This is a genomic window from Sphingopyxis sp., from assembly GCF_016793825.1.
In the GTDB taxonomy this organism is placed as follows: domain Bacteria; phylum Pseudomonadota; class Alphaproteobacteria; order Sphingomonadales; family Sphingomonadaceae; genus Sphingopyxis.
In genome coordinates this window covers 1-55,026 of the sequence record NZ_JAEULM010000046.1, presented here as the reverse complement: position 1 = coordinate 55,026, position 55,026 = coordinate 1, and the positions used below count along the sequence as shown (strand labels likewise).

58 protein-coding genes, 1 tRNA gene and 1 riboswitch (1 of these 60 only partly in view) are annotated in these 55,026 nt (G+C 64.6%); of the genes, 12 read left to right on the top strand and 47 right to left on the bottom strand.

The window, feature by feature from the left end:
* A protein-coding gene (locus JNM03_RS16005) for a phasin family protein (protein ID WP_294038089.1) crosses the window boundary here: on the top strand, positions 1 to 449 show its 3' portion. 304 nt of this gene lie to the left of the window's left edge; only the last 449 of its 753 coding nucleotides appear in the window; the start codon falls outside the window, past its left edge; its stop codon occupies positions 447 to 449.
* A 240-nt stretch (positions 450 to 689) separates the two neighbouring features.
* On the top strand, positions 690 to 1,055 hold the full coding sequence (gene clpS, locus JNM03_RS16000) for an ATP-dependent Clp protease adapter ClpS (RefSeq protein ID WP_294038187.1): 366 nt from the start codon (positions 690 to 692) through the stop codon (positions 1,053 to 1,055).
* Between the two features lie 52 nt (positions 1,056 to 1,107).
* Here the strand turns inward: clpS and JNM03_RS15995 are convergent, their stop codons facing one another.
* Positions 1,108 to 1,599 carry a helix-turn-helix domain-containing protein gene (locus JNM03_RS15995; RefSeq protein WP_294038087.1) on the bottom strand — a complete coding sequence of 164 codons (492 nt, stop codon included), beginning with the start codon at positions 1,597 to 1,599 and terminating at the stop codon, positions 1,108 to 1,110.
* A gap of 78 nt (positions 1,600 to 1,677) precedes the next feature.
* Here JNM03_RS15995 and JNM03_RS15990 point away from each other — a divergent pair, with 78 nt between their 5' ends.
* Positions 1,678 to 2,409: an SDR family oxidoreductase gene (locus JNM03_RS15990; RefSeq protein WP_294038086.1), complete on the top strand. Its 732-nt coding sequence runs from the start codon at positions 1,678 to 1,680 to the stop codon at positions 2,407 to 2,409.
* Positions 2,403 to 3,005, top strand: coding sequence for a 2-hydroxychromene-2-carboxylate isomerase (locus JNM03_RS15985; RefSeq protein WP_294038085.1), 603 nt, complete (start codon positions 2,403 to 2,405; stop codon positions 3,003 to 3,005). Before JNM03_RS15990 ends, JNM03_RS15985 begins: the two co-directional genes overlap by 7 nt.
* A 706-nt stretch (positions 3,006 to 3,711) precedes the next feature.
* Here JNM03_RS15985 and rplA read toward each other — a convergent pair.
* From rplA to JNM03_RS15950, 7 genes are all read right to left on the bottom strand, one after another.
* Entirely contained in the window at positions 3,712 to 4,410 is a 699-nt protein-coding gene (rplA, locus tag JNM03_RS15980) for a 50S ribosomal protein L1 (RefSeq protein ID WP_294038084.1), read from the bottom strand.
* Positions 4,411 to 4,414: 4 nt separating this feature from the next.
* A complete protein-coding gene (gene rplK, locus JNM03_RS15975) occupies positions 4,415 to 4,846 on the bottom strand; it encodes a 50S ribosomal protein L11 (RefSeq protein ID WP_294038083.1) in 432 nt (143 codons plus the stop codon).
* 153 nt (positions 4,847 to 4,999) lie between these two features.
* Positions 5,000 to 5,938, bottom strand: a complete 939-nt coding sequence (locus JNM03_RS15970) for an acyl-CoA thioesterase II (protein ID WP_294038081.1) — start codon at positions 5,936 to 5,938, stop codon at positions 5,000 to 5,002.
* Positions 5,939 to 5,978: 40 nt separating this feature from the next.
* Positions 5,979 to 6,515 carry a transcription termination/antitermination protein NusG gene (gene nusG, locus JNM03_RS15965; RefSeq protein ID WP_294038079.1) on the bottom strand — a complete coding sequence of 179 codons (537 nt, stop codon included), beginning with the start codon at positions 6,513 to 6,515 and terminating at the stop codon, positions 5,979 to 5,981.
* A gap of 33 nt (positions 6,516 to 6,548) precedes the next feature.
* The gene (gene secE / locus JNM03_RS15960; RefSeq protein WP_294038078.1) at positions 6,549 to 6,746 is read right to left on the bottom strand and encodes a preprotein translocase subunit SecE; all 198 of its coding nucleotides are present in this window, start codon (positions 6,744 to 6,746) and stop codon (positions 6,549 to 6,551) included.
* A 207-nt stretch (positions 6,747 to 6,953) separates the two neighbouring features.
* The gene (locus JNM03_RS15955) at positions 6,954 to 7,274 is read right to left on the bottom strand and encodes a multidrug efflux SMR transporter (RefSeq protein ID WP_294038077.1); all 321 of its coding nucleotides are present in this window, start codon (positions 7,272 to 7,274) and stop codon (positions 6,954 to 6,956) included.
* 91 nt (positions 7,275 to 7,365) lie between these two features.
* Positions 7,366 to 7,441 (bottom strand) — tRNA-Trp (locus JNM03_RS15950).
* Between the two features lie 153 nt (positions 7,442 to 7,594).
* Between JNM03_RS15950 and JNM03_RS15945 the strand changes: the two genes are divergently transcribed.
* The gene (locus tag JNM03_RS15945; protein ID WP_294038076.1) at positions 7,595 to 8,527 is read left to right on the top strand and encodes a DMT family transporter; all 933 of its coding nucleotides are present in this window, start codon (positions 7,595 to 7,597) and stop codon (positions 8,525 to 8,527) included.
* On the top strand, positions 8,524 to 9,174 hold the full coding sequence (locus JNM03_RS15940) for a glutathione S-transferase family protein (protein ID WP_294038075.1): 651 nt from the start codon (positions 8,524 to 8,526) through the stop codon (positions 9,172 to 9,174). Before JNM03_RS15945 ends, JNM03_RS15940 begins: the two co-directional genes overlap by 4 nt.
* Here the strand turns inward: JNM03_RS15940 and JNM03_RS15935 are convergent.
* Together JNM03_RS15935 and JNM03_RS15930 are read right to left on the bottom strand one after the other, a co-directional pair.
* Positions 9,147 to 9,626 (bottom strand): hypothetical protein, encoded by a 480-nt coding sequence (locus JNM03_RS15935; protein ID WP_294038074.1) that lies wholly within the window; start codon positions 9,624 to 9,626, stop codon positions 9,147 to 9,149. The two genes, JNM03_RS15940 and JNM03_RS15935, sit on opposite strands and share 28 nt — an antisense overlap.
* The gene (locus JNM03_RS15930) at positions 9,623 to 11,182 is read right to left on the bottom strand and encodes a fatty acid--CoA ligase (protein ID WP_294038073.1); all 1,560 of its coding nucleotides are present in this window, start codon (positions 11,180 to 11,182) and stop codon (positions 9,623 to 9,625) included. Before JNM03_RS15930 ends, JNM03_RS15935 begins: the two co-directional genes overlap by 4 nt.
* 175 nt (positions 11,183 to 11,357) lie before the next feature.
* Here JNM03_RS15930 and JNM03_RS15925 point away from each other — a divergent pair, with 175 nt between their 5' ends.
* Positions 11,358 to 12,470, top strand: a complete 1,113-nt coding sequence (locus JNM03_RS15925; RefSeq protein ID WP_294038072.1) for a hypothetical protein — start codon at positions 11,358 to 11,360, stop codon at positions 12,468 to 12,470.
* Between the two features lie 13 nt (positions 12,471 to 12,483).
* Here JNM03_RS15925 and JNM03_RS15920 read toward each other — a convergent pair whose 3' ends face one another.
* The 31 genes from JNM03_RS15920 to JNM03_RS15770 all read right to left on the bottom strand — a co-directional run bounded on the left by JNM03_RS15920 (position 12,484) and on the right by JNM03_RS15770 (position 45,184).
* Positions 12,484 to 13,116, bottom strand: a complete 633-nt coding sequence (locus JNM03_RS15920; RefSeq protein WP_294038071.1) for a DUF938 domain-containing protein — start codon at positions 13,114 to 13,116, stop codon at positions 12,484 to 12,486.
* Positions 13,113 to 13,637 (bottom strand): CcdC protein domain-containing protein, encoded by a 525-nt coding sequence (locus JNM03_RS15915; RefSeq protein ID WP_294038070.1) that lies wholly within the window; start codon positions 13,635 to 13,637, stop codon positions 13,113 to 13,115. Before JNM03_RS15915 ends, JNM03_RS15920 begins: the two co-directional genes overlap by 4 nt.
* A 7-nt stretch (positions 13,638 to 13,644) precedes the next feature.
* The gene (locus tag JNM03_RS15910) at positions 13,645 to 14,094 is read right to left on the bottom strand and encodes an ABA4-like family protein (protein ID WP_294038069.1); all 450 of its coding nucleotides are present in this window, start codon (positions 14,092 to 14,094) and stop codon (positions 13,645 to 13,647) included.
* A 15-nt stretch (positions 14,095 to 14,109) separates the two neighbouring features.
* A complete protein-coding gene (locus tag JNM03_RS15905; protein ID WP_294038068.1) occupies positions 14,110 to 14,439 on the bottom strand; it encodes a hypothetical protein in 330 nt (109 codons plus the stop codon).
* 29 nt (positions 14,440 to 14,468) lie between these two features.
* Positions 14,469 to 16,037 carry an aminomethyl-transferring glycine dehydrogenase subunit GcvPB gene (gcvPB, locus tag JNM03_RS15900; protein ID WP_294038067.1) on the bottom strand — a complete coding sequence of 523 codons (1,569 nt, stop codon included), beginning with the start codon at positions 16,035 to 16,037 and terminating at the stop codon, positions 14,469 to 14,471.
* Complete coding sequence (gene gcvPA / locus JNM03_RS15895) at positions 16,034 to 17,392, bottom strand: aminomethyl-transferring glycine dehydrogenase subunit GcvPA (protein WP_294038066.1); 1,359 nt, start codon at positions 17,390 to 17,392, stop codon at positions 16,034 to 16,036. Before gcvPA ends, gcvPB begins: the two co-directional genes overlap by 4 nt.
* A 3-nt stretch (positions 17,393 to 17,395) precedes the next feature.
* Positions 17,396 to 18,211, bottom strand: a complete 816-nt coding sequence (locus JNM03_RS15890) for a hypothetical protein (protein WP_294038065.1) — start codon at positions 18,209 to 18,211, stop codon at positions 17,396 to 17,398.
* A 108-nt stretch (positions 18,212 to 18,319) separates the two neighbouring features.
* Complete coding sequence (gene gcvH, locus JNM03_RS15885) at positions 18,320 to 18,691, bottom strand: glycine cleavage system protein GcvH (protein ID WP_294038064.1); 372 nt, start codon at positions 18,689 to 18,691, stop codon at positions 18,320 to 18,322.
* A 3-nt stretch (positions 18,692 to 18,694) separates the two neighbouring features.
* Positions 18,695 to 19,828 carry a glycine cleavage system aminomethyltransferase GcvT gene (gene gcvT / locus JNM03_RS15880; protein ID WP_294038063.1) on the bottom strand — a complete coding sequence of 378 codons (1,134 nt, stop codon included), beginning with the start codon at positions 19,826 to 19,828 and terminating at the stop codon, positions 18,695 to 18,697.
* A 173-nt stretch (positions 19,829 to 20,001) separates the two neighbouring features.
* A riboswitch (glycine riboswitch) is annotated at positions 20,002 to 20,101 on the bottom strand.
* A 59-nt stretch (positions 20,102 to 20,160) separates the two neighbouring features.
* Positions 20,161 to 20,805, bottom strand: a complete 645-nt coding sequence (locus tag JNM03_RS15875) for an NAD-dependent epimerase/dehydratase family protein (protein WP_294038062.1) — start codon at positions 20,803 to 20,805, stop codon at positions 20,161 to 20,163.
* The gene (locus tag JNM03_RS15870; RefSeq protein ID WP_294038061.1) at positions 20,798 to 21,970 is read right to left on the bottom strand and encodes a deoxyguanosinetriphosphate triphosphohydrolase; all 1,173 of its coding nucleotides are present in this window, start codon (positions 21,968 to 21,970) and stop codon (positions 20,798 to 20,800) included. Before JNM03_RS15870 ends, JNM03_RS15875 begins: the two co-directional genes overlap by 8 nt.
* Complete coding sequence (locus JNM03_RS15865) at positions 21,967 to 23,838, bottom strand: SPOR domain-containing protein (RefSeq protein WP_294038060.1); 1,872 nt, start codon at positions 23,836 to 23,838, stop codon at positions 21,967 to 21,969. The genes JNM03_RS15870 and JNM03_RS15865 overlap by 4 nt, the downstream gene beginning before the upstream one ends.
* Before the next feature lie 97 nt (positions 23,839 to 23,935).
* Entirely contained in the window at positions 23,936 to 25,402 is a 1,467-nt protein-coding gene (gene ftsZ, locus JNM03_RS15860; RefSeq protein WP_294038059.1) for a cell division protein FtsZ, read from the bottom strand.
* Positions 25,403 to 25,555: 153 nt separating this feature from the next.
* Complete coding sequence (gene ftsA / locus JNM03_RS15855) at positions 25,556 to 26,812, bottom strand: cell division protein FtsA (RefSeq protein ID WP_294038058.1); 1,257 nt, start codon at positions 26,810 to 26,812, stop codon at positions 25,556 to 25,558.
* 3 nt (positions 26,813 to 26,815) lie between these two features.
* Positions 26,816 to 27,757: a cell division protein FtsQ/DivIB gene (locus JNM03_RS15850; protein WP_294038057.1), complete on the bottom strand. Its 942-nt coding sequence runs from the start codon at positions 27,755 to 27,757 to the stop codon at positions 26,816 to 26,818.
* Positions 27,754 to 28,677 carry a D-alanine--D-alanine ligase gene (locus JNM03_RS15845; RefSeq protein ID WP_294038056.1) on the bottom strand — a complete coding sequence of 308 codons (924 nt, stop codon included), beginning with the start codon at positions 28,675 to 28,677 and terminating at the stop codon, positions 27,754 to 27,756. The genes JNM03_RS15850 and JNM03_RS15845 overlap by 4 nt, the downstream gene beginning before the upstream one ends.
* The gene (gene murB, locus JNM03_RS15840; protein WP_294038055.1) at positions 28,674 to 29,573 is read right to left on the bottom strand and encodes a UDP-N-acetylmuramate dehydrogenase; all 900 of its coding nucleotides are present in this window, start codon (positions 29,571 to 29,573) and stop codon (positions 28,674 to 28,676) included. Before murB ends, JNM03_RS15845 begins: the two co-directional genes overlap by 4 nt.
* Positions 29,570 to 31,000, bottom strand: coding sequence for a UDP-N-acetylmuramate--L-alanine ligase (gene murC / locus JNM03_RS15835; RefSeq protein ID WP_294038054.1), 1,431 nt, complete (start codon positions 30,998 to 31,000; stop codon positions 29,570 to 29,572). Before murC ends, murB begins: the two co-directional genes overlap by 4 nt.
* On the bottom strand, positions 31,000 to 32,184 hold the full coding sequence (murG, locus tag JNM03_RS15830) for an undecaprenyldiphospho-muramoylpentapeptide beta-N-acetylglucosaminyltransferase (protein ID WP_294038053.1): 1,185 nt from the start codon (positions 32,182 to 32,184) through the stop codon (positions 31,000 to 31,002). Before murG ends, murC begins: the two co-directional genes overlap by 1 nt.
* On the bottom strand, positions 32,181 to 33,431 hold the full coding sequence (locus tag JNM03_RS15825; protein WP_294038052.1) for an FtsW/RodA/SpoVE family cell cycle protein: 1,251 nt from the start codon (positions 33,429 to 33,431) through the stop codon (positions 32,181 to 32,183). Before JNM03_RS15825 ends, murG begins: the two co-directional genes overlap by 4 nt.
* A complete protein-coding gene (gene murD, locus JNM03_RS15820; protein ID WP_294038051.1) occupies positions 33,424 to 34,731 on the bottom strand; it encodes a UDP-N-acetylmuramoyl-L-alanine--D-glutamate ligase in 1,308 nt (435 codons plus the stop codon). Before murD ends, JNM03_RS15825 begins: the two co-directional genes overlap by 8 nt.
* A complete protein-coding gene (gene mraY / locus JNM03_RS15815; protein ID WP_294038050.1) occupies positions 34,728 to 35,798 on the bottom strand; it encodes a phospho-N-acetylmuramoyl-pentapeptide-transferase in 1,071 nt (356 codons plus the stop codon). The genes murD and mraY overlap by 4 nt, the downstream gene beginning before the upstream one ends.
* Positions 35,798 to 37,174 carry a UDP-N-acetylmuramoyl-tripeptide--D-alanyl-D-alanine ligase gene (gene murF / locus JNM03_RS15810; RefSeq protein WP_294038049.1) on the bottom strand — a complete coding sequence of 459 codons (1,377 nt, stop codon included), beginning with the start codon at positions 37,172 to 37,174 and terminating at the stop codon, positions 35,798 to 35,800. Before murF ends, mraY begins: the two co-directional genes overlap by 1 nt.
* Positions 37,171 to 38,610, bottom strand: coding sequence for a UDP-N-acetylmuramoyl-L-alanyl-D-glutamate--2,6-diaminopimelate ligase (locus tag JNM03_RS15805; protein WP_294038047.1), 1,440 nt, complete (start codon positions 38,608 to 38,610; stop codon positions 37,171 to 37,173). Before JNM03_RS15805 ends, murF begins: the two co-directional genes overlap by 4 nt.
* On the bottom strand, positions 38,610 to 40,301 hold the full coding sequence (locus JNM03_RS15800; RefSeq protein ID WP_294038046.1) for a penicillin-binding protein 2: 1,692 nt from the start codon (positions 40,299 to 40,301) through the stop codon (positions 38,610 to 38,612). Before JNM03_RS15800 ends, JNM03_RS15805 begins: the two co-directional genes overlap by 1 nt.
* Positions 40,298 to 40,891, bottom strand: a complete 594-nt coding sequence (locus JNM03_RS15795; protein ID WP_294038044.1) for a hypothetical protein — start codon at positions 40,889 to 40,891, stop codon at positions 40,298 to 40,300. Before JNM03_RS15795 ends, JNM03_RS15800 begins: the two co-directional genes overlap by 4 nt.
* Positions 40,885 to 41,877, bottom strand: a complete 993-nt coding sequence (gene rsmH / locus JNM03_RS15790) for a 16S rRNA (cytosine(1402)-N(4))-methyltransferase RsmH (protein ID WP_294038042.1) — start codon at positions 41,875 to 41,877, stop codon at positions 40,885 to 40,887. Before rsmH ends, JNM03_RS15795 begins: the two co-directional genes overlap by 7 nt.
* A complete protein-coding gene (locus JNM03_RS15785) occupies positions 41,874 to 42,374 on the bottom strand; it encodes a division/cell wall cluster transcriptional repressor MraZ (RefSeq protein ID WP_294038040.1) in 501 nt (166 codons plus the stop codon). Before JNM03_RS15785 ends, rsmH begins: the two co-directional genes overlap by 4 nt.
* A 310-nt stretch (positions 42,375 to 42,684) precedes the next feature.
* Positions 42,685 to 43,776: a hypothetical protein gene (locus JNM03_RS15780; RefSeq protein ID WP_294038038.1), complete on the bottom strand. Its 1,092-nt coding sequence runs from the start codon at positions 43,774 to 43,776 to the stop codon at positions 42,685 to 42,687.
* Between the two features lie 47 nt (positions 43,777 to 43,823).
* Positions 43,824 to 44,216 carry a hypothetical protein gene (locus JNM03_RS15775; RefSeq protein WP_294038037.1) on the bottom strand — a complete coding sequence of 131 codons (393 nt, stop codon included), beginning with the start codon at positions 44,214 to 44,216 and terminating at the stop codon, positions 43,824 to 43,826.
* Complete coding sequence (locus JNM03_RS15770) at positions 44,213 to 45,184, bottom strand: cysteine synthase A (protein WP_294038035.1); 972 nt, start codon at positions 45,182 to 45,184, stop codon at positions 44,213 to 44,215. The genes JNM03_RS15775 and JNM03_RS15770 overlap by 4 nt, the downstream gene beginning before the upstream one ends.
* A gap of 196 nt (positions 45,185 to 45,380) precedes the next feature.
* On the opposite strand from JNM03_RS15770, the gene JNM03_RS15765 reads away from it, so the two are divergent.
* A complete protein-coding gene (locus tag JNM03_RS15765) occupies positions 45,381 to 47,450 on the top strand; it encodes a TonB-dependent receptor (RefSeq protein ID WP_294038033.1) in 2,070 nt (689 codons plus the stop codon).
* Positions 47,451 to 47,501: 51 nt separating this feature from the next.
* Here the strand turns inward: JNM03_RS15765 and JNM03_RS15760 are convergent, their stop codons facing one another.
* The 4 genes from JNM03_RS15760 to JNM03_RS15745 are packed head-to-tail and all read right to left on the bottom strand — an operon-like array spanning position 47,502 to position 50,653.
* Positions 47,502 to 48,041 (bottom strand): hypothetical protein, encoded by a 540-nt coding sequence (locus JNM03_RS15760; RefSeq protein WP_294038031.1) that lies wholly within the window; start codon positions 48,039 to 48,041, stop codon positions 47,502 to 47,504.
* 35 nt (positions 48,042 to 48,076) lie between these two features.
* Positions 48,077 to 48,817 (bottom strand): 3-oxoacyl-[acyl-carrier-protein] reductase, encoded by a 741-nt coding sequence (fabG, locus tag JNM03_RS15755; RefSeq protein ID WP_294038029.1) that lies wholly within the window; start codon positions 48,815 to 48,817, stop codon positions 48,077 to 48,079.
* Positions 48,818 to 48,842: 25 nt separating this feature from the next.
* On the bottom strand, positions 48,843 to 49,781 hold the full coding sequence (fabD, locus tag JNM03_RS15750; protein ID WP_294038027.1) for an ACP S-malonyltransferase: 939 nt from the start codon (positions 49,779 to 49,781) through the stop codon (positions 48,843 to 48,845).
* A 44-nt stretch (positions 49,782 to 49,825) separates the two neighbouring features.
* On the bottom strand, positions 49,826 to 50,653 hold the full coding sequence (locus JNM03_RS15745; protein ID WP_294038025.1) for an LD-carboxypeptidase: 828 nt from the start codon (positions 50,651 to 50,653) through the stop codon (positions 49,826 to 49,828).
* 174 nt (positions 50,654 to 50,827) lie between these two features.
* Between JNM03_RS15745 and JNM03_RS15740 the strand changes: the two genes are divergently transcribed.
* Positions 50,828 to 52,204: a Mur ligase family protein gene (locus tag JNM03_RS15740; protein WP_294038023.1), complete on the top strand. Its 1,377-nt coding sequence runs from the start codon at positions 50,828 to 50,830 to the stop codon at positions 52,202 to 52,204.
* On the opposite strand, the gene JNM03_RS15735 is transcribed toward JNM03_RS15740, so the two are convergent.
* Positions 52,205 to 52,510: a hypothetical protein gene (locus tag JNM03_RS15735; RefSeq protein ID WP_294038021.1), complete on the bottom strand. Its 306-nt coding sequence runs from the start codon at positions 52,508 to 52,510 to the stop codon at positions 52,205 to 52,207.
* Positions 52,511 to 52,721: 211 nt separating this feature from the next.
* Between JNM03_RS15735 and rpsF the strand changes: the two genes are divergently transcribed.
* The 3 genes from rpsF to rplI are packed head-to-tail and all read left to right on the top strand — an operon-like array spanning position 52,722 to position 53,969.
* A complete protein-coding gene (gene rpsF, locus JNM03_RS15730) occupies positions 52,722 to 53,087 on the top strand; it encodes a 30S ribosomal protein S6 (protein ID WP_294038019.1) in 366 nt (121 codons plus the stop codon).
* A gap of 11 nt (positions 53,088 to 53,098) precedes the next feature.
* Positions 53,099 to 53,323, top strand: coding sequence for a 30S ribosomal protein S18 (gene rpsR, locus JNM03_RS15725; RefSeq protein WP_037517582.1), 225 nt, complete (start codon positions 53,099 to 53,101; stop codon positions 53,321 to 53,323).
* Between the two features lie 13 nt (positions 53,324 to 53,336).
* Positions 53,337 to 53,969 (top strand): 50S ribosomal protein L9, encoded by a 633-nt coding sequence (gene rplI, locus JNM03_RS15720; RefSeq protein WP_294038012.1) that lies wholly within the window; start codon positions 53,337 to 53,339, stop codon positions 53,967 to 53,969.
* Positions 53,970 to 54,391: 422 nt separating this feature from the next.
* Here the strand turns inward: rplI and JNM03_RS15715 are convergent, their stop codons facing one another.
* Positions 54,392 to 54,847, bottom strand: coding sequence for a hypothetical protein (locus JNM03_RS15715; RefSeq protein WP_294038010.1), 456 nt, complete (start codon positions 54,845 to 54,847; stop codon positions 54,392 to 54,394).
* Between the last annotated feature and the right edge of the window lie 179 nt (positions 54,848 to 55,026).

Genomic DNA, 55,026 nt, shown 5'->3' with positions numbered 1-55,026 from the left:
CCATGAACGACACTGTCAAGAAGTTCGCTGACGAAGCCAAGACCCGCGCCGAAGCGCTGACCGCCGATTTCCAGGAGCGTTCGAAGGACGCCTTCGCCAAGTCGAGCAAGCTTGCTGAAGAAGCCGTCGAATTCAACAAGGCGAACGTCGAAGCGCTCGTCGAAGCCGGCAAGATCGCTGCCAAGGGCCTCGAAACCCTCGGTCAGGAAGGCGTCGCCTTCGCTCGCAAGAGCTTCGAAGACACCTCGGCCGCGCTGAAGGGCTACACCGCCGTCAAGACCCCGGCCGATTTCTTCAAGCTCTATGCCGAAAACAGCAAGAAGGCGTTTGACGCCGCCGTTGCGCAGACCTCGAAAACCAGCGAACTCGTCGTCAAGCTGACGAACGACAGCTTCGCGCCGATCTCGAACCGCGTTTCGGTCATCACCTCGAAGCTGAAGGCTGCCTAAGGCCCTCACCTTCCCGTTGGCGCGGACCTCCCCTCCTCTCCCAATCCGCGCCGACACCCACAAGACCGCTCGCTTCCACCGGAAGCGGGCGGTTCTTGCTTTTCGGGACCTCTCCCAAAAGCCTGCCCAACCCCCATATTTTCGGCGGCGCGCGCTTCCGGTCGTGGGCGGGCAACGAAAAGGGGGTTAATGCCTTCTCGCCCTCTTGCGATTCCGTTCCGGCTTGCGATATTCCCTATGATGATGCTTCCCGCTTCGATCCCCCATGTCGTCCGCATAACGGCGGGCAAGGATGACGATGCGTCCGGTACGCCGGGCGTCGGCATTGCGACGCGCACGCGCGCAAAGCCCAAGAAGCCGTCGATGTACAAGGTGCTGCTGCTCAACGACGACTATACCCCGATGGAATTCGTCGTGATGGTATTGCAGCGCTTCTTCAACATGGACATCGAACAGGCGACCCAGGTGATGCTCCACGTTCACCAGCAGGGCGTAGGAGTGTGCGGCGTGTTCAGCTATGAAGTTGCCGAAACCAAGGTGAATCAGGTGATGGATGCCGCGCGGCAGAACCAGCACCCGCTGCAGTGCACGCTCGAGAAGGCCTAACCTCCCTTCAATCCGTCATCCCGGCAAGGGCGGGGATGACGATGGGAATGTCCTACCCGCCCCGTGCCGCCTGCTCGGCCCTGAGCGCGGCAGACGGCTCTCCCTTCAAATCGCCATAGCGGAGCGGCTGGCCACATCCCGGACAAACGGTTGACGTCCCGACGTCGGTGCCGCACGCCCGGTGGATATAGCGCATGGCCGGTCCCGTGCCGGTTTCGCCCTCGGCATAAGCCCAGCGCTCGGCCCAATTGCGCATCGCATAAAGGACGTCGAACAGGTCCTTGCCCTTCGCGGTCAGCCGATATTCATGGCGCGGCGGACGCGCCTGATAGGCATGGCGCTCGACCACCCCTTCCTTTTCCATGAGTTTCAACCGCGCCGACACGAGCTGCGGCCCAAGGCCCGTGTTCGCCACGATCGCCTCGAACCGCCGCCGTCCGAAGAACAGGTCGCGCAGGATCAACAGTACCGCGCGGTCGCCAAGCAATTCGGCCGACCGCCCGACCGGGCAAAATGTATCCGACAGGTCCGCGCGTCTGGGCATCGCTCCACTCAGTGCCAAATTATCTCTTGTCACTATGATTATCATAGTTACTATCGGGCGCAAGAGGTAGAGTCGCCCATGCCCAATCCCGCAGCCGTCATCATCGGAGCCGGAGACGCCACGGGCGGCGCAATCGCGCGCGCGTTCGCCGCCGAAGGACTTACCGCCTGCGTCAATCGCCGCGAACGCAACACCGATGCACTCGAAGCGCTGGCGCAATCGATCCGTGACGACGGGCATCAGGCGCGCGCCTTCCCGGCCGACGCCCGCGACGAAGAGGCGATGATCGCGCTGTTCGACCGGATCGAGGTCGAAGTCGGCCCGGTCGAAGTCGCGGTGTTCAACATCGGCGCCAATGTAAACTTTCCAATCAGCGAGACGACGGTGCGCGTCTATACCAAGGTCTGGGAGATGGCCTGCCTTGGCGGCTTCCTGATGGGGCGCGAGGCGGCAAAGCGGATGATCCCGCGCGGACGCGGCACGATCCTCTTCACCGGCGCAACCGCCAGCCTGCGCGGCGGATCGGGTTTTGCCGCCTTTTCGGGCGCCAAGGGCGCGCTCCGGATGCTGGCACAGTCGATGGCGCGCGAGTTGGGGCCACAGGGCATCCACGTCGCGCATACGGTCATCGATGGCGCGATCGACACCGACTTCATCAAGGGTCGCCATCCCGATTTCGACAACGCGAAGGTGCAGGACCTGATCCTCAACCCCGCGGCGATCGCCGCCAATTATGTCATGCTCCACAAACAACCCAAAAGCGCGTGGACGCACGAACTCGACCTTCGTCCTTGGGGAGAGAAATGGTGAGCAAGACCCTCGAACTGATTTTCGATTTCGGTAGCCCCAATGCCTATCTGACGTTGAAGGTGTTGCCTGAATTGCTCGATCGCACCGGCGCCGATCTCGTCGTCACGCCATGCCTGCTCGGCGGCATTTTCAAAGCGACGGGGAACAAGGCGCCCATGGTGCAATATGCCGAAGCGCCAGCCAAACTCGCCTACGAACATCTTGAGATGCGGCGTTTTATCGAGAAGCACGGCCTCTCCAGATTCCGCCTCAACCCGCATTTCCCGGTCAACACGCTGACCATCATGCGCGGCGCGATCGTCGCCGGGGACGAAGGCACACTCGATGACTATGTCGAAGTCGTGAACCGGGCGATGTGGGAAGACGGGCTGAAGATGGACGATCCCGACGTGATCGTGACCTACCTCTCGGCCAACGGCTTCGACGGCCCAGCCCTCCTTGCGCGGACGCAGGAGGCCGATATCAAGGCAAAGCTGGTCGCCAACACCGAAGCCGCCGTCGCGCGCGGCGTGTTCGGCATCCCGACCTTCTTCGTCGGGGACGAGATGTTCTTCGGCAAGGACCGGCTCGATCAGGTGGAAGAGGCGCTGGCCTGACCACCTCTCACGGTCGTTACGACTACGCGGCGCCGGCTGACGACCGGTAGCGGACGTATCTATCGGGGGGTCCTCTCTCGCTATGTTACACCTTTTGATGCCTGGTGCTATTTCGCCGGATGGCTTGGAAGCGTCAGGCATACCGCCTCAAATTCGCGCTATTGAGGCACTAGCGACCGATAAGGGTTGGAAGGAAACTTGTCGCGGGCAATCAGGTGAAGAGCAGGTGGTTCGCTTGCTGGCACCCGGAGATATCAGCGAGCAGGCTATTGAGGAATTTTCTGATCGCGTTCTCACTCTCGCGTCGCGAATTTCGGTGATAGATGTTTATCAGTCCCATTCCGAGGTTTGCAATCTAGAGCCAGGCACAGTGGCAAGCAACAGCCCTGCAAGTAGCTTGGCATTCGGTCCTCCTGAAGAACTAGAACCTCTGAAGGTTATTGCCATCGACTGCGGATTTACATCCACATTCATTAGGCAGTGCGTCCGGCGGATAGCCAACTCGTCCAGAAGAAGGACGGCTGGGCTGTGCTGGACGCAGGTGAAGATGCAATATCCCGCTACGGGCCATTAATCTGCTTCGGAAAGCTTTCGTGGCTCGGAAATGAGACGCAAAACGTCCGCCCTCCACCCGAAAAGCCGCCATTACCCATAAGAAAAGGGCCGGAGTTTCCCCCGGCCCTTCCCTAACTCATCGTGCCTGAAATCAGGCGCCGGCGACGTCCGCCGTGTCGACCTTGACACCCGGACCCATCGACGACGACAGCGCGATCTTGCGGACATATTTGCCCTTCGCGCCGGCCGGCTTGGCCTTGACGATCGCATCGACGAACGCATCAAAGTTCTGGCGGAGCTTCTCCTCGCCGAACGACAGCTTGCCGATACCGGCGTGGATGATGCCGACCTTTTCGACGCGGAATTCGATCTGGCCGCCCTTGGCTGCCTTGACCGCTTCGGCGACGTTCGGGGTGACGGTGCCCAGCTTCGGGTTCGGCATCAGGCCCTTCGGACCCAGCGTCTTGCCGAGGCGGCCGACGATGCCCATCATGTCCGGCGTCGCGATGACGCGGCCATAGTCGAGGTTGCCCGCGAGCATGTCTTCCATCAGGTCTTCCGCACCGACCTTGTCGGCGCCGGCGGCCAGCGCCTTGTCGACGTTGTCGCCGCGCGCGAACACCGCAACCTTGACGTCCTTGCCGGTGCCGGCGGGCAGCGTGACGACGCCGCGGACCATCTGGTCGGCATGACGCGGGTCGACGCCCAGGTTCATCGCGATTTCCAGCGTTTCGTCGAACTTGGCCGAGGCCAGTTCGCGCACCGTCTTGATCGCTTCGTCAACGCCGTGCAGCTTCAGCGCGTCGACCTTGCCCTCAAGGGCCTTCTGCTTCTTGGTCAGCTTTGCCATGGGGTCAGCCCTCCGTCACTTCGAGGCCCATCGAACGGGCGCTGCCCTCGATGATCTTCGTTGCCTGTTCCAGGTCGTTCGCATTGAGATCCTTCATCTTGATCTCGGCGATTTCGGTCAGCTTCGAACGGGCGATCTTGCCGCCGCTGATCTTGCCGGGCTCCTTCGAACCCGATTTCAGGTTCGCGGCCTTCTTGATCAGATAAGTCGCCGGGGGCGTCTTGGTGATGAAGGAAAAGCTCTTGTCGGCGAAGACGGTGATGATCGTCGGGGTCGGCTGACCCTTTTCGAGGCCGTCGGTCGCGGCGTTGAACGCCTTGCAGAATTCCATGATGTTGACGCCGCGCTGACCAAGCGCCGGCCCAAGCGGCGGCGACGGGTTGGCGGTGCCGGCGGGCACCTGCAGCTTGATGTAGCCGCTGATCTTCTTAGCCATGATGGCCTCCTGTCTTTCTGTTGCCCCGGACCGATCCGGGACTCAAAATAAGCGGTCGAACGGAAGGGCATCACCCCTTCCTCCCGCGCGGAATCACGTCCGTGTCTGACGCGAAGCGGCGCCACTAGCCGCAAACGTCGCAGAAAACAAGCCTTATGCGTCGCCCTCGGGCCGGGTGATGCGCAGCAACCCTTCCTGCATCGCCGAGGCGATCAGCGTGCCGTCCTGCCGATAGACCAGGCCGCGATTGATCCCGCGGCTGGCGCCGGTCCAGTCGCTGTCCATCACATAGACGAACCATTGATCGGCGCGCACGTCGTCGTGAAACCACATCGCATGGTCGAGGCTGGTCGAGAACAATCCCGGTGTCGACCAGGTAAAGCCATGCGGCAGCAGCGAAGAGGACAGGAGCCCCATGTCCGACGCATAGGCGAGGAAAGCGCGGTGAAGCAGCGGATCGTCGCCGATCGGTGCGGCCAGCCGATACCATTGATAATGCGTCGTTCCCTTTTCGACCGACGAGGGACGAAAGCTGCGGATCTCGAAGGGGCGAAGCCGCGCCATTCGGTCGAGCTGCGCGTCGCTGACATTGGGGTCCGCGGCCAGATTCTCGACGAACTCGGCGCACTCCTCAGGCGGCAGCACATCGGGCATCGGCGCCTGATGCGCGGCGCCGGGCTCGGGCGCGTGGAACGAGGCGGTAAGGTTGAAGATCACCTTGCCATCCTGCCGGACGACAACGCGGCGGTTCGCGAAGCTGCGGCCATCGAAATCGCGGTGAACACGGAAATGGAGCGGCTTTGCCTCGTCGCCGCCGCGCAGGAAATAGGCGTGGAGCGAATGCGCGGTCTTGGCCGGATCGACGGTGCGTGCTGCCGCGACGAGCGCCTGCGCGATCACCTGCCCGCCAAAGATGCGTTGCCGCGTAGGCTTGTTGAAGGCGGGAAAGGTGAATTCGTCTTCCAGACCCGGCACGCGCTCCAGGTCGAACAGGCGCGTCACCGCCGCGACGACCTTCTCGGGCGAAAAGGCCGACTGGATTTCGCGTGCGCGATCGACGCGGGCCTGAATCTCGTCGGGAGTCAGGCTCATGACATCATCCGATCCGTTGACTGGTGGCGGCCGATGACCGTCACTTCATGCGTTCGACCTGCTCGAAATCGAGCTCGACGGGCGTCGCGCGACCGAAGATCGACACCGACACCTTGACGCGCGCCTTGTCGAAGTCGAGTTCCTCGACCACGCCATTGAAGCTCGCGAACGGGCCTTCCAGCACCTTGACCTGATCGCCGATTTCGTAATCGACGCGAATTTCCTGCTTGGGGCGCGCCGCGGCCTCTTCCTTGCTGTTGAGGATGCGTGCGGCTTCGGCTTCGCTGATCGCCTGCGGCTTGCCCGACGAACCGAGGAAACCCGTCACCTTCGGCGTATTCTTGACAAGGTGATAGACGTCGTCGCTCATCGTGAGCTTGGCGAGGACATAGCCGGGGAAGAATTTCCGTTCGGCCTGCACCTTCTTGCCGCGCTTCACTTCGGTGACGGTCTCGACCGGCACTTCGACCGCCTCGACGAAATCGCTGAGGCCCATGCGTTCGGCTTCGGCCAGCACCGAATCGCGAACCTTGTTTTCGAAGCCCGAATAGGCGTGAATGATGTACCAGCGCGCCATGATGCGTGTCCCTTTTACCCTGCGGTGCCGCGCTTAGCGCGCGAGCGACGTCAGCCAGCTGACGATGAATTTGAAAACCGTGTCGACGCCGAAAAAGAAGAGCGCCAGGAGCGTGGTCATGATCAGCACCAGGATGGTGGTCTGCACCGTCTCGCGGCTCGAAGGCCACACGATCTTGGTAGCCTCGGTCTTCACCTGGTTGACGAATTCGCCAATTTTGGGCTTGGCCATATCGCGCGTCCTGTCCTTCAAACGTCCAATGATCCGGGCCAGATGGGTTGCCGCCCTCCGCGCGTCAAGCACGCTTCGGGCAATAGTCCGCCCACCCTCCCCGAGCATGTCGGCGAAAGGCGGAAGGAAAACGGCGCATCTGTCCGAATGATGCGGCCTTTAAACGGGCCTCCGCACCTTGGCAAGCGATTGCAGCAGGCGCCGCGGTCAGGCCGGCGAGGAGAGCTTCATCAGCACAAGGCCCGCGACGATCAGCAACGCGGCAAGAATGCGCACGCCGCCCGCCGGTTCGCCGAGCACGGCAATTCCTACCAGAAAGGCCCCGACCGCCCCGATCCCGGTCCAGATCGTATAGGCGGTACCCAGCGGCAGCGCCTTCATCGACAACGAAAGCAGCGCAAAGCTGATGGTCATCGCGACCAGCGTGACGACCGTCGGGCCGGGGCGCGTAAAGCCCTCCGACTGTTTCATGGCCAAAGCCCAGACGACTTCGAACAATCCCGCGATGATCAGGTAAACCCAGGGCATGACAGCCTCCTCGATGGCTGCCGGGCCGTCCCGGTCCTGTAACCTGCGGCGCCGCAGGCAGGGACGTGGCCCTTTTAGGGTCTGGCCGGCCTGGCAGGGGCAGCAGGACTTGAACCCGCGACCCTCGGTTTTGGAGACCGATGCTCTACCAACTGAGCTATACCCCTAGGCCGGAGTGCGCCCTTAGCCGCATCGGGGGGCGGGGCGCAAGGGGATTGGTGCGATCCTCGCACCGGCCCGCCATGCGACAGGACGTGCGCCGGCAAAGTGGAGCGGACGTCGCTTGCAAAGGGGCGGCAGGCTGATATGCGCAGCCGCTCATGGTTGCCGCCGAGTCCTCCGCCCCACCGCAACATTATCTGGGCGGCATCGCGCTGCGGCTGGTCGCCATGGCCAGCCTTTCCGGCATGTATGCCGTCGTCAAACTGGTCGATGCGGCGGGCGTCCACATCGTCGAAAGCCTGTTCTGGCGCCAGGCGGTGATCCTGCCGCTGCTCTTTGGCTGGGCGATGACGCACGACGGCCTCGCGACCTTCCGCACCCGGCGGTTCGCCATCCATACCCGCCGCGCGATGATGGGCCTGACCGGCATGGTCTTCAACTTCGGCGGCATGATCTTCCTGCCGATGGCAGAGGCCACGACGATCAACCTGTCGGTGCCGATCTTCGCGGTCATCTTTGCCGCGCTGTTCCTGCACGAACCGACCGGCCGGGCACGATGGAGCGCGGTGATCGCGGGCTTCATCGGCGTCCTCATCGTGCTCAACCCGACCTCGATGCTGGCCGGTGGACTCAACGGCAGCCATGCGATGGGCGCCCTGATCGCGCTGGGCGGCGCCATCATGACGGCGCTGGTGACGATCCAGATCCGCGACCTCGGCCGCACCGAAAGCGCGATCGCGATCGTATTCTGGTTCAGCATGATCTCGCTGGTTCCGCTGGGCATCGCCCTGCCCTTTTTCATCACACCGCACAGCCTCGGCGTGTGGGCGCTGCTGATCGGGCTCGGCCTGGCAGGCGCCGTGGCGCAGATGTCGCTGACCGGCGCGTTACGACTTGCGCCGGTGGCGGTGGTGACCCCGATGGACTATTCCAGCCTGCTGTGGTCGATTGCCTGCGGCTGGTGGCTCTTTGGAACCCTGCCCGCCGATACGACATGGATCGGTGCCCCGTTGATCATCGCCAGCGGCCTGTTCATCGCCTGGCGCGAACATCGTCGGCAGATCGAACGCGCAAAGGATATCGCCGCATGACCCGCCCCATACTCTATCATTGCCCCGACGCGCGGTCGCTGCGTTGCCTGTGGGCAGTCGAGGAAGCCGGGGTCGATGTCGACCTTCGCCTCCTCAAATTCCCGCCGCGCGCGTTCGAACCCGATTATCGCGCCGTGAACCCGCTGATGACGATCCCCGGCTGGGTCGAGGGCGGGCGGCTGATGACCGAATCGACTGCGATCTGCGAACGCATCGCCGAAGGCACCTCGCTGGAACTGGCCCGCGACGAAGCCGATTACTGGGAATGGCGCAACTGGCTGCATCGCAGCGACGCGACGCTGACCTTCCCGCTTGCGATCATGATCCGCTACACCCGCGTCGAACCCGAGGAACGCCGCCTCGCGCAGGCGGTCGACGATTACAAGGCCTTCTTCGGCGGGCGCGCCCGCAGCATCGAGGCGGCGCTGGGCGACGGGCGCGAATGGCTGGTCGCGGGACGTTTCACCATCGCCGACATCGCGATCGGCTATGCGGCCTTTCTGGCGACGACGCTGGGCGCAGACGACGTTCTGGGCGATGCGTCGAAGGCATGGCTGGCGCGGTGCATGGCACGCGACGGCTTCCGGCGCGCGCGCGAAAGGCAGATGGCCGGCCAGGGTCAGGATGACAATTCGGGGCTTGCGTAAGGCATTTCCGCATCGCGATCCCGTCCAAGCAAACGCAACATGGTAACATTATAGTCCCACGCATAGATTTGCTCGTTATGGCACCAAGGCTGGCGGTGCCGGATCTTGCGATAATCGATGCCCTTGAAATCGGGGCCGGGAAGCGGTGGTCCGCGGCGCGTTTCGGCCACCGCGCCGGCCCGCAATCCGGGAGTCCAGTAATCGAGCGCGGGGTCCGTTGCGCGGACGATTTCCAACAAGGCCTTGCGGCCGTTGCGAAATTCGAAACTCGCGTCGGCGATACCGCTTCGGGACCAATAGGCGTAGCAGCGCAGTTGGATCAGCGTCCCGATACGCGACGTTTCTTCGGCTTCCCGTGCCGCGCTCCACGACCAACTTACGAAACCCGCGCCGAGCGCAGCCGACGCCACCGCGATCAGCACGATGCGAAGAGCAGCGCGGCTCCCGCTCAATTCACCATCCGCTCATAGCCCTCCCAATAGGGCGCGCGCAGGTCCTTGCGCAGGATCTTGCCCGATGCGTTGCGCGGCAGCGCCGCGATCACATCGACACTGCGCGGCGCCTTGAACGCGGCGATGCGATCGCGCGCCCAGGCGATGATGTCGGCTTCCTCGATGCTCATGCCCGGTTTCGGGACCACGACCGCCTTCACGGTCTCGCCCCACTTCTGGTCCGGAATGCCGATCACCGCGACCTCCTGTACCGCCGGATGCCCGAAGATCGCGCTCTCGACCTCGGCGGGATAGACATTCTCGCCGCCGGAAATGATCATGTCCTTCATCCGGTCGTGGATGAAGAGATAGCCATCCTCGTCCAGATAGCCGGCGTCGCCGGTGTGAATCCAGCCATCGGCGGTCATCGTCTTCGCCGTCGCGTCGGGCAGGTTCCAGTATCCGATCATGTTGTTCGACGACCGGGTCACGACCTCGCCGACATCACCCGTCGGCACGCTGGCACCGTCGGGACCCAGGATCGCGATCTCGACTCCCGGCAGCGGTTTGCCGGCCGATCGCATCCGCGCATTCCCCTCGGGATCATGATCCTCGGGCGGCAGCATGCAGATCGTGCCCGTCGTCTCGGTCATCCCATAGGCCTGGATGAACTGCGCGCCGAACATCTTGATGCACTGGCGCAGCAACTCGAGCGGGATCGGCGCGGCGCCATAGAGGATATATTTCAGCCGGCCGTAATCGACGCTGGCGCAGCGGGGATGAAGCAACAGCATCTGAAGCGCGGCGGGGACAATGAAAAACCGCGTCACGCCATGCTGTTCGACCGCGTCGAACACGCCGTCGGGATTGAACTCGGCCAGGATGATTCCGGGCAACCCTGCCGCCAGCGCCATGATGCCAAGCCCGGTACCGCCGATATGCGCACAGGGCATCGCGACCAGCACTGCCTCGTCATCTTCCCATTTGGTATAGGGCATGTCGGCTTCGTTCGAATGCTTGCGCAGCGCGAAGAGGTTGCGGTTCGACAGCACCGCACCCTTGGGATTGCCGGTCGTGCCCGAGGTATAGAGTTGGAGAACGGCATCGTCCGATCCGGCGGGGGGGAAGGCTGCGCGCGGTGTGGCCTCGATCAGCGCGCGGGCTTCGTCGGCGCCGATGATGCGCGGGTCGTGGTCGAGCTTTCCGGCGAGTTGCTGCGCCACGCTGTCAAAGCCCGGCCCGGCAAAAACGATCTTCGCCTTCGTGTCGTTGACGACATAGGCCCATTCTCCGGGCGCAAGCCGCCAGCCGATGGGCGCCATCACGACGCCCGCGCGGGCGGCGCCATAGAAGAGGGTGAAATACAGGTCGCTGTTCTTGCCGATCCAGGCGATCCGGTCGCCCTTCTGCAACCCCGCGGCCAGCAGCAGGCTTGCGACGCGCGCGGTACGGTCCTCCAGTTCGGCATAGGTAAAGACGCGCTCGTCCTCACGCATCGCAACGCGATCGGGCCGCTCCGCCGCCCAATGCGTGATGAACTCGTCGAAACTCAAAATATCCGAAACATCGGCGACCATCGCATCACTCTCCTCGACTCGCGTCTCTCGGGCGCGATTGAGCGAAGGCTAACGACTGCAAACGCGAGGTAAAGCGCAGAGATGGAAACCTGTCAGTAGCATCAGGCTTTCCATTGCCTATTGCCAATTTTCCAAATAGTTTTGCAGTTATCATTCAGAGATGCCGGGCCCCGTCATGAAATTTCTTGTGGCTTTACTGATTTCAGGAACAATTGTTTCCGCATCGTTCGCTAACGAAGACGTTCAGGAAATCGTTGTAACAGCGCAGCCGCTATCGCAAACGGCAACCAATCTCGAGAAATGCCTCGCGGCGTCCTGCCCGCCGGAAGCCGACATCAGCGCCACTTTGGCACACGCCGAGAACCAATTCGTCGCCGGCGATTATAAAGGTGCGCGTCGCACGTTGCGCGAATCCATTGACCGGAACCGGCAGTATCGATCCCGCTATCCCGTCGCATTGTCCGAACTCTATCGGGCCAATGCCAATGTACTCGAACATATGGGTGAATTGACCCGTCTACGTCATTCGATCGTCGAAATGCGCGACACGCTGAAAGACAATCTGCCGGCAGACGATCCGCGAGCGCTGGCGGCGGAACTGGAAGTTGCAGACTTTCGATTCAAATCAGGCTTCCCGCAAGATGCGGCAGAAAAATACCTGGCCGTCGAGCGTGATGCGCTCGCGGCCGGCGTCCCGCAGGTCGCTGTGCTGGGGCGATTGCGCTACCTCTCCCTGCTTCTGCAGGACGCGCAGGCGAACAAGCATGACCGGTCACTGTCCAACAAGGCGAGAGACCAGATATCCGGGTTTATTGCCAATCCGACACCCGGTGCAGAACGATTTGCTTTGGTCGGTCGGATATTGCTGGCCCGGTTGGATCGCGCGATGGGCGATCAGCAATCGACAGATGCCTTGATTGCCGAGGTTGTCGCGCAAGGAAGCGCGAACCGCCCGCTGCTAATCTATTCCCCCCCAATAAATCTGGATGATTCAAGACGCTTCTTGCCCGACAAGTGGGTCGACATTGGCTTCTGGGTCAGCGACCGTGGCCGCGTCGAAGAAGCGGAAGTATTGCGCAGCGGTGGTACGCCGGATTGGGCCGACGCCGTGCTGCGCTCGATCGAGAAGCGCCTCTATGTGCCGGCGAAGGCGGCCGACGGCAAACAAAGCAAGTTTTTCATGGTCGAGCGCTACACCTTGACGGCCTATTGGACGGAGGAAGCCGGCACCCGCATGAAGAGTCGAAGCCGCATTCCGCGAATCGAACGACTGGACCTGACCCCTTGACGCAGATTGGCGGTTAGCCCCTACGGAACAACAGCATCAGATTATTGGCCGGCATCGCCCGGCGTTCGGCGAAGGCAAGGCCGGCGTCGGCCGCGGCTGCCGCCACCTGATGGCGGTCGCGCAGGCCCCATTCGGGGTTACGGGCACGGAGTCCCGCATCGAAGGCGCGATTGCTTTCCGCAGTCTCGACTTCGGCCTCCAGATAGGGGCCATAGAGGATCAGCGGCGCGCCTCTCGGCAAAATCCGGGCCGCGCCCGCCAGCAGGCCGAGCGTCGCGGCCCACGGGCTGATGTGCACCATGTTGATGCAGAGGACCGCATCGGCCGACGCCAGCGGCCAGTCGGCTGCCGCAGCGTCGAGCATCAGCGGCGGCGCGAGGTTCGGCACCCGTTCATCGGCGCTCCAGGCGGCGATCGAGGATAGCGCGTCGGCATCGGGATCGCTTGGTTGCCAGTCGAGCCGCGGAAAGGCGGCGGCGAAATGGACAACATGTTCGCCCGACCCGCTGGCGACCTCCAGCACCGTTCCCGCGGGCGGCAACCAGTCGGCGAGCACCGCCGCGATCGCATCGCGGTTCCGCAGCGTGGCAGGCGCATGGCGCCTGGCCCCATCGCCGCCGTCACGCGGCGTCCAGGGTCCGCTCATCGCCGCCCTGCCCGCGCTTCGACGAGCATCCGCCGGGCGCGAATGAAAACCTCGATCCGCTGAAAGGCCAGAAAGCCCAGCGCGAAAGCCAGCAGGATGTCGGTCGCGGCCATCAATCCGGCATGCCCCGGCCCCGCCATCTGTTCCGCCATGGCGCGCGACGCGCTGCGGATGAAGATCAGCACGACGATGAACAGCAAGGCGGCCGGCGACACGGTCTGGCTGAGTTCATGGGTTTCCGGGTCGACGGCGATCTTCATCAGTTTGCCGCGTGTCCAGCCCAGCGCGGCGCCCACGCCCAACGCGAGCAGGCACCAGAGCCAGGTCGCGCCATGCGGCGGAGCGCTCCAGAACACGAAGCCGACCAGCACGGCATAGAGCGCCGGCAATATCCACAACCTCTCCAGCCGCAGCCGCCGCGCCTTGCCGACCGCCCGCAGACGAAAGAAGAGAACGAGGAGGATAATCGCCCCGGGAATCGCATATTGCATCCAGGCCGAAGGCGCCGCGGTCGCATTCATTGCCGTCTCACCCAGCCTTCGCTTGCGCACGCGCGCGGCGTTCGCGAACGATGAGCCACAGGAACAGGCCGACCGGCCCCGCCATCAACGTCAGGAACAGGAAGGGGACCTGCACGATCCGGCCGAACCCCTTGCCGTCGGCATCGCGGGCGATCCACATGCCGGTGAACAGGTCGAACGCCAAATAATGGACCCACCCCAAAGTCGCCCCCCCCGGTGTATCGAATAGTTTCATCACGCCCGCCAGCGAGGAGAAGCTCCCGCCGCCCTGCCCCCCCGGATCGATCCCACCGGTCAGGAAGCCCGTGATCAGCACAAGGTAGAGAAGGCAAAGCAGCAGCACGCCGGCATACATGATGAAAGACAATATGCGCGGGCTGCGCGGCGCGAAGGCGAGCATCAGCCAGCCCACGAAGGCCCAGTAATTGGCCAGCAGATAGATGGTGTTCCAGCTCATGGTGCCCCCTTGTTTCTAGATGAGCCCGCCAAGGCCGAAGAGAAGAATGCCGCCGAACAAGGCAATCAGCCCGACCGTCACGATCAGCAACGTCATTCGCGCTGCGGGCAGGCGCCGCACCGCCAGGAACGCGGCGGCAAGACCCAGGCCGAAGGCGATCAGCGGCGCATAAAGGAAGACCCAGTCATAGCTGAACTCCCGGCGAACGCGGATCAACTCCCATTGCTCGACGACCAGCCCGTAAATCGTAATCGCGGCCAGCCAGACCGCCAAAAAAACCACCGCGAACAGCGCACCGCCGGCCAGACAACCGGCGCCGGTGCTTTTCCCCTCGCGATCTACCATGCTGTCCAAAGGTCGTTGACCTCGCTCAACTACGTCGTTTCCGCCGCATCACCCTGTTCATTCCATGCCAGCACGGGTTTGCGCGCTGCAAGCGTTTCGTCAAGTCGCGCGCGCGGGGCGAAATGCGGCGCCGATTTCAGCGCCGGATCGCCCTGCTGCGCACGCAGCGCGATGCTACGGAGCGCGCCGATGAACTGATCGAGAACCGCCTTTGATTCGGTCTCGGTCGGTTCGACCAGCATTGCGCCATGGACGACGAGCGGAAAATACACCGTCATCGGATGATAGCCCTCGTCGATCAGTCCCTTGGCGATATCGAGCGTCGAGAATCCTTCGGCGAGGCCGCGATCGCTGAACAACGCCTCGTGCATGCACGGCCCCGAAGCGCCAAAGGGCGCGTCGAGCACGTCCTCAAGGTTGCGCAGGACATAGTTGGCGTTGAGCACCGCATCCTCGGCGACCTGCCTGAGACCATCGGCGCCATGGCTGAGGATATAGGTCAGTGCGCGGGTGAACATACCCATCTGGCCGTGAAAGGCGGTCATGCGCCCAAAGCTCTGGGGATGATCCTCGTCGGCGTTTTCTTCCTCGATCAGGCGGAATGCGCCGTCCGCGAGCCTTGTCACGAACGGTAGCGGCGCGAACGGCGCGAGCGCTTCGGACAGAACGACCGGACCCGACCCCGGCCCGCCGCCGCCGTGCGGGGTTGAAAAGGTCTTGTGGAGATTGATGTGCATCGCATCGACGCCAAGGTCGCCGGGACGCACCCGCCCGACGATCGCGTTGAAGTTGGCACCGTCGCAATAGACATAACCGCCGGCCGCATGCACCGCGTCCGAAATCGCCTTCAGGTCGCGCTCAAACAGCCCGCAAGTATTGGGATTGGTGATCATCACGCCGGCAACATCGGGGCCAAGCCGCGCCGTCAGCGCCGCAAGGTCGACGCGCCCTTCGCCGGTCGCGGGGATATCCTCGACCGTGAAACCCGCGAAGGCCGCAGTGGCGGGGTTGGTGCCGTGCGCGCTTTCAGGCACGAGCAGGACGCGCCGATCCTCGCCACGTGCCTCCAGCGCCGCCTTGATGCACAGGATCCCGCAAAGCTCCCCATGCGCTCCGGCTTTCGGCGACATGGCGACGCTGTGCATACCGGTCAGCGTGACCAGCCATTCGGCGAGTTCGTGAATGACCGCATAGGCCCCTTGCACGGTTTCCTGTGGTTGCAGCGGATGCGCGTCGGCAAAACCCGGCATCCGGGCGACCTTTTCGTTCAGCCGCGGATTATGCTTCATCGTGCAGCTTCCGAGCGGGAAAAGCCCGAGGTCGATCGCATAATTCTGCCGCGACAGGCGCGTATAGTGGCGCACCGTCTCGGACTCGCTGAGCCCCGGGAGACCGATCGGCGCCGATCGGGCCAAAGCCCCCATATCGATGGCGGGCGCAGCGTCGTCGAAATCGACGCCGGTCGTCGCGTCGGACCCGATTTCAAAGATCAACGGTTCTTCGAGCATCAACGCCCGGTTGCCCGTGAAGGTGGTGTTGTCGTCGGCCCCGCCGGCGATCATTTCGGGGCGCCAGCCGGCGCGGTTGAGCGCGGTCATGCCAGAACCTCCTTCAGCGCGGCGGCAAAGGCCGCGACATCCTCTGCCGTCACCGTCTCCGTAACCGCGACGACAAGGCCGTTCGCCAGCCCTTCATTGTCGGGATACAGCCGGCCAAGCGATACGCCGCCCAGAATGCCCTTTTCGGCCAGCGCATGGATCACCGGGCGCGCGGCGGTTGGCAGCACCAGCGTGAATTCGTTGAAGAAGCTGTCGTTCATGACCGACACGCCGGGCAGCTTCGAAAGTTCGGCGGCGGCCGCTTTCGCGCGGGTGTGGTTGATCGCGGCAAGCTGACGAAGCCCCGCCTCGCCCAGCAATGTCATGTGAATACTGAAAGCGAGCGCGCAAAGACCAGAATTCGTGCAGATATTGCTCGTCGCCTTTTCGCGGCGAATATGCTGTTCGCGCGTCGAAAGGGTCAGCACGAAACCGCGCTTGCCGTTGGCATCGACGGTTTCGCCACACAGTCGACCGGGCATCTGGCGGACATATTTGGACTTGCATGCGAAGAGCCCGACATAGGGCCCGCCGAACTGGAGCCCGACGCCAAGCGACTGCCCCTCGCCGACGATAATGTCGGCTCCCATCTCGCCCGGCGCCTTGATGAGGCCGAGCGCGACGGGTTCGGTCACCACCGCGATCAACAGCGCACCGGCAGCCTGACACGCTTCGGCCAGCTTCGTCATGTCATCGATCCGGCCGAGAATATCGGGATACTGGACGACGACGCAGCTTGTGTCCTTGTCGATGTTCGCGGCGAGCGTGGTCCAGTCGGTCTGCGAACCGAGGCCGGGATCACCATCGACCAGATGATCGCCCGTATATTTCGCCATTGTACGCGCAACGCTGCGGTAATGCGGATGAAGGCCGGTCGACAACAAAGCCTTGCTGCGCCGGGTGATGCGCCGCGCCATGACGATTGCTTCCCAGCAAGCAGTCGAACCATCGTACATCGACGCATTGGCGACATCGGTTCCCAACAGCCGTGCGACCTGGCTCTGAAACTCGAACAGCATCTGCAACGTGCCCTGCGCAATTTCGGGCTGATAGGGCGTATAGGCGGTCAAGAACTCGCCGCGCTGGATCAGGTGGTCGACGCTTGCGGGGACATGATGGCGATAAGCGCCGGCGCCGAGGAAGAACGGTCCGTCGCCCGCGGCATGATTTCGCCTCGCGAGCGACGCCATGTGGCGCTCGACCGCCAACTCGCTCGCATGCATCGGCAGGCCTGGAATCGGTCCATCGAGCCGGACCTCGGCGGGCACGTCCACGAACAGATCGTCGATCGAGGAGGCCTCGACCGCGGCAAGCATCGCGGTCCGGTCATCGCTGGTAAGAGGAAGATACCGCATGAATTACTCCGGAGAAGAGACTGGTTTCGAAGAAAAAAGCTGGACGGTGTCGGCAAGCGTGCCCGAAAAGACCGCAGGCCCCGCATGCGTGGTTCGGATCCAGGGCGCGAGCCATATCCGGAAGCCGACGTCGCGAACGCGGCGGCAAAAGGCATAGTCGTCGGAGAGCAGCGCCTGATTTTCGGGCTCGATCAATGGGCAGAAGAACGCCGGTTCGATTTCGCCGACGCCGTGCGTCTGCCGTTCGAGCGGGTCCGGGCGAAAGACAAGGTCGGGCAAAGCGTCCAGCATCCCTTCCATGACCGCGCGGCGGATCAGCATCATCGCCGTGCCAAGCCGCGCCAGCTCGACAAGGTCGGTCATCTTGAAGCTCTGATTCGGGTTCACGAATTGCAGCGCGAACTCGCCCGCATAGCGCGCAAGCTCGGCCGGATTGTCCTTCGCAAGCCCCAACTCGACCGCCCGCGCCACGTTGCGCCAGTTGATCATCCGCCGTGGATAGGCCCCGCCCAGCACGCCGACCTCGGCGTTCGCGTCCATCGCCCGGATCAACGAAAAGACATCGTCGGGCGAAAAGTCGATGTCGGCATCGATGAACAGCAAGTGCGTGCAGTCGCTTTGGAGGAACATCGCGGACAAAAGATTGCGCGCGCGGCTGATCGACGGCTGATACAGGATGAACTCGAAGCGCACGGGCATGCCCGCCGCCTGCGCGCGCAAGGCAAGGTCGAGCAGGGCGCGGACATAGGTTCCCTGCGCCCCTTCATAGATCGGCGTCGCAACCATCAGGCGACAATTGGCAAGCGCGGCGTCGGTCATCGCATCGACTCCATCCCCCCGCAAGCGGGAGGGGTTGGGCATGATGGCGGGAGGAGACTTGCCCCAAGCCTGCTCCCGGTCTCTCCCGCCCGGCGGCGGGGCGAACGATCACAGGTCGGCGATATAATCCTTGTACGCCTGTGCGTTCATCAGCGCATCGAGCTGACTCTTGTCGGTCAGCGTCAGACGGAAGAACCAGCCTTCACCCTCGGGATCGCTGTTCACCAGCGCCGGATCTTCCTCCAGCTGGCCATTGCCCTCTGTCACCACGCCATCGACAGGCGCATAGACATCGCTCGCCGCCTTGACCGATTCGACGACCGCAGCATCGCCGCCCTGGCTTAGTTCCGCGCCGGTATCGGGTACCTCGACGAAAACGATGTCACCAAGCTGGCTTTGCGCAAAATCGGTGATCCCGACGGTAGCGACATCGCCGTCGACGTCGATCCATTCATGTTCTTCGGTGTAATAACGCGGCATCGGTCAGCCTCCCTGTTTGCGCACATAGCGGTGTGGAACGAACGGCATCGCGGCGACGGTGCAAGGCACCCGCTTTCCGCGGACTTCGGCGGCAAGCGCCGTACCGGGCACGGCATGGTCGCGCGGCACATAACCCATGGCGATCGGGGCACCGACGCTGGGCGCGAAGCCGCCCGACGTCACGACGCCGATCTCTTGCTCTCCGTCGAAGAGCTTCGCGCCCTCGCGCACCGGCACCTTGCCGTCGATCAGCAAACCGGCGCGGCGGCGCGGCGGCCCCTCTTCGAGATGACCGAGGATACGCGCGGCTCCGGGAAAATTCTCCTCGCCACGGCGGCGCTTGCCGACGGCAAAGCCAAGATCCGCCTCGACCGGATCAATCTCGGGCGAAAGGTCGTGACCATAGAGCGGCAAGCCGGCTTCGAGACGCAGCGAGTCCCGCGCGCCAAGGCCGATCGGCTTCACCTCTTCCATCGCGCAGAGCGCATCGGCGAACGCGGCCAGCGCCTCATTCGGCAGCGAGATTTCGAAGCCGTCCTCGCCGGTATAGCCCGAACGGCTGATACCGATCGCATGTCCTTGCCATTCGGCGGGGATCGCCTGCATGAAGACAAGCGCAGCGACGTCGGGAACGAGCCTCGCGAGCGCATCGACCGCCTTCGGTCCCTGCAATGCCAGCAGGCCATAATCTTCATTATGGTTGAGCGTGATGTGATCGGGCAGATTCTCGCGCAGGTACCCGATATCGTCCCACTTCACCGCGCCATTGACGACAATCCCGTACTGGTCGCCTTCGTTGGTGATCATCAGGTCGTCCAGAACGCCGCCATCCTCGGCCAGCAGCAGCGAATAGCGCATCCGTCCGGGCTTCAATGCCGCTATGTCGCCGGGAACGATCGCTTCCAGCGCCGCCGCGGCGCCGTCGCCCGACAACAGCAATTGCCCCATGTGGCTGACATCGAACAGCCCGGCGTTTTCGCGGACCCACAGATGCTCGGCCATGATGCCTTCATACTGGATCGGCATCCAGTAACCCGCAAACTCCACCATCCGGCCGCCACGGTCGCGGTGCCAGGCGTCAAGCGGCAGCGTTGCGGTCGGTACCGCATCCTCGCCCGTCTGTTCGCTTTCGGTCATAGCAGTCTCCCGTCGTTGACACGGCACGACGCAGCCTCATGCCGCGCTGTGGCCATGCCCCCTCTGTCACGGGAACCTGAGAGTTTTCGCCCGCATGCGCCCCGAACGAGACGCCGCAGGGTTACCCCTTCGGTGGTTCCGGCAGCCGCCGAAACGCTTTCCAGAGTGTCCGTTCCATCCGCGCGGTCCGTTGACCTGAGAGTTTCCGGGGCGGTTGCTCCTTCGGTGGCGGAAGCGGGTTTCCCCTCCCCCGCGCTCTCCCGCGCGGCCGGTCGAATCTCCTCGCGAAGACCCGACGGACCGCCGAGCCTTGGCGCTGCCCTTTTGCGGAGTCAATCCGCCAGCGCGCGGATCGCGTCGTTTTCGTGGATATGGACGCCAGACGCCTCGTTGCCGATCAGCGCGGCGATCGCCTTCGCCACCGTATTGCCCGCAATCGAACGATACCGGCGCAGCGAGCCGTGCAGCAGCGCGTCGGCAAAGGGGGCCGCAACCATCGCCAACCCCTCGCCAAGACGTGGCGGCCCCGCCCGCTCGCCCTTCAGCAGGCCCGGGCGCAACAGGTCGACCCGATCGAAGCCGAGCGCGCAAAGCCCGTCCTCCGCTTCGCCCTTGGTACGAAGATAGAAATTGCCCATCCGCGCAGTGGCACCGACCGAACTCACCGAAATCACATGGGTCGCACCGCCGCGCTTCGCGGCTTCGGCGACCGCCAGCACGAGGTCGCGATCGACCGCGCGAAAAGCGGCCTGCGATCCCGCCTGCCGGATCGTCGTGCCAAGGCAGGATATCAGCGTCGCCGGCCTTTCCGCGGCGATGATCTCCGCCCAACGCTCGGGCGGCGCGACGATCAGTCGGTGCTGGCGTGGCAGATCGGCGATCTCCCGCCGTGCGATGACGGTCAGCGGACCGGCAGCATGATCGATCACCAACCGGCCCACCAGGCCGCTCGCACCGACGATCAGCGTATCAGACATGCGCCAGCGCCTCGGGCATGTCGCCCCGGCCAAAGATCTCGGCATAGCGGTCGATCGCGAAACGGTCGGTCATCCCGGCAATATAGTCGCCGATATGCCGCACTGTCGCGCTTTCTTCTTCGGGAATGCGCGACGACCAGTCCGCGCCCATCAAACGCGGATCGTCGGCGTAGGCCGCGAACAGACGTCCGATCACTTCTTTCGCGCCGGCCGCGGCAGCGAGTTGCGACGGGTGATGATAGAGATTGGCATACATGAAACGCTTGAGGTCGCGCTCGCTGCGCGCGAGATCGTCGGAAAAGCCGCCGAGGGTCCGGCCCGCGGCGCGCACTTCGTCTGCGCTCGCGACACCCGTCTCGGCAACCCTTGTCCGGGTCGCCGCGATGACGTCGTTGACCATCACGCCGATCTGATCGCGAACCAGTTCGCGCAGCAGTCGATCGCGCGGCGCACCGGGGAAGCGCGCCTCGACAGCCCGAAAATTCGCAGCGACGAAGGGCTGCGCCATCAATTGATCGGTGTCCAGCAGCCCGGCGCGCAGCCCGTCGTCGATGTCGTGATTGTCGTAGGCGATATCGTCCGCGACCGCGGCGATCTGCGCTTCCAGGCTGGCATGGCTCGCCAGATCGAGCGGAAATTCGCAGTCGATGTCAGCGAGCGCCCAGCCCGGATGACGGACGGGTCCATTATGCTTGGCGAGCCCCTCCAGTGTTTCCCAGGTCAGATTGACCCCATCGAACAGAGGATAGGGACATTCAAGCCGCGCGAGGGTGCGCAACGTATGGCCGTTGTGATCGAACCCGCCATGCGCGGCCATTGCCGCCTTCAGCGCATCCTCGCCCGCATGACCGAAGGGCGGATGACCGATGTCGTGTGCAAGACAGAGCGCCTCGGTCAAATCCTCGTTGAGCCCGAGCGCGCGCGCGATCCCGCGCCCGATCTGCGCGACCTCGATGCTGTGGGTCAGGCGGACGCGATAATGATCGCCATCGGGCGCGACGAATACCTGCGTCTTGTGGCGCAGGCGGCGGAACGCGATCGAATGGATGATGCGATCGCGGTCACGCTGAAAATCGTCGCGCGGCCCACGGACCACGCGCCCCGGTTCGTCCCGAAAGCGCCCGCGACTATTTTCGGGTCTGCTGGCGCAGTCGGCGACGCTCACTTGACGGGATCGACGTCCTGGCCGGCTTCGCTGTTGAAGAGGAAGCCGTCCCCGCCCGCTTTCTTGTATTCCGTCAGCCAGTCCTGCGCGGCTTTCCGGTCCTTGAACGGCCCCACGAGAAGCCGCCGCGTCTTGCCCCATTCGGTCGTGCCGCCCGACTTGCCCTTGAAGACCGCCGGGCTCTTTTTCGCGAACTTGCCGAAATCGGTGGCGAGCGCCTTTGCATTCGCGCCGGTCGCGACCTGCACCCAGATCCGGGCCGGATTGGCCTTCTTTTCCGCCGCCTCGGCCTTGGCCTTCGCATCGGCTTCGGCCTTTGCCTTGGCGGCAGCGTCATCCTTCACCCGCTTGGCGGCTTCGGCGGCGTCGGCGCGTTTCTTGTCCTCGCGCAGCTTCGCGAGCGTGTCGGCGCCGACCGCATCGTCGGCCTGTTCCAGCTCTTCAGGCGGAATCTCGATGGAGCTGGCAATCGCTGCGAGCGACGCAAGCGGTGCCGCCGGATCGACCGCCCCGACGGCCGGGCCGGCGACGGGAGGTGAAGGAACGGCAGCGACATTGGTATCGACCGGAGTTGGCGAGGGAACCGGCGCCGGTGGGGGCGCGGCCGCCGCACCCCTGCCCAGATCGTTGATCGAAAACCCCGGACCGATGACCGCCTTCTGCGAATCCGCCGCCGGTTCCACGACGGCGGGAGCGGGGCGCAGCGGCGGGGTACTTGCCGGGGCCGGCGCAGCGGCACCCGTCACGGGGCGCAGCGTGTCGCGGAACGGCGATTGCAACACGGGCGGCGTCGATGACCCACTGGTCGCCGACGCTGTCATGGTGTCAGGCGCTGGCGCCGGAGCGGCACTGGCAAGGCGTGGCGCAGGCGTCGGCGCAGGCGCGGGCGTCGGCTTTGCCGCAACAGGACGCGGTTCGGCAGGAACCGTTGTCGGGCGCCGCCCGGGCGGCGGAGTTGCCGAGGCTTGCGGCGCCGCGGCGGCCGGCTTGGGCGAACGCTTGCCGGTCGGCACTGGTGCAGGCGCCGGCGTCGGCGCGACCGCCGCGACCTGTACCGGCTTCCGCCGCGGTCCCAATTCGCCCGACGGGAAACGGCCGAAATGCGCCGCTGCGGCTTGCTGCGCCGGATTGAGCCGGTCCATCTGGGTCAGATAGGGCAGAATATTCTGCGCGAGCGCCGGCGGCATGGTCGCATTGACGATCTCGGTCGCCTCGGCGTCGCGGCCATTCATCGCGAGGATCATCGCCCGAAGACGCCAGGCTGCGCGATCCTGCGCGCGAAGCTGCGGCGTCAGCAATTGCACGGCTCGATCGGTCTCTCCGCTGATACCCAGCGACAAGGCATAACGGCGCGAGACTTCATCACTAGGGGCGATCGACAGCGCAAGCTGATAATCGCGTTGCGCCGCATCCTGTTGCCCCAGCAAGTCACGGGCGAGGCCGCGATCGGCCAGAAACAGCCGCTCCGATGCACCCAGCAGTTGCGCCTCGCCAAAATAGTCGAGCGCGCGGGTCGGGTTTTCCATATGGACCATCGCCGAACCGAGCGCCGCCTTCACGGCGCCATCGCGGGGGTTCGCCTGCTCGGCCCGGGTCAAAAACCCGATGCCGGCGCGATAATCTTCCAACTCGACAGACGCGCGCCCCGCATCGAGCAACGCGGCGCCATCATTATTGTTCGCCGCAAGGCGACCGAGCGCCGACGACAAAAGGCTGCGCGCCGCGGTGCGCTTGTCCATCGCGGCGCGCGTCGCGGCGTCGGGCTGTGCCGCCTGAAAAGCCGCGGCCGGGACGCAAAGCGCGCTCGTCAGCAAAAGCGCGCCGAACGCCGCGACGCAATGCCGTCCGCGCCCGCATCTGGCGGTCAAAGGACTGCGCCGCTTGGGTTCCGATCGCCACAGGGGCACGTCAAATCATCCCGCTTCCGGCCCTCCCCGCTCCGCGCGGCGGCCGCTCGATACCCTGTTACTGGTTGTTCTGCCGCCCCAGGAAGCGCGGGATATCGACCCCGTCTTCCTTCGTTCCTTCCGCCTCCGGCGCGGCCGACCCGCGCGACAGACGCGACATGCGTTCGAAAAGCGTCCCGCCGCCGATCGAGCGCGACGGCGCCTCTTCCGCCGCCGGTGTCGTAGGCGCATCCACCTCAGCCGACGTGGCGCCATATCCGGGTGCGGGCGCTTCGGGTTCGTTCAGCACGAGTTCGTCGCCCGTGTCGTCATAGCTTGCGGCAACCGTCGACAGTTCCATCGGCTCATCTTCGGCCTCGGCTTCGGAAGCAGGCGCCTCCGCATCCGGCGCCGACAACGAAAAGCCGGGCGCCGGGTCCGCATCGCCTTCCTCTGCAGCCACTTCGACGGCGACTTCCTCAACCGCCGGCTCAATCGCCTCTTCGGCGACCGGTGCACTACTGCGTGCCGGCTGGAACGAGAAACTGCGCGTTGCGGGCGCGGCCGGCGCATGTTCGCCAGTGCCGTCGATGCCGGTCGCGACGACCGACACGCGGATCTTGCCGTCAAGACTGTCGTTGAAGGCGCTGCCCCAGATGATGTTCGCGTCGGGATCGACCAGCTCGCGAATATGGTTCGCAGCTTCGTCGACTTCCATCAGGCGCATATCCTCGCCGCCCGTGATCGAAATGATGACGCCCTTCGCGCCCGCCATCGACACGCCATCGAGCAACGGGTTGGCGATCGCTTTCTGCGCGGCTTCGAGTGCGCGGCCGTCGCCTTCGGCTTCGCCGGTACCCATCATCGCCTTGCCCATTTCGCGCATCACGCTGCGCACGTCGGCGAAGTCGAGGTTAATGAGGCCGGGCATGACCATCAGGTCTGTGATTCCGCGCACGCCTTGCTGAAGCACTTCATCCGCCATGGTGAAGGCTTCTTTGAAGGTGGTGTTCGGATTGGCGACCAGAAAGAGATTCTGGTTCGGAATGACGATCAGCGTATCGACATGATCCTGCAACTCGGCGATGCCGGATTCCGCCGAGCGCATACGGCGATTGCCCTCGAAGGTGAACGGCTTCGTCACGACCCCGACCGTCAGGATGCCACGGTCGCGTGCCGCCTTGGCGATGACAGGAGCCGCGCCGGTGCCGGTGCCGCCGCCCATGCCCGCCGCAATGAAGCACATGTGTGCACCGTTCAGCGCTTCTTCGACCTGCGCGATGCTTTCCTCGGCAGCCGCACGCCCGACCTCGGGCCGCGAACCCGCGCCCAGACCCTGGGTGATCTGCGTCCCAAGCTGGATGCGGCGTTCCGCCGGCGAAGCGTTCAGCGCCTGCGCATCGGTGTTGGCGACGACGAAATCGACGCCCTCGACCCGCGAAGCAATCATGTTGGCGATGGCATTGCCACCCGCGCCGCCGACCCCGATGACCGCGATGCGCGGCTTCAGCTCATCGACCTGCGGCGGGCCAATATTGATGCTCATCAACTAATCTCCCTGCAGCGGCGGACCAGCGCCACTTCCCTCACCTAGCGACCCATCCGGACGTTAGTCCCACCGTCCGGGATTCTGCTACCGCATTGCACTATTGTGACGCGGGAATCATCCAAAAAATTAACCCTTTTGGCCTTTTGCGGCCTAAAAACTGCTTTTCAATGCTGCCATCAATCGGTTGATGATGCCCGCATTCTTCGGGCGGTAGACATCCTGTGCCATCATGGGCAGATCGCGAAGGTCCACGGGGTCCGATGCGGCATAGAGAACCAGACCGGCAAGGGTCGCGAAAGCCGGTCCCGCATGCGCATCGGGCAGGCCGTGCAACCCGCGCGGTCGGCCGACCCGCGCCGCCCGGCCCAGCGCGACCTGCGTGTAATCGGCGATGCCCTTCAGATCCGCTCCGCCGCCGACGAGCACCACCTGGCGCCCGATCGGTCCAACAAAATGAAGATCTTTCAGCGTCCTGCCGATCTCTCCCATCATCGCATCGAGACGCTGGCGGATCACCGTGACAAGCTGCGCGCGGGTGATGCGGGGGGAGTCGCTGCCCGAGGGAGCGCTCGGATCGAGTTCGATGATATCATTATTGTCGCGCGGGCTGGCCGAAGCCGATCCATAGAAGCTCTGAAGCCGCTGCGCCTGGCTGCGACGGATACCGAAGGCCGACGCGATATCATCGGTGATGTCGCTCGCGCCGAACGGCAGCGACGCCATTTCGACCAGCATCCCGCCGGCATAGAGCGACACGGTCGTCACCGCCGCGCCAAGCTCGACCAGCGCGACACCAAGGTCGCGCTCCTCGTCGGACAGGCAGGCGAGACCCGCTGCGATCGGCGAGGCGACGACGGCGTTGACGTCGAGATGCGCCTGGCGGACGGCCGCCTCCAGGTTCCGCACCGGCGCGCCGTCAGCCATGATGATGTGGATATCGACGCCCAGCCGGTCGGCATGAAGCCCGATCGGATTCTTGACCCCGGTCAGGCCGTCGAGCGTGTAGAGCGCGGGCTGCGCGTGCAGGATCATCCGGCCTTCAGGGTCGATCCCCGCCCGGCCTGCGGCAAGAAGATCGTCGATATCCTCCTGCTCGATCCGATGACCGCCCAATTCGCTTTCGATCGGGGCAACGTCGCTGAGGAGTCCGCCCGCGGAGAAGCTGACCCAGACATCGTCGATATTCAGCCCGGCGATGCGCTCGGCCTGTTCGATCGCCTCGCGCACGATATGCTCGGTCTGCTCCATGTCGGCAACATAACCGCGCTGGACGCCCCGACTTTCCCGCTGCCCGGTACCGAGGACGTGAAGCTGGCCGTCTGCCGTCTGCCCCGCGATCAGCGCGCAGACCTTCCACGAACCGACATCCAGCGCAGTAATGATCTTTTCGATGCGCGGCGGCGCCATGCCTCACCCCTTCTCCGCCGGGCCGGCAGCGGCGACAGCATCGACCGCGTCACGCGCATCGTCGAGCTTCGCGGGCGCCACCTGCCCTTCGTGGGGCAAGCGTAGCACGAAACGCGACGGGTCGCGCATGTCGAAACGCAGGATACCGCGTCCAAGCAACCGGTTGGCGCCGTCCATGTGCGCGAATTTCGCAAGCGCCGCTTTCGCCTCTGGCTCGCCTTCGGGAAGCGACAGCGTTTCGCCGCTGCGGAAGCGCAGATCCCAGCGCCGGTTGCCGACCCACGTCGCACCCGCCAGCAGTTCCTTGAGGCTGCTCGCTTCGGCGAGAAGACGGTCGAGATCCTGCGCGCGCTGGTTCGCTTTCGGCCCGATGACGAGCGGAAGGTCGGGCATGGTCCCGACGCTGACGGGTTCAAGGACTACGCCCTTGGCGTCGATCAGCGACAGGCGGCCCGAATGCTGCCAGATGGCGGCAGGGCTGCGTTCGACGATATCGACGACCAGCGTGTCGGGCAGGCGCCGCGACACGCGCGCATCCTTGATCCAGCCATATTGCATCAGATCGTGGCGGACATCTTCCAGATCCACCGCCGCCATCGAACGGTCCTTCTGCGCGAGCGCGATGTCATAGACCTTGAGCCGGTCGATCCGGTCGGCACCGACCACCTCGACCTTCTTGACCTGAAAGCCCGCACGCCCGACGGCCTGCGCATATTCCTCGTGAATTTTTGCGGTGACGCCGGTCGCATGCGCAACCAGCCCGACCGCGGCCGCGAGACCAAGCCCGATCGTCCAGTTGGCGACGCGCTGAAGCTGCTGCGGCGAGATCGGCAGCGCGTTGATGATCGCGTTGAGACGCGACTGCTGGACCTTCCGCCGCCGCCTCGGCGCGCGCGACGGCCGCCTCGGTGGCGCCTTGCCGCGCTTGATCTTCGTGCTGCTCATAACGCTTCCCCCACGATGCGTTCGACGAGTTCGGCATAATCCATGCCGATGGCGCGCGCCTGCTCGGGCACGAGGCTGAGCGGCGTCATGCCGGGCTGTGTATTGACCTCGAGCAGAAAGATGCCCGCAAGCCCATGTTCGTCGTCCCAGCGGAAATCGGAGCGAGAGGCGCCCTTGCAACCGAGCAGGCGGTGCGCCTGGAGCGCAAGGTCCTTCATGCGCTGCGCCACTTCGTCGGGCACCTCGGCCGGGCAGACATGCTCGGTCAACCCGTCGGTATATTTGGCATCATAATCATAGAAACCCGACTTCACCCGCAGCTCGGTCACGCCCAGCGCCGCGTCCCCCAGCACCGCGACGGTGAGTTCGCGCCCCTTGATGAAGGGCTCGGCAAGCAGTCGGTCGAACTCCTGCCAGGGACCAATGGCTTCGCGCGCGATCGGGTTCCCGTAGTTGCTGTCGTCCTTGACGATGGCGACCCCGACGGAAGAGCCCTCGTTGACAGGCTTCAGGACATAAGGGCGCGGCAAAGGGTCGACTGTAAACAGGCTTTCGCTGTCGACCATGACCCCCGTCGGCATGGGCACACCATGGGGCACAAGCGCCTGCTTCGTCAATTCCTTGTCGATCGCAATCACCGACGTGACGAGGCCGCTGTGGGTGTATTTGAGGCCCATCAGGTCGAGCATACCCTGCACCGTCCCGTCTTCACCCGGAACACCGTGCAGCGCATTGAACACCACGTCGGGTTTCGCCTCGGAAAGCCTAAGGGCGACGTCGCGGTCCATGTCGATGCGCGTGACCTTATGTCCGCGCGATTCCAGCGCGTCGGCGATTCCCTTGCCGCTCATCAGCGACACGTCGCGTTCGGCCGACCAGCCACCCATCAGGACGGCGACATGCCACGGACCCCGGCTCACTTGATGACTCCCACGCGCTGTATTTCCCATTGCAGTTCAATGCCGCTCTTGTCCTTGACGCGGCGACGGACTTCCTCGCCGAGCGCCTCGATATCGGCGCTCGTCGCCTCACCGGTGTTGATGAGGAAATTGGTGTGCTTTTCGCTGACCTGCGCACCGCCGACCGCAAGGCCGCGGCAGCCCGCCTCATCGACGAGCTGCCAGGCCTTGTGCCCTTCCGGGTTCTTGAAGGTCGAGCCGCCGGTCTTCGATCGCAGCGGCTGCGACGCTTCGCGGCTGGCCGAGATACGGTCCATTTCGGCCTGGATCGCGGCGGGTTCGCCGGACCGGCCGCGGAAGGTCGCGCCGATCACGACGGCCCCCTCGGGCAATTCGCTATGGCGATAGGTGTAGCCCAAATCGGCGAGCGACAGCGTCCGGCGCTCGCCCGAGCGCAGCACGACGTCGCAGTCGATCAGGATATCCTTGACCTCGCCCCCGTACGCGCCACCATTCATGCGCACGAAGCCGCCAACGGTGCCGGGGATCGAGCGGAGAAACTCGACGCCCGCAATGCCTGCGTCGCGGGCGGTCGAGGAAACGAGAATACCCGACGCGCCGCCGCCGCAGCGCAGCGTCGTCGCATCGATCGCTTCAACCTTGGCAAAGGCCTTGCCGAGCCGGACGACGACGCCCGGAAAGCCGCCGTCGCGTACGATCAGGTTCGACCCGAGGCCGAGCGCCATCACCGGGATCGCGGGATCGAGATCGCGCAGAAAATCGGCAAGGTCGTCGGCGTCCCTGGGTTCGAACAGCCAGTCGGCGGGGCCGCCCGACTTGAACCACACGAGCGGCGCCAGCGGTGCTTTCTCGGTAAGTTTGCCGCGGACAGCGGGAAGGGTTTCGGCGGCGCTCATCCAGCCTCCGCCGCCGCGGCAAGACCCGCCGCCATCTTGGTGATGTCGCCCGCGCCGAGGCAGATGATCATGTCGCCTCCCCGTAGGCTTCCGGCCTTGATCCCTTCGGCGACCGCCACGGCGAGCGCACCGGCGTCGGCGACGGTCGAGGCATGGCGATGACCGCGATCGCGGAGACCCGCGACCAGCGTATCCGACGACACACCGTCGATCGGGCTCTCACCCGCCGCATAGACGGGCAGCGCGAGCACCATGTCGGCATCATTAAAGGCCTGTTGGAAATCGTCCATATGGTCGCGCAGGCGTGTGAAACGATGCGGCTGGACGACGGCGACGACGCGCCCCGCCCCCGCGCCTTCGCGCGCCGCCGCCAGCACCGCACGAATCTCGACCGGATGGTGGGCATAATCGTCGATGACGGTGACGATGCCCTCGCCTGCCGCAATCTCGCCGACTTTGGTGAAGCGGCGCTTGACCCCGGCAAAGCCGTTGAAGCCCGATGCAATCTTTTCGTCCGACACGCCCATGTGCAACGCCACCGCGATAGCCGCGAGCGCATTCTGGACATTGTGGCGGCCCGACATCGGCAGGTGAATGCCCTCGATCGTCCGGCTGTTGCCGTCGCGGTCGCGGACGACGACGTCGAAGTGATTGCCATCGGGACCGGGCGTCACGTTCGTGCCGCGCACGTCGGCCTGGGCCGAAAAGCCATAGGTGACGATGCGGCGGTCGCGGATGCGCGGGATGATCGCCTGCACTTCGGGATGGTCGAGGCAGAGCATCGCGGCGCCATAGAAAGGCACATTCTCGATAAACTCGACGAAGGCGTCTTTGATCGCGTCGAAGCTGCCATAATGATCGAGATGTTCGGGATCGATGTTGGTGACGACCGCGATCGTCCCGTCGAGCCGCAGGAAGCTGCCGTCGCTCTCGTCGGCTTCGACCACCATCCAGTCGCTGGCGCCGAGGCGCGCGTTCGAGCCGTAATTGTTGATGATGCCGCCGTTGATCACGGTCGGGTCGATCCCGCCCGCATCGAGCAGCGCCGCGACGAGGCTCGTGGTCGTCGTCTTGCCGTGCGTCCCCGCGATGGCGACGGTCGATTTGAGCCGCATCAGTTCGGCGAGCATTTCGGCGCGGCGGACGATCGGAATGCGGTTCGCGAGCGCCGCTTCGACTTCCGGGTTACCGCGCTTGACCGCAGTCGACGTGACGACGACCGCGACCCCATCGACGTTCGACGCCTCGTGACCGATCGCAACCTTGATCCCGCGTTTGCGAAGTCCTTCGATAACATACCCGTCAGCAATGTCGCTGCCCTGCACCTGATAGCCGAGGTTGTGCATCACCTCGGCAATTCCCGACATGCCGATACCGCCGATGCCGATGAAGTGGATGGTGCCTATATCTGTCGCAACACCGCGCATCAGGCGTCTCCTGACCGGGTCGCTGCGACGCCGCCGGCGACCGCCGCGTTGCGCGAGGATGAACCGACGCGGATCACGTCCATCATCGGCGGCGCAGCGAGGGACTCGACCAGATCGGCAAGGTCGCGCGTCGCGTCGGGCAGGCCGCAGCGAGCCGCATTCTCCGCCGCGGTTTCCAGAGCGCCCGGCTCAAGCGCCATGCGCTGGATATGCTTGGCGACTTCGGCGGCGGTAAAGTCGGGCTGCTGGAACGAAATGGCACCGCCCGCCTCGACCAGGTCGACGACATTATAGGTCTGGTGATTGTCCATGGCGTGCGGATAGGGAACGAAGATCGCGGGTCGCCCGGCGCAGGCAAGCTCCGCCACCGTCGAAGCGCCCGCCCGCGCGATGACGAGGTGCGCCCAGCGCAGCCGCTCCGGAAAGTCCTTGATGTAGGGCGCGCATTCGGCCGCAACGCCAAGTTCGGCATATTTGGCGCGCACCCTTTCGATATCGTCCTCGCGGCATTGCTGGACGACCTGCAGCCGGTCGAGCAGCGCGCGCGGCAGCATCGCGACTGCGGCCGGGATGACATCGCTGAGGACCGTCGCTCCCAGGCTGCCGCCCACGACGAGCAGGCGAAAGATGCCATCCTCGGGAAGCGGCGGAAATCCGTCGTCGCGGATCGCGATGATCTCATCGCGTACCGGATTGCCGGTGATGTGCTTCTTCAGCTCGTGCCCCGCCGGATAGCGCTGGATATTATGATAGGCGACGGCGACGGCATCGACGCGCGGCGCCATCAGCCGATTGACGCGGCCAAGGACGGCGTTCTGTTCGTGGATCACCCTCGGGCGCTTGCTCGTCCCCGCCGCAAGCAGGCTGGGGAGCGAGGGATAGCCGCCAAAGCCGACGACGACGGCAGGATCGAACGCATCGATCAGGTCGATCGCCAGACGCCGTCCCTTGCGGATGGCAAGCGCCGCCTTGATCCACCCGACGGGGCCGCCAGACACGCGGCCAGCTGGAAGCACATGAGTTTCAAGTTCCACAGGCGCACCCGGAATCTTGAGACCGCGGTCGTCGCTGACCAACGCCACGCGGTGGCCTCGCGCAATCAATTCGCCTGCAAGCGCATAGGCTGGCAGCATATGGCCCCCGGTCCCACCGGCGGCGAGAAGGAAGTGGCGCGTAGCCGTCATTTCTTGTTCCAGTTTCCTGTCATCGACACCCGCGCGGCATAGGGGTTCCGCCGGGTCAGCGACAAGAGCAAACCCATGCCGATCGACAAGGCGATAAAGGAGGACCCGCCATAGCTGATAAACGGCAGGGTCATCCCCTTCGACGGAAAGAGCTGGGTGTTGACGGCCATGTTGATCGTGGCCTGTCCGCCGAACTGGGCGATAAGCCCCGATACGGCAAGAATGAGAAAGCTGTCTTCCTCGTCGAGCAGGCGCACAAGGACGCGAACGATGATCGCCAGGAACAGGATCGCTATCGCGATGCAGGCGATGATGCCGAACTCTTCGCCGATCACGGAGAAGATATAATCGGTGTGCGCTTCGGGAAGCTGGAACTTCGCAAGGCCCGCACCCGGGCCTGTGCCGATCAGGCCGCCGGCGGTCAACGTCGCGTGCGCCTTGTCGACCTGAAAGCTGTCCCCCTCGGCGAACAGCCAGATGTTGATGCGCTGCTGCGCAACCGGGTAAAAGAAATAGGCAAGGATCAGGCCCACGACGCCCGAGGCAGCGAGCGCCCCCATGATCCGCATCGACAGACCGGCGACCATGACGAGGACAAGCCAGGTCGCAACGAAGATGATCGTCTGACCAAGGTCGGGCTGGCCCATCAGCAGGACGGCGATGATACCGGTCAGGACAAAGCTGAGCGGCACGACCGGCAGGCTTTGGTCGTGGAGCCGCAGCGAAAGAATCCACGCAAGGGCGACCGCGAAAAAGGGTTTCAGGAACTCCGACGGCTGGAGTCGGAACATGCCGCTGCCAATCCAGCGCTGCGCGCCGTTCACCGATGTGCCGATCAGCGGAACGAGAAACAGCAGCGCCAGAAAGGTGATCGTCCCGTATATAGCAAAGCGCCGCGACTGCGCCTTGGGCAACATCGATACGCCCAGCATTACCGGAACACCGATCATCACCCACATCAACTGGCGATAGAAATAATAGAGCGGGTCGAGCGACGCCGTCGCGGTCGACAATTTCTGCGCGGCAACCGGCGAGGCGGCCGCGACCGCAACCAGCCCCGTCGCGATCAACATCGATACGAGAAGGAGAAGGACGCGGTCGATTTCCCAGAACCACAGGCCCAGCGGGGTGCGGTCGGCGCGGCTCAGCCGCGGCCCACGCCGCTTTGCCGTGCGCGTGGTGGCGGCGATCACCGGCCGTTCGGTCGCGTCCATATTGTCGATCCCCCCACCCATATCGTCATCCATGCTCCAGCGCCTGGACCAATTCGCGGAACCGGTCTCCCCGCTGCTCGTAATCCTTGAACTGGTCGAACGACGCGCAGGCTGGCGACAGCAATATGATATCGCCCGGTGCCGCGTGCGCGGCCGCCTGCCGAACCGCCGTCGCCAGATCGCCCGACCGCTCGACCGGAACAGCATCGCCGATCTCTGCCGCAAAGGACCCCATCGCTTCGCCGATCAGATAGGCGCGCTTCACATGCCCGAACCAGGGACGACAGGCCGACAGACCGTCGCCTTTGGCCTGCCCCCCGGCAATCCAGTGGAGACGCTGGTCCGGCGCCGGCGGAAAGGCCGCCAGCGCCGGCGCAGCGGAGGCCGCGTTGGTCGCCTTGCTGTCATTGAACCAGCGGGCGCCCCCGGCTTCGCCGACCAATTCCATGCGATGCGGAAGCGACGTATAGGTCGCAAGTCCCCGTTCGATCTGCGCGTCGTCGAGGCCCAGTATCCGACACACCGCGATCGCGCAAACGGCGTTCTGCGCGTTGTGCGGCCCCTGCAATGTCGGCCAGCGCGCCTGATCGGCCGGGTCGATATCCTTTGCCGACACGCGGTGGAGCCGGTGGTTGATGCGCCCGGCGATCATCTTCGATGGATCGTCATCGACGGCGACGATCGCAACCTGATCGCTATGCTGCAGCGCAAAGAGCCGTGCCTTCGATGCCGCGTAGCCGGCGAAGCCGTCGTAGCGATCGAGATGGTCGGGCGTCAGGTTGGTAAGGACGGCTACATCGCACGCGAGGCTATACGAAAGGTCGATCTGGTAGCTCGACAGCTCGAGGACATAGACGCCGCCTTCCGCGAGCGGATCGCGCGACAGGATTGGCAAACCGATGTTGCCGCCCATCAGCGCCGGCACGCCAGCGTGTTCCAGCATGTGCGTGACAAGCGCGGTGACGGTCGACTTGCCGTTCGTTCCCGTGATGCCGACGACCTTGTGGCGCGGCAACTGGCCGCGGGCTTCGGCAAACAATTCGATATCGCCGATCACGGGCACGTTCGCTTCGCGTGCATGCGCCGCGATCGGGTGACGATTGAGCGGCACGCCCGGCGACACGACGACTCCCGCAAAGCCGACGAGGTCGATCAGCAGCGGGTCGCCGATATCGGCGCCCAGCGCCATCGCCTCGTCGCGCGCTTCCTCGCGATCGTCCCACGCGGTGACGCCCGCGCCGCTTGCGACCAGCGCCTCGACCGTCGCGAGGCCCGAGCGCGCCAGCCCCAGCACCGCATAGCGGCGGCCGGCAAAGGCGCGCGACGTAATCACCGCAGCTTGAGCGTGGCCAGCCCCGCAAGCGCCAGAACGATCGAGACGATCCAGAAGCGGATCACGACGGTCGATTCCGGCCAGCCGAGCTGTTCGAAATGATGGTGGATGGGCGCCATGCGGAAGACGCGCTTGCCGGTGCGCTTATACCAGAAGACCTGGATGATTACCGACAGCGCCTCGACGACGAACAGCCCGCCGATGATGACGAGTACCAGTTCATGCTGCGCGGTGACCGCGATGGTCGCAAGCGCGCCGCCGAGGGCAAGGCTGCCGGTGTCGCCCATGAAGACGGCCGCCGGAGGCGCATTGAACCACAGGAACGCCAGACAAGCGCCGATGATGGCCGCAGCGAAGATCGCGAGTTCCCCCGCGCCCGGAACATGCGGAATGCCCAGATAGCCGGCGAATTTCACGTTACCCGACAGATAGACGATGACCAGGAAGGCAAGGCTCGCGATGATAACCGGAAAGGTCGCCAGCCCGTCGAGTCCGTCGGTCAGATTCACCGCGTTGCCGAACCCGACGATCAGCACCATCGCAAAGACGTAATAGAGGGGCCCCAGCGGGATCACGATATCGCTGAAGAAGGGCAGGTACAGGTCGGTGCCGGTGCGCGAGACGATCAGCAGCACCGCCACGCCCGCGATGACGAATTCGATCAGCAGGCGGATGCGTCCGGGAATCCCCCGGTGACTGGCCTTGGTCACCTTGTCGAGATCGTCGAGGAACCCAACCGCGGCAAACCCGCCGGTCACGAACAGGCACGCCCAGACGAAACGGTTCGACAAGTCCATCCACAGCAAGGCCGAAATCATCAGCGAAATCAGGATCATCAGCCCGCCCATTGTCGGCGTGCCCTTTTTCGCGAGGTGACTTTGCGGGCCATCGTCGCGGATCGGCTGCCCCTTCCCCTGCCGCATGCGCAGCATCAGGATGAAGCGCGGGCCGATCCACAGCCCGATGATCAGCGCGGTCGCGACCGCCGCGCCCGAGCGAAAGCTCAGATAGCGGATGAGGTTCAGAGCCCCCGGAAAGCCCAGCCATTCCGCCAGCCAATAAAGCATCAGTAATCCCCGTTGGTCAGCACCGTCACGACATGCGACAGGCCAACGCTGTTCGACCCCTTGACGAGCACGGCATCGCCGGGCCGGATCAAGTCCTTCAGCCGCTCCACCGCGGCCGAGTGGGCGGGCACATGCTCGAAATCGACCTGTCCCTCAAGCGCTTTGGCGAGCGGCGCCATCTCTTCGCCGACCAGCAGGGCGAACTGCACTCCGGCTGCGACGAGCGGAGCGGCAAGGCCCTGGTGATAGGCTTCGCCGCCCGGTCCCAGTTCCTTCATCGCACCAAGAATCACGACCCTGCGGTCGGCGGATTCGACACCGAACTGACCGATCGTCGCGGCCATCGAGGCCGGGTTGGCGTTGTAGCTTTCGTCGATGACGAGGATGTGCCCCCCGGGTACGGCGACCCGGTGTCGCGCGCCGCGACCGGTCAGACCCGCCATTTCCGCAAAAGCGAGGCCTGCAGCGGGCAAATCCCCGCCGACGGCCCTGACCGCGGCCAGCACCGCCATCGCGTTCGACACCCAGTGGCCGCCCGCCTGCGCGATGGTAAAGCAGAGGAGCGCCTCCTGCACCTGCGCGGTGACGAGCGAACCGCCTTGCCCGTCCGACAGCCAGTCGATGGCGCGGACATCGGCTCCTTCGCCAAGCCCGAAACTCACCACATGCGCCGCATGCTGCTCTGCCTTGGCGCGAAGGCGCGCATAATGCGGGCTGTCGAACGGCACGATCGCGGTGCCGCCGGGTTCCAGCCCCTCGAATATCTCGCCCTTCGCATCAGCGATCGCTTCCTCGCTGCCGAAAAATTCCATGTGCGCGGGGGCGATGGTCGTAACGATCGCCACGTGCGGTCGCACCAATTGCGTCAGCGCGGCCAGTTCGCCGGCATGGTTCATCCCCATTTCGAACACGCCGAAATCGGCCGTAGACGGCATACGCGACAGGCTCAAAGGTACGCCGACGTGGTTGTTGTAGCTTTTAACCGAACGGTGCGCCTTGCCGGGCCGGAATCGGTCGAGCGCGGCGAACAGCGCCTCCTTCGTTCCCGTCTTGCCCGCCGAGCCGGTGACGCCGATGATACGGCCGTGGCTCCGCGCGCGCGACGCGGTGCCCAGCGCGTTCAACGCGGCGGCGCTGTCGGCGACGCGGACGTGGGGATGATCGATCGGGCGTTCGCACAGGATGCCCGCCGCTCCCGCCGCAATCGCCTTGTCGATGAACTGGTGACCGTCCGCCGCTTCGCCCTTCATGGCGACGAAGAGGTCGCCCTTCGTCACTTCGCGCGAGTCGAAGGCAACGCCATTGACCGTGAAATCCGCGCTCGCGGCCCCGCCAGTCGCCGAAGCGATCGCGCGCGCGGTCCAAAGCGGGTTCATGCTGCCGCCTCGCGCACGACCGCGACATCGTCGAAGGGAATGACGCGCATATCGTCGCCGCGGCCGACAATCTGGCCCTGCTCGTGCCCCTTGCCCGCGATGCACACGATGTCGTCGGCGCGCGCCTCGGCAATCGCCGCGGCAATCGCCGCCCGGCGATCGCCGACGATCCGGGCGGCGGGCGCGCCCACCGCGATCGCCGCGCGAATGGCAGCGGGATCTTCGCCGCGCGGATTGTCGTCGGTGATGAACAGAACATCCGCCCTGGCAGCCGCCACCCTGCCCATTTCGGGACGCTTCGCCTGATCGCGGTCGCCGCCGGCACCAAAAACCAGAATCAGTCGCCCGGTAGCGTGCGGGCGCAGCGCGTCGAGCGCCGCCTCGATCGCGTCGGGAGTGTGCGCATAATCGACATAGACCGGCGCCCCGGCCCTGGTGATCGCCGCGCGTTCCAGCCGGCCACGCACGGGCTGGAGGCGCGCGAGGTTCGCAAGCGTCTGACCGACATCGCCGCCGGTCGCGACGACCAGCCCGGCCGAGACGAGCGCATTGGCGACCTGATAGGCACCGATCAGCGGCAGATTGACCTTTTGCACAAGGTCGCCCGCCGCGATGACGAGCGATTGCCCAAGCTGGGTCGGCGCGCGCGACACAAGGCGAAGCGTGTCGCCGTGCGTGCCCACGGTCAACAACCGGACGGCGCGCGCCTTCACGGCATCGATCACCGGGGTCGAATAGTCGTCGTCGGCCCAGACGACAGCGGCGCCATCCTGTTCGACGACCTCGGTAAAAAGGCGAAGCTTGGCCTGAAGATAGGCCTCCATCGTGCCATGATAGTCGAGATGATCGTGGCTGAGGTTGGTGAACGCAGCCGCCTTCACCTTCAAACCCTCTGTCCGATACTGGTCGAGCCCGTGACTCGACGCCTCGAATGCCGCATGGGTGACGCCCTCGGCGGCGAGCCCCGACATGTTCGACAGAAAGGTGACGATGTCGGGCGTCGTCAGTCCGGTCGACGCGCTGTCCTGCGATGTCGTGATGCCGAGCGTTCCGATCGACGCGGCATTGAAACCCGCCATTCGCCAAAGCTGGCGCGTCATCTCGACGGTCGAGGTCTTGCCGTTGGTTCCCGTCACCGCGACGCAGGTGGCCGGAAAGCGATGGAAGAAGCGAGCGGCGATATGCGCGAAGGCCCGGCGCGGATTGGTATCGGCGATGTGAAGCGCGCCCTCCACCTTGGCTTCCGGCCGCGCGACGATCGCGATCGCTCCGGCTTCTACCGCCGCCGCAATGAAATCCTCGCCATTGAACTTCTCGCCAACGAACGCCCCGAAGATCGTTCCGGGTGCGACTTTGCGATGATCGATGGCGAGCCCGGTCACCACCGGGTCCGTTCCTGCCAGACCATGATCGTCGAGCAGCGTGGCGAGGCGCATTATTGTGCCTCTCCGTCTCTCCGCACGAGGGGAATCAGCTCCGACACATCGACATCGCGGGTCTCGTCCGGGAAGACGCCCAGCATCGGTCCCGCCCGCATCACCACCTTGCGCACCACGGGTGCGGCGGTCCATCCAGCGGTGCGCTGGCCCGAACTGTAAGCGTTGCCTTTCGGCTCGTCGATCATGGCGACGACGATGTAGCGGGGATTGTCCATGGGAAAGGCGGCCGCGAACGTGGCGACCACCGAACTGCGGCGATATCCGCCGACACCCGGCTTTTCGGCCGACCCGGTCTTGCCCCCGACGCGAAAGCCCGGCGCATCGGCCTGCTTGCCGGTTCCGTCGGTCACGATCAGGCGGAGCAGCTGCCGCATCCGCGCGCTGGTCGATGCCTTGAATACGCGGCGGCCCTGCGGCGGCGCCTTGTCGCCAAGCCTGACCAGAGTCGCGGGGCGCCAGATGCCACCGTTGACAAGCGCGGCATAGGCGCTGGCCAGATGCAGCGGCGTCACCGCGATGCCATGGCCATAGGCCGTCGTCATCGTCGTCAGCCGGCCCCAATCCTTCGGCCACAGCGGAAAGGCGCGTTCCTTCAGTTCGATTTCCGGCCGCTTGTTGAATTCCAGGCTGCGGAACAGCGCTTCCATCTTTTCGCGGCCCAGCTCGTCTGCGATGCGCGCCGTCGCGATATTGGAACTCTGGATCAGCGTCTCGGGCACATTGTACCAGCGGCCCGGATGGCTGTCGCGAATCCGGAATCCCGCGATCGCCAACGGTGCACTAGCGTCGTAACGACGCGCCATGCTGGTCACGACGCCGTCGTCGATGGCGGCGCCGATCGACAGCGGCTTGAACGTCGAGCCCAGCTCGTAAAGATTGTAACTCACGGCGTTGCGGCGCGCCGGCGCATCGGCGGCCACCAGCTTGTTCGGGTTATAGGTGGGCAGCGAGGTCATCGCGAGCACCTCGCCCGTGTGGACATCCAGAATGATGCCAGCCCCGCCGATGGCCTCCAGATTGGTCACGGCATTGCCGAGTTCGCTTTCGAGCACACCCTGAACGCGCGCGTCGATCGACAGCGCCAGCGGCTGGCTGCGCGTCGCCTGATCGGTGAGCTGCTTGTCGAACGCCCCCTCGATTCCCGTGACGCCATGCCCCTCGGCATCGGTAAACCCGAGGACATGCGCCGCAAGCGACAGTTGCGGGTAGAGCCGTTCCTTCTCGCGCGGAAAGTCGAAACCGATGTCTCCGATCGCATTAACCGCCGCGACCTGATCGGGCAGCGCGCGGCGGCGGATATAGGTCGGCTTCGACCCCGACAGTTTCGCGACAAACTCTTCGCGCGGGGTGTCGGGGAAGATCTTGACCAGTTCGTCAGCCAGATATTGCCGGTTGTTGAGCAATTTGGTCGGCACGACGCGGATCGAATAGCCGTCGATCGTCCGCGCCAGCGGCACGCCGTTGCGATCGACGATGTCGGCGCGCGCCGGAACGAACGCCGCCGACCCATTACCATGACCCGACGACGTGTCGAAGAGCGCGAAATAGAGCAGGCGCACCGACACAAGAAAAAATGCCGCCATGAACAGCAGCATCAGCATCATCAGACGCTGCTGCGCGGTCAGCAGGATCTGCTGCCGCACCCCTGCGGTTCGTACCCGGGTCGGACGGACGACCAGCGTGTTCATTGCGCCGATTTGCCCTCCTTGGCTTCGCGGGCCGCCGCGCGCTTCAGGTCGGCGAGCGTGGATTCGGCAAGGAGTTGATCCTCGATCATCTTGAGCTGTTCGCGGCGGCGCGTCGGCGCCAGGCGCGGGGCGCTGTCGGTGCGCACGCTGGTCTCGGCCTGAGCCAGGACGACGGGCTTCTGCGCGGCGGGCTTGCTCTCCGCAGCATTTTCCTTCGGCGCCGCGGGCGTGCCGACCGGCGAGACCATTGCCATCAACACCGGCGCGACCTCGTTGGCGCCGCGGGCGCGGGGCACGCGATCGAGCGAGGCAAGCTGGCGTTCGCTCGCCAGATACTGCGACGCCGACGGCGCCGAATAGCCGAAGCTTTCGGCGTTCCACTGTTCGAGCTGGCGCATCGACGCCCGCACCGCGAGTTCCGATTCAAGATAGCGGATGTTGCTTTGCGTGCGGTCGATCTGCTTTTCGATGCGCGTGAGTTCGCTCCGCGTCGCCGCGACCTTGAGCGACACCGGATAGAGCGCCATCGCGAAGATCAGCACGAGCAGCACCAGCCCAATTCCCTGCAGTTTGCGCGCCGCCATCAGCATGACATTGCCTCCTTCGTCGAATGTCCGGGCATCGGGGTTCCGGGCCATGCGGGCGCCGCCGTGCGAACGGCACTGCGCAGAGTGGCCGAACGCGCCCGCGGGTTGCGTGCTTCCTCGGCCTTGCCCGGGCGCACTTTCCGCGCCGGAGGCTCGAAAGTCGCGGCCTGAGCCAGCGCAGGACGCGCGGGCCGGTGACGCGATCCGGCGGCGTCGCCACCACTCCGTTCGCGCAGGAAATTCTTGACGATCCGGTCTTCGGTGCTGTGAAAGCTGACCACCGCGAGCCGGCCGCCGGGACGCAGCACGCGCTCCGCCGCCGCAAGCCCCTCGGCCAGTTCGTCGAGTTCACGGTTGATATGAATCCGGATCGCCTGAAAGCTTTTCGTCGCCGGATCCTTCGGCGCGCCCGGCGGGTGGCGCAGCGCCTTGCGGATCACCGTGGCAAGCTCTCCCGTCCGGGACAGCGGCCGTGCGGCGACGATCGCGCGCGCCACGCGGCGCGACTGGCGTTCGTCGCCATAGTGATAGAGTATGTCGGCGATTTCTTCCTCGTCGGCGCGATTCAGCCACTCGGCCGCGCTTTCGCCCTCCTGCGCCATGCGCATGTCGAGCGGGCCGTCGGACTGAAAGGAAAAGCCGCGCTCGCCGCGGTCGAGTTGCATCGATGAAACGCCGATGTCGAAGGTTATGCCGTCGACCGCCTCGATCCCGCGCTCGGCGAGCAACCGGTCGATCTCGCCAAAGCGACCGTGGATCAAGGTCAGGCGGCCGCCGGCCGACTGGACCAGCGCCGCCCCTTCGGCAATGGCGTCGGGGTCGCGATCGCAGGCGATCACCTCGGCACCGGCCTCGATCATCGCGCGCGTGTAGCCGCCGGCGCCGAAGGTCGCGTCGACGTGGCGCTCGCCGGCAACGATGGCGAGCGCGGCGACGACTTCCTCGCGGAGAACCGGATCATGGCGGGGATCGCGGGAAAGATCGCTCACTTGCGCCCCTTCCCCTTGGTCTCGTCCCAGGCGGCCGCGAGCCGGCGCAGCACCGGGTCCGCCTCGGCGCACTCGGCCAGCGTCGGCAGCCACCAGATTTCGAAGCGGCGGCCCGAACCCACGAAGGCGGTGGCGCCGACGTCGCCAACACGGTCCCGCGCGGTGAAGTTGGGAAGAAAGCGCCCGCTGTCGTCGAGCGTATAGGCTTCGGTATAGCTGAAGCGTTTCTTGAACGCCTCATCCTCGTCGAAATCGAGATTGCGCGCCAGCGCGGTCTCGCGATCGCGTTCGATCTCGTCCGACAGTCGGTCGTACTGATCCTGACCATAAGCGACAAGGCATGGGAGTTTCTCATGAAACCCGACCCAAAGCACCCGTTGGCCGTCCGCATTGAGGGGCACATTGTTGCGGAACTGCGACGGGACGGCAGTGCGTCCCTTGCCATCGATCGCGGCGAAGTTGGTGCCCGAATACCGGCCGGGCGTAACAACCGCCATCGCTGTAGCCCCCCGCTTCGCGCCTCAGGGCAATACTTTCCTGCGCCCGGAATCACCGATTCCGCTCCAAAAAGACTCAGGTGGAGATTGCCCCTCTCCGACTCCTGCCTATCAACTCTCTTTCAGGGTGAAAAGGGGAAATTTAGGGTGAAATAGGGTAATTACGCCCCAAAAGCGGAAATTTGAGACGAAAAGCACGATCCTTGGGGTCCGGCGACACTTGTCGGAGCCGGAAGTTGAGCGGTCAAAGGGATACAAGCCCTTGGCTATGTGCAGAAAAATCCACGGTCCGGCCAACTGGCCGGGCAGCTCAGCGAATCCAGAGCGGTTGCAGGATGGCGGGCGGAGCATCCCGCCACAGACGCGCACCAAGCCACTCGACCGTATCGGCCTTGCGCAAATGCGCCGCCCACGACGGTTCGGGCTGCCAAAGCGGCGCAAACAGCAGGTCGGCATCGCCGACAAGCCACACCTCGCCGTCGCCGATGGAACACCGGGCGACATGACGATCGGCAAACGCCCTGCATGCAGGCGGCAAACGCTCGAACCGGCCGGCGCTGAACAGTCGCAGACGCGCCCGCTCCGTTTCGACCGTGACGACATGCCGATCGTCAGGCGACACCGCAGCCAGCACGACGCCCCAATGATCGAGGAGCGGCGTCAGCAGGCTCGTGACCGGCGGATTGCGCGGATCGCCGATCGGATATCGCATCGGCCATCCCGAAAGCGCATCGGCCAGAACGACCGCCCGCCCGCCCTTGCGCACGAACGCATCGACGGCAACCATCTCGCGCGGGGCAAGCGCGCGTGGATGCGCCAGCAGCAACGCGCCGACCGGCGACGGCGGGTCGTCGACGATACTGTCGACCAGCCGCACCGATCCGGCCGCCTGCAACCGCGCAAGGATCGGATCATCGTTGGTCCCCTGTGCCAGCATCGCGGCGAGATCCCGCCCATCCGACCAGCGCAGCGGCAGACCGGTCAGCATCGTGACGGGCGGACCAGCTGCCGAAGCCGGGCGGTAGAGCATCGACAGCAGCGCGTGGCTTCCCGCGAACCAGCCAGAAACGAAGATCGCACCCAGCAGGAGCGCCACCACCTTGCCCCGGTTCCCGGTGAACAACAGGCTGGCCGCGAGCAGCGCGATCACCCATCCTGCCGCGATGAAGCCAAGCTGCAACCAGGGTGGCCGGGCCGACAAGAAGAGCGCCAGTGCGGCTTGCGCGGCCAATAGCATCCCCAGCGTCGTGCCCGCCGTCCGCCAGCGGGCCACCATCGGATCACGGCGCTGCCACCAAACGAGACCAAGCGCCGGCAACGGCAGAAGGGGCAAGGCCAGCGCCGGATCGATCCGGCCGAGCGTCATTTGACCACCCAGCACCCAGGCCAGGAGAAGGGTCATTGAAGCAGCGGCGACAGCCCGTAGAATCGGAGACTTGCTGAACCGGCTCACTGTTTCGATTGGCGTGCCCGGGCAAGTGCGGGGTCGGGTTCGAGGTCGGGAACCGTGGCGGCCGGCGCCGCGGGCGCCGCCTGCTGCGCCTTGATGTCGGCGGCCGTATTCTGATCCTTCGACACCGGCTGTACGCCCAGTTCCTCGAGCGGGGCGCTGCCCGGTTTCGTCCCGTCACCGGACGTCGCGGCCTGCGCTGCGGTCGAGGCGTCCTGCACCGCATTCTGGCGGGCGCGGTCGCCGACCAGCCCGGCCATGCCCACCAGCAGCAAAACGGTCAGCACACCGGCAATGCCGATCTGCAACCGCCGGACCGAGTCATTGGTCGGCAGCGGCGGCGGGGCGGCGGGCGCCGGCGTCGTGGAAATCGCTGGCCGTTTGTTGGTCATGCCGCCAATCCTTTGCTTGCAAGCCATTCGGGATTGTACAGTGTCGAGAGATAACGAAAGCCGCTGTCGCACAGGATGGTCGCGATCCGTTTCCCCGGCCCAAGCTTGCGTGCGAGCGCCATTGCGCCGGCAACATTGATGCCCGAGGAGAGACCAAGGCAGAGCCCCTCTTCGTCGAGCAACTGCCGGACGATCGCGAGGCCTTCGGCATCCGAAACGCGAAACTGGGTGTCGATCGGCGCGCCGTCGAGATTCGCGGTGATGCGGTTCTGGCCGATCCCTTCGGCGACGCTCGACCCTTCGGCTTTCAACTCGCCGCACTGGTAGTAATTATAAAGGCCCGCGCCATGCGGATCGGTGAGTGCGACGACGATATCGGGGTTTTTCGCCTTGAGCCCAAGGCCTGTCCCCGCAATCGTCCCGCCCGTTCCTGCGGCGCAGGTGAAGCCGTCGATCCGCCCTTCCATCTGCTGCCAGATTTCTTCGGCGGTACCAAAAATGTGCGCCTTGCGGTTCGCGATATTGTCGAACTGGTTCGCCCAGATCGCATTGTCGGTCTCTTCGGCAATCCGGCGCGAGGTATGGACGAAATGACCTGGGTTCGCGAAAGGCGCCGGTGGGACGAGTACCAGTTCGGCCCCCAATGCGCGGATCGTCGCCATCTTTTCGGCGCTCTGGTTGTCGGGCATGACGATGATCGTCTTGTAACCGAGCGCGTTACCGACAAGCGCCAGACCGATGCCGGTGTTGCCTGCGGTCCCTTCGACGATCGTGCCGCCGGCCCGCAGGCTGCCGTTCGCCTCGGCATCGCGGACGATATAGAGCGCGGCGCGATCCTTCACCGACCCGCCCGGGTTGGCATATTCGCATTTACCCCAGATTTCGCATCCCGTCGCTTCGCTGGGGCCCTTGAGCAGGACGAGCGGCGTATTCCCGATCAGGTCCAGACTTGTTTTGGCTGTTGTCATGCCCCTGATCTAGGACCGCGCCCGCAGCGCCGCAAGACAGCTTCGCTTGACCCGCGCAAGCCCGGACTTTGTCGACCAACGGGGTATGAGCGCCGACGAACTGCGGCCACCGCTCGCGTCGCGACTTGCCATTGTGATATTATAACATTACTGCCCGCGATCACGACCCGCCTCAATCGACAGGATTTCTCCCCTCATGCGCTTCCTCTCCACCGCCGGATTCACTCTCGCCGCCTTGCTCTCCGCTCCCGCGTTCGCGCAGGACACCGGCGCAAAGACCGGCGACGACGACTATCACACCGATCAACCGATCGTGGTCACGGCGCCCTATGTCCGGAGCCTCGATATTCTGGGTAACGTATCGGTGATGGAAGGCGAAAAGCTGGCGCAGGACATTCGCGGCCAGATCGGCGACACGCTCGCCTCGCAACCCGGCGTTTCGTCCAGCAGCTTCTCCCCCGGCGCCTCGCGCCCGATTCTGCGCGGTTTTTCGGGCGAGCGGGCCGCAGTACTGGTGGACGGCCTCGGCGCCATCGATGCCTCGTCGACATCGGCCGATCATGCGGTGTCGATCGACCCGCTGACGGCAGAGCGGATCGAGATTCTTCGCGGTCCGTCGGTGTTGCTCTTCTCCAGCCAGGCGGTTGGCGGCGCGGTCAACGTGTTCGATCGGCGCATCCCGCGCAGCGTCCCCGAAAGCCCGTTCCACCTCGATGCGCTGGCCAGCTATGGCACCGCCGCCGACGACAAGAGCGCCGGCGCCTCGATCGACGTTCCGCTCGGTGAACGATTCGTCGTGCATGCCGACGGAAATTATCGCGATTCCAACGCGGTCCGTGTCGGCGGGCTGATCTATGCCCCGGCGCTACGCGCGCACCTGCTCGATCTCGCGGCCGATGCGACCACCGACGGTGATGCCGATGAAGCCGCGCGACTGACCGATGCAGCGAACAGCCGGGGCAAGGTCCCGAACAGCCAGAGCCGCAGCACCAGCGCCGGCATCGGCGCAGCCTTCATCGACGACGGCGGGTCGCTCGGCATCAGCTTCGGCTATCTCGAAGACAGCTATGGCATCCCGCCGCGCGCCGACATCGACGAAGTGCCGACGATCAAGGCACGGCAATATCGCCTCGACGTACGCGGCGAGGTCGAGCTTGGCGACGGCCTGTTCGAAAAGCTTCGTTTCCGCGGTGCCTATGCCGATTACGCACATACCGAATTCGACGATGGCGAGCCCGGCACCCGCTTCACCAATCGCGGCATCGAATTCCGTACCGAACTGGCGCAGAATGATCGCGGCGGCTGGCGCGGCGCGAGCGGCGTCCAGTATAGTTTCCGCGACTTTGCGGCGATCGGCGACGAAGCCTTTTTGCCCGCAAATGAAACCACGCGCGTTGCGGCGTTCACGCTTCAGGAACTCGAGCGCGGCCCCGTTACCCTCGAAGGTGCGCTGCGCCTCGAAAACTCAAAGGTCAGTGCGAACAGCATCGGTTTCGACCGCTCGTTCACCAGCCTGTCGGGCGCAGCGGGCGCCAGTTACGAGATCGCCGAGGGGTTGAAGGCCAGCTTCTCCTTATCCCGCAGCGAACGCGCACCGTCGGCCGAGGAATTGCTGTCCGACGGCCCGCATGCCGCAACGCTCAGCTTCGAACGCGGCGACCCCACCTTCGCCAAGGAAACGAGTTGGGGCGGCGAAGCATCGCTCAAGTTCAAACGGGATGGCTGGTCCGCCGGGCTGACGGGCTATGCGAGCTGGTTCAACAATTTCATCTATGAAACCGATACCGGCACGATCGAGGACGACCTGCCGCTCTATGTGTTCCGGCAGGACAAGGCCCGCGTCTGGGGCTTCGAATTCGAAGGAACGGCGCCGATCGCGCAGGTCGGCGGCTTCCATATCGGCGCCGACGCGACCGCCGACATGACGCGCGCGAAGATCGAGAGCGGTCCCTTCGTCCCGCGCATCCCGCCGCTTCGCATCCGGGGTGGGCTGGAAGCGTCGAGCGAGCGCCTCGATGCGCGCGCCGAGGTCGAATGGACCGACGATCAGACCCGCATCGCGCCATTCGAGACGGCAACGAAAGGCTTTACTCTTGTCAACGCATCCTTGACCTGGCGCCCCTTGCCCGACGCCAAGAATCTGTCGCTGACGCTGGCGGCGGACAACCTCTTCGACGTGGACGCGCGGCGCCATGCCAGCTTTACCAAGGACTATGTGCCGTTGGCAGGCCGCGACATCCGCATCACGGCCCGGGCGAGCTTCTGATCCCACCGCGCAAGATCGGCCGGGTCCGGAATTCGGAGCCCGGCCGGTCGGTCAAAAGGGCAGCGTCTGACGCTTGTTCCAGTAGATCGACGTCGCGGCGGCATAAGCGCCGACCTTTTCCCACACATTCTGGTCGATCTTTGCGATATCGACACCGCTGGCGATATAGGCCTGAACGATCAGACTGATCTGGTCTTCGGACATCTCGTCGGTCAGATCCGGATTGGCCTTGCCGGCGCCAAAATCCATCGCCTTGTCGACGGGTGCGACCGACAGGCCTGCCTTGGCGATATCGCCGATCAGCCACTCCCGCGAAATGCGTGCGAGGCTGTAATCGAAATAGTTGCCCTTGTTCGCCTCACCGATCGCATGGCGCGAAAGGCACCCGTCGACAATCGTGCCAAGCTGCGCGAACAGCGCATCGCGGGTCGCCTCGTCGCCTTCGCCAGTCATTGCCAGCCCGATCTTCGCCTTGAAATCGGACGGGGCGGCCGAAACCGCACAATCGAACTTGGCGCCCTCCTGCGCCAGCACGGCCCCAGGTGCCGACGCCAGCGCAAGCGCCGCTCCGGCCATTAAAGTCCTGATCATCAAACGAATCCTTCCGCCCTCGGTAAAACCGACCCTCAGGAGAGCATGGCCATCCCGCCGTTGACATGCAACGTCTGTCCCGTGACATAGCCAGCTTCCCTCGACGCAAGATAGACGACGGCTGCGGCGATATCGCTGCCCTCACCCATACGTCCGGCCGGGATGCGCTGGTTGAGGGCTTCCTTCTGCGCGTCCGGCAGGTCGTCGGTCATCGCGGTCGCGATGAAACCCGGCGCGACACAGTTCGCGGTGACACCGCGGCTGGCAAGCTCCTGCGCCAGCGCCTTGGTCATGCCCGTCACGCCGGCCTTTGACGCCGCATAATTGGCCTGCCCCGGATTGCCCGTCGCGCCGACGACGCTGGTGATCGAGATGATGCGGCCGAAGCGCGCCTTCATCATCGGCTTCGCGGCAGCGCGTGCGAGGCGGAAATTGGCTTCGAGGTTGATGCGGATGACGTCCGACCATTCCTCGTCCTTCATGCGCATGATGAGGTTGTCGCGCGTCACGCCAGCATTGTTGACGAGAATATCGAGCTGGCCGAGCGCCTCGACCGCCGATGGCACGAGCGCGTCAACCGCAGCGGCGTCGCCAAGATTGCACGGCAGCGCGACATGATCGCCACCGAGCGTATCGCGAAAGGCGGCGAGCTTGTCGGCATTGGACCCCGACACCGCGAGACGAGCGCCCTGCGCGGCCAGCGCTTGAGCGATAGCCGAACCGATACCGCCCGAAGCGCCGGTGACGAGGGCAGTCATGCCGGTGAGATCGAACATCTGAATTTCTCCTGAAATCTGAATCTTAAAGCGTCTTGAGCAGCCCTTCGATGTCATCCATCGAAATCACGCTGACCGTCTCGACCTCGCCCGATGCGCTGCGCTTGACCATCGGCGAGAGCACCTTGCCGCCGAATTCGACAAAATGCGTGACGCCAATATCTTCCATCGCGCCGACGCTCTCGCGCCAGCGGACGCGGCCGGTGACCTGCTGGACGAGAAGGTCGCGGATCGCGTCGGCGTTGCTGACGGGGCTCGCCGTAACATTCGCGACCACAGGCACCAGCGGCGCGGCGGGCGGGTTGCCGCCCAGCGCCTCGGCCATCGCATCGGCGGCAGGCTGCATCAGCGGGCAATGGAACGGCGCCGAGACGGGCAGCAGCACGCCGCGCTTGATCCCGAAATCCTTGACCAGCGCGACCGCGCGCTCGACCGCACCCTTGTGGCCCGAAATCACGACCTGCGACGGATCATTGTCGTTGGCGACGGTACACACCTCGCCCTCGGCCGCCGCATCCGCAAGCTTCTGAGCGGTCTCGATATCGGCGCCGAGCAGCGCCGCCATCGCGCCGACGCCGACCGGCACCGCCGCCTGCATCGCCTGCCCGCGCGTCTTCAACAGCCGCCCAGTGGTCGCGAGGTCGAAGGCGCCGGCGGCGCATAGCGCCGTATATTCGCCAAGGCTGTGGCCCGCGACATAATCGGCCGTGGCAGCGAGCGTCACGCCGCCTTCCTTTTCGAGGACGCGCAGTGTCGCGATGGCGTTCGCCATGATTGCCGGCTGGGCATTTTCGGTGAGGACCAGCTGATCCTCCGGACCTTCGCTCATCAACAGGAACAGCTTTTGCCCGAGCGCATCGTCCACCTCCTGAAACACTTCGCGCGCGACCGGCGATGCGTCGGCGAGCGCCTTGCCCATGCCGACTGCCTGGCTGCCCTGACCCGGAAAGATGAATGCGCGCATATTGCGTCCCCTTGGTGTGATTTGTCGCCCCCGCGACTATTGCCTCACCCGGCGCGATGCAAGCCGAAGGGTACGACCTTGTTCGCCGCGTCATGGCCGATATCGGCGCGGCCGAGCCAGGGAATACCGGCGCGTGCGCACCACTCCTGCGCGATCTCTTCGGCTTCCATGCCGAACGGCCTGTCGTTTTCGGGGACGTCGCTGACCCGCCCCAGACGGATACCGGCAAGACCGCGCGGCGCCAGACAGGTCGCGACGTGAAAGAAAGCGCGGTCGAAGGCGTAGAGATATTCGCTGACCTCCTCGACCAGCAGCACATGCCCCGCAAGGTCGGGTTCCAGCGGCGTGCCGAGCAGCATCGACAGCGTCATCAGGTTGAAGGCCGCGTGGCGGGCGCCATGAATCAAGCCGGGTTCGCATGACGCCGGATCGCGTGCGACCAGCCAGTCGAGCGCGCGCATCACCGCCGCGTCTCCACCCTCCCGCCGGATATCGGCAACCATCGGACCATGCGCGACATGATCGAAGCCGTCGCGGTAGAGGCATCCCAATAAATTGCCCTGATCCGAATAGCCGAGGAAAGCCTTGCCCCGCGCCGCGTCGGTCATCGCCGCCACGGCTTCTTCGGCAATCCGGCACGCCCCATAGCCGCCGCGCGCGAACCAGACCGCGTCGATGTCGGGACGGTTCGCCATTTCGACGAGCGCGGCGAAGCGATGCCCGTCCTCGCCCGCGAAATGGCCATGAACCGCGAAACATTGTTCGTCGAAGACAAGCTCGACATCGGGATAGCCGATCGCCGCGATCGCGCGCAGCCCCTCGGCGTCGTCGGGGAGGATAGGAGTGGAGGGAGCAACGATCCCGATACGCATGAGCCGACCCCTGATTCCATTCGTGTCGAGCGCAGTCGAGACACCCGTCATCATGGCGCAATCCCGCGGGGTGTCTCGACTGCGCTCGACACGAACGGGATTGAACGCGGGCCAAACGGGAAAGGGAGTGCCGCCCTTGTTGCAAACCCTTCGTCAAGGCCATAACGCGGCGCCATGTCGGAAAACAAATCCTATTTCTTCTGCGGCATCGGCGGGTCGGGGATGCTGCCGCTCGCGATGATCGTCGCGGCGCGCGGCGCGGCAGTCGCGGGGTCCGATCGCAGCCGCGACCAGGGGCGGACGCCAGAAAAGTTCGACTGGATCGCAAGTCGCGGCATCGCGCTCTTTCCACAGGATGGCAGCGGGGTCGCGGCGGGACAGACGCTCGTTGCATCAGCGGCGATCGAGGACAGCGTGCCCGACATCGCCGCCGCGAATGCGCTGGGCCTCACACGGCTGACCCGCGCCGATCTCAACGCCGCGCTGTTCAACAACGCCGATCGCGCGATCGGCGTCGGCGGCACCAGCGGCAAATCGACCGTCACGGGGATGATCGGCTGGATTCTCGATCGCACCGGGCATCGGCCGACCGTGATGAACGGCGCGGTGATGCGCAATTTCGCGAACGCCGACATGCCCTTCGCGAGCGCGCTCGTCGGGGATGCCGCGACCTACGTCAGCGAAGTCGACGAAAGCGACGGGTCGATTGCGCTCTATCGCCCCGACGTCGCGGTCGTCACCAACATCAGCCTCGACCACAAGAGCCTCGAGGAACTGCACGTCCTGTTCGCGGACTTTCTGCGAAAGGCGCGCGTCGCCATCGTGAACGCCGACGACGAAGAGAGCACGCCATTCCTGTCGCTCGACAATGCACGGACCTTTGGCTTTCGCGAAGATGCCGATGTTCGCGCCAGCGACTTCGAGGCCCTGCCCGACGGCTGCCGCTTCACAGTCCATGCCGAGGGCACCGGATACAAGGTCAATCTCCGCATGCCCGGCCGCCACAATGCCGCCAACGCGCTCGCCGCGATCGCGACCACGCACGCGGCGGGCATTCCGGTCGCGCAAGCCGTCGAGGCGCTGGCCGATTTCGCGGGCCTCGCGCGCCGCTACGAAGTGCTCGGGCAAGCAGGCGGCGTCACCGTCATCGACGATTTCGCGCATAATCCCGACAAGGTCGCGGCGACGCTGGCCGCCGTCGCCGAGTTGCCGGGCCGCGCGCTGCTCTTCTTCCAGCCGCACGGCTTTGGTCCGCTCCGTCAGATGGGCAGGGAACTTGCCGCCAGTTTCGCGCAGGGAATGCGCGACGGCGACAAGCTGTACGTGAGCGACCCCGTCTATTTCGGCGGTACGGTCGACCGCAGCATCGGCAGCGAAGCGCTGGTCGCGGATATCGTCGGCGCGGGCAGCGATGCCGTCCACCTGACCACCCGCGCCGAATGCGGCGCGGCGATGCTCAACGAAGCAAAACCCGGCGACCGCATCCTGATCCTCGGCGCACGCGACGATACGCTCACCGAATTCGGGCGCGAACTGCTCGCCCGGCTCTGATCAACCGAAGATGTCATCGGCGTTGCGGACGGCGCCCCGGCGATGCCTGAAATAGCCGATCGCGAAACCGATCAGCAGCGTAGCAGACTGGAGGATCAATTCGAGGCCGATCGAAAAGACATAAGTCAAGGGCTCGGCCGCAACACCGCCCACGATCAGGCCGCCAAGACCACCCATCAGGCACGACAATCCCAGCACCGCCCCCAAATGTTTCAAACCCAACCGCTCGCTGGCCGTTCCCCAGCTGAACAGCCCGATCAAAATGGCAATTTCAATCATCGCGTTTTCCCCTTTGCCCGCCACCATGTCTCATCGGGCAGCCACAGTGACAAGCGCCAAAGCCTCCGTTCTGCGCTTGATTTCCGCGCGCGAATCTGTATAGGCGCGCTCATTCGGGGCGAGGCCTTGTGCCGTTCGCCCCGTTTGCTTTGTGGCAATCCGCAAGGCTTGACGACAGCCGGAGGGGTTTCGCGATCGGCGCGAAATCAGCGATCGGCCAAATCGAAGGACGCAAACCATGCCGTTTTACGAGCATGTCTTTATCGCGCGTCAGGACCTGAGCCAGGCTCAGGTCGATGCGCTGGCGGAAACCGTCACCAACATCATCGGCGAGTTCAAGGGCCAGGTTCACAAGACCGAAACCTGGGGCCTGAAGCAGCTTGCCTACAAGATCGCGAAGAACCGCAAGGGTCATTATGTGATGCTCTCGGCCGAAGTGTCGGGCGAAGCCATCGCCGAGATCGAGCGTCAGGCCGCGATCAACGAAGATATCATCCGTTGGCTCACCATCAAGGTGGACGAACTCGAAAAGGGTCCGTCGGTGATGATGCGCAAGCAGGAACGTCGGGGCGGCCGCGGCCGTGACCGCGACGGCGAAGAATAAGGATAACGACCATGGCACGACCCTTTTTCCGCCGCCGCAAGACCTGCCCCTTCAGCCAGAAGGACGCACCGGTCATCGATTACAAGGACGTCCGTCTGCTCCAGGGTTACCTGTCGGAGCGTGGCAAGATCGTCCCGTCGCGGATCACCGCGGTGTCCACCAAGAAGCAGCGTGAGCTGGCAAAGGCGATCAAGCGCTCGCGCCACATCGGCCTGCTCCCCTACATTGTGAAGTAAGGAGGGCGGACCGATGGAAATCATCCTGCTCGAACGTATCGAGAAACTGGGCGGTATCGGCGACGTCGTCACCGTCAAGAACGGCTTTGCCCGCAACTTCCTGTTGCCCAACAACAAGGCGCTGCGCGCGAACGACACCAATCGCAAGCTGTTCGAAGCGAACCGCTCGAAGATCGAAGCCGACAACGCCGAACGCCGCACCGATGCGGAAGGGCGCGCCAAGGACATCGACGGCAAGCAGGTCGTCCTGATCCGTCAGGCGTCGAACACCGGCCAGCTTTACGGCTCGGTCTCGGTGCGCGACATCGTCGACGCTCTCGTCGAAGACGGCGCAGCGGGCGTGTCCAAGTCGATGGTCGAGCTTGAACGCCCGATCAAGTCGCTTGGCCTGTTCGACGTCAAGGTGAAGCTGCACCCCGAAGTGACGATCACCGTCGCGGTCAACGTGGCGCGCTCGCCGGACGAAGCCGAAATGCAGAAGCAGGGCATCGACGTCATTGCCGCCATGTTCGAAGAAGAACAGGCAGAGGCTGTTGCGACCGCTCTGGAACCCGACAGCGAAGACGAATTCGAAGACGCCACTCCCCCGTCGGAAGTGGCCGCCGAAGACGCTCCGGCTGCATCGGACGAAGCCGAAGAAGCCTGAGCTTCCTTGGGCAAACCCTATCGAGGAGGGCCGCGTTTCCGGATGGAAGCGCGGCCCTTTTCGTTACGGTGGATTTAGCCGCAGGAATGTTCGCTTTCGACCGATAGTTGCCCTTTGATCCCCCCTGTCGCGGAGCGATGGGGAGGTGGCAGCGTATAGCGCTGACGGAGGGGCTAATGGCGCACCGTCGTCGCCCCTCCACCACCGCTTCGCGGCGGTCCCCCTCCCCACGGCTCCGCCGCAGGGAGGATATTCCTTGTCGTCATCCCGGACTTGATCCGGGATCCACAGCAGCGCTACGGAAATGGATTCCGGATCAAGTCCGGGATGACGAAGGTGAAAAGGCCGCGTACTACCCCGTTCATACCATTCGCCGCCGATCCGGATGCATTGACGGCAATCGACCGATTGTGGACGTTGGCTCATGGCCCCGTGAAAGCGACAGTCCCTTTAATCCACATTATTCGCTCCGCATCATCCTGCTCCCATGCGACCTGCGCCCAAATCGGATAGGGCCCAAATAGCTGGCCCCCGCTTTGCCGGAATTCGCTGAGGTGGATCGCCGGCAAGCCTTTACAAGGACTATGGAAGTCGAAGCCCTGCTCCTTAAGGGTTTGCACCAGCCGATTTGCATCGCTGCCTTCTGGAAACTGGCGTGTCAGCCGTTGCATGAGTTCGGGCGAAAGCGCCTCCTCGGAAGGCTCATAAAGCCGCGCCTCAGTCGCATCTCTTGGCGGGCAGCCGGCATTCCACCATCCACCAGTCGCGCTGATATTTCGAAGTAGTGGCGGTGTTGGCGGTGTCAGTGAATCGGACTCAGCGCAACCAGCCAACGCGAACCACGCGACTGCCAAATAGCAGAAGGGCTTTTCAAGCATCTGCATAAGTTAGGTTGCTGTTCGTCTGCTTTCCACCCTATTCTGTTGAAAAACTCCCGCTTGCAGTTAGGCGCGAGGAATGATTCAGTTGTCGTGTTATCGGGAGACAGCTGATGATGGGCGAGCGAACGGTGATGCAGGAGGCGCTGTTCTACAGCTTCAGCCTAGAGGATCATGTG

Excerpts from the sequence above, each read along its gene's own strand:
- clpS (WP_294038187.1), top strand. The coding sequence starts at position 690 with ATGATGCTTCCCGCTTCGATCCCCCATGTCGTCCGCATAACGGCGGGC.
- JNM03_RS15995 (WP_294038087.1), bottom strand. The coding sequence starts at position 1,599 with ATGCCCAGACGCGCGGACCTGTCGGATACATTTTGCCCGGTCGGGCGG.
- JNM03_RS15990 (WP_294038086.1), top strand. The coding sequence starts at position 1,678 with ATGCCCAATCCCGCAGCCGTCATCATCGGAGCCGGAGACGCCACGGGC.
- JNM03_RS15985 (WP_294038085.1), top strand. The coding sequence starts at position 2,403 with ATGGTGAGCAAGACCCTCGAACTGATTTTCGATTTCGGTAGCCCCAAT.
- rplA (WP_294038084.1), bottom strand. The coding sequence starts at position 4,410 with ATGGCAAAGCTGACCAAGAAGCAGAAGGCCCTTGAGGGCAAGGTCGAC.
- rplK (WP_294038083.1), bottom strand. The coding sequence starts at position 4,846 with ATGGCTAAGAAGATCAGCGGCTACATCAAGCTGCAGGTGCCCGCCGGC.
- JNM03_RS15970 (WP_294038081.1), bottom strand. The coding sequence starts at position 5,938 with ATGAGCCTGACTCCCGACGAGATTCAGGCCCGCGTCGATCGCGCACGC.
- nusG (WP_294038079.1), bottom strand. The coding sequence starts at position 6,515 with ATGGCGCGCTGGTACATCATTCACGCCTATTCGGGCTTCGAAAACAAG.
- secE (WP_294038078.1), bottom strand. The coding sequence starts at position 6,746 with ATGGCCAAGCCCAAAATTGGCGAATTCGTCAACCAGGTGAAGACCGAG.
- JNM03_RS15955 (WP_294038077.1), bottom strand. The coding sequence starts at position 7,274 with ATGCCCTGGGTTTACCTGATCATCGCGGGATTGTTCGAAGTCGTCTGG.
- JNM03_RS15945 (WP_294038076.1), top strand. The coding sequence starts at position 7,595 with ATGGTTGCCGCCGAGTCCTCCGCCCCACCGCAACATTATCTGGGCGGC.
- JNM03_RS15940 (WP_294038075.1), top strand. The coding sequence starts at position 8,524 with ATGACCCGCCCCATACTCTATCATTGCCCCGACGCGCGGTCGCTGCGT.
- JNM03_RS15930 (WP_294038073.1), bottom strand. The coding sequence starts at position 11,182 with ATGGTCGCCGATGTTTCGGATATTTTGAGTTTCGACGAGTTCATCACG.
- JNM03_RS15925 (WP_294038072.1), top strand. The coding sequence starts at position 11,358 with ATGAAATTTCTTGTGGCTTTACTGATTTCAGGAACAATTGTTTCCGCA.
- JNM03_RS15920 (WP_294038071.1), bottom strand. The coding sequence starts at position 13,116 with ATGAGCGGACCCTGGACGCCGCGTGACGGCGGCGATGGGGCCAGGCGC.
- JNM03_RS15915 (WP_294038070.1), bottom strand. The coding sequence starts at position 13,637 with ATGAATGCGACCGCGGCGCCTTCGGCCTGGATGCAATATGCGATTCCC.
- JNM03_RS15910 (WP_294038069.1), bottom strand. The coding sequence starts at position 14,094 with ATGAGCTGGAACACCATCTATCTGCTGGCCAATTACTGGGCCTTCGTG.
- JNM03_RS15905 (WP_294038068.1), bottom strand. The coding sequence starts at position 14,439 with ATGGTAGATCGCGAGGGGAAAAGCACCGGCGCCGGTTGTCTGGCCGGC.
- gcvPB (WP_294038067.1), bottom strand. The coding sequence starts at position 16,037 with ATGACCGCGCTCAACCGCGCCGGCTGGCGCCCCGAAATGATCGCCGGC.
- gcvPA (WP_294038066.1), bottom strand. The coding sequence starts at position 17,392 with ATGCGGTATCTTCCTCTTACCAGCGATGACCGGACCGCGATGCTTGCC.
- JNM03_RS15890 (WP_294038065.1), bottom strand. The coding sequence starts at position 18,211 with ATGACCGACGCCGCGCTTGCCAATTGTCGCCTGATGGTTGCGACGCCG.
- gcvH (WP_294038064.1), bottom strand. The coding sequence starts at position 18,691 with ATGCCGCGTTATTACACCGAAGAACATGAATGGATCGACGTCGACGGC.
- gcvT (WP_294038063.1), bottom strand. The coding sequence starts at position 19,828 with ATGACCGAAAGCGAACAGACGGGCGAGGATGCGGTACCGACCGCAACG.
- JNM03_RS15875 (WP_294038062.1), bottom strand. The coding sequence starts at position 20,805 with ATGTCTGATACGCTGATCGTCGGTGCGAGCGGCCTGGTGGGCCGGTTG.
- ftsZ (WP_294038059.1), bottom strand. The coding sequence starts at position 25,402 with ATGAGCATCAATATTGGCCCGCCGCAGGTCGATGAGCTGAAGCCGCGC.
- ftsA (WP_294038058.1), bottom strand. The coding sequence starts at position 26,812 with ATGGCGCCGCCGCGCATCGAAAAGATCATTACTGCGCTGGATGTCGGT.
- JNM03_RS15850 (WP_294038057.1), bottom strand. The coding sequence starts at position 27,757 with ATGAGCAGCACGAAGATCAAGCGCGGCAAGGCGCCACCGAGGCGGCCG.
- murB (WP_294038055.1), bottom strand. The coding sequence starts at position 29,573 with ATGAGCGCCGCCGAAACCCTTCCCGCTGTCCGCGGCAAACTTACCGAG.
- murC (WP_294038054.1), bottom strand. The coding sequence starts at position 31,000 with ATGCGCGGTGTTGCGACAGATATAGGCACCATCCACTTCATCGGCATC.
- murG (WP_294038053.1), bottom strand. The coding sequence starts at position 32,184 with ATGACGGCTACGCGCCACTTCCTTCTCGCCGCCGGTGGGACCGGGGGC.
- JNM03_RS15825 (WP_294038052.1), bottom strand. The coding sequence starts at position 33,431 with ATGGATGACGATATGGGTGGGGGGATCGACAATATGGACGCGACCGAA.
- mraY (WP_294038050.1), bottom strand. The coding sequence starts at position 35,798 with ATGCTTTATTGGCTGGCGGAATGGCTGGGCTTTCCGGGGGCTCTGAAC.
- murF (WP_294038049.1), bottom strand. The coding sequence starts at position 37,174 with ATGAACCCGCTTTGGACCGCGCGCGCGATCGCTTCGGCGACTGGCGGG.
- JNM03_RS15805 (WP_294038047.1), bottom strand. The coding sequence starts at position 38,610 with ATGCGCCTCGCCACGCTGCTCGACGATCATGGTCTGGCAGGAACGGAC.
- JNM03_RS15800 (WP_294038046.1), bottom strand. The coding sequence starts at position 40,301 with ATGAACACGCTGGTCGTCCGTCCGACCCGGGTACGAACCGCAGGGGTG.
- JNM03_RS15795 (WP_294038044.1), bottom strand. The coding sequence starts at position 40,891 with ATGCTGATGGCGGCGCGCAAACTGCAGGGAATTGGGCTGGTGCTGCTC.
- JNM03_RS15785 (WP_294038040.1), bottom strand. The coding sequence starts at position 42,374 with ATGGCGGTTGTTACGCCCGGCCGGTATTCGGGCACCAACTTCGCCGCG.
- JNM03_RS15780 (WP_294038038.1), bottom strand. The coding sequence starts at position 43,776 with ATGACCCTTCTCCTGGCCTGGGTGCTGGGTGGTCAAATGACGCTCGGC.
- JNM03_RS15775 (WP_294038037.1), bottom strand. The coding sequence starts at position 44,216 with ATGACCAACAAACGGCCAGCGATTTCCACGACGCCGGCGCCCGCCGCC.
- JNM03_RS15770 (WP_294038035.1), bottom strand. The coding sequence starts at position 45,184 with ATGACAACAGCCAAAACAAGTCTGGACCTGATCGGGAATACGCCGCTC.
- JNM03_RS15765 (WP_294038033.1), top strand. The coding sequence starts at position 45,381 with ATGCGCTTCCTCTCCACCGCCGGATTCACTCTCGCCGCCTTGCTCTCC.
- JNM03_RS15760 (WP_294038031.1), bottom strand. The coding sequence starts at position 48,041 with ATGATCAGGACTTTAATGGCCGGAGCGGCGCTTGCGCTGGCGTCGGCA.
- fabG (WP_294038029.1), bottom strand. The coding sequence starts at position 48,817 with ATGTTCGATCTCACCGGCATGACTGCCCTCGTCACCGGCGCTTCGGGC.
- fabD (WP_294038027.1), bottom strand. The coding sequence starts at position 49,781 with ATGCGCGCATTCATCTTTCCGGGTCAGGGCAGCCAGGCAGTCGGCATG.
- JNM03_RS15745 (WP_294038025.1), bottom strand. The coding sequence starts at position 50,653 with ATGCGTATCGGGATCGTTGCTCCCTCCACTCCTATCCTCCCCGACGAC.
- JNM03_RS15740 (WP_294038023.1), top strand. The coding sequence starts at position 50,828 with ATGTCGGAAAACAAATCCTATTTCTTCTGCGGCATCGGCGGGTCGGGG.
- JNM03_RS15735 (WP_294038021.1), bottom strand. The coding sequence starts at position 52,510 with ATGGTGGCGGGCAAAGGGGAAAACGCGATGATTGAAATTGCCATTTTG.
- rpsF (WP_294038019.1), top strand. The coding sequence starts at position 52,722 with ATGCCGTTTTACGAGCATGTCTTTATCGCGCGTCAGGACCTGAGCCAG.
- rpsR (WP_037517582.1), top strand. The coding sequence starts at position 53,099 with ATGGCACGACCCTTTTTCCGCCGCCGCAAGACCTGCCCCTTCAGCCAG.
- rplI (WP_294038012.1), top strand. The coding sequence starts at position 53,337 with ATGGAAATCATCCTGCTCGAACGTATCGAGAAACTGGGCGGTATCGGC.
- JNM03_RS15715 (WP_294038010.1), bottom strand. The coding sequence starts at position 54,847 with ATGCTTGAAAAGCCCTTCTGCTATTTGGCAGTCGCGTGGTTCGCGTTG.